General features: G+C 71.8%; 46 protein-coding genes and 2 pseudogenes (1 of these 48 running past the window's edge). 25 read left to right on the plus strand and 23 right to left on the minus strand.

Features of this window, described 5'->3' with window-relative positions; genetic code table 11:
• Positions 1-285, plus strand: a 285-nt coding sequence (locus IF01_RS0134665) for a methionine adenosyltransferase domain-containing protein (protein WP_030397586.1), incomplete at its 5' end; no start/stop codon positions are given.
• Positions 286-408: 123 nt separating this feature from the next.
• Entirely contained in the window at positions 409-2,589 is a 2,181-nt protein-coding gene (locus tag IF01_RS0134670) for a primosomal protein N' (RefSeq protein ID WP_078880561.1), read from the plus strand.
• A 231-nt stretch (positions 2,590-2,820) separates the two neighbouring features.
• Here the strand turns inward: IF01_RS0134670 and IF01_RS51635 are convergent, their stop codons facing one another.
• The gene (locus IF01_RS51635) at positions 2,821-3,564 is read right to left on the minus strand and encodes a hypothetical protein (RefSeq protein ID WP_369826224.1); all 744 of its coding nucleotides are present in this window, start codon (positions 3,562-3,564) and stop codon (positions 2,821-2,823) included.
• Between the two features lie 242 nt (positions 3,565-3,806).
• On the opposite strand from IF01_RS51635, the gene def reads away from it, so the two are divergent.
• The 3 genes from def to IF01_RS0134690 all read left to right on the plus strand — a co-directional run bounded on the left by def (position 3,807) and on the right by IF01_RS0134690 (position 7,084).
• Positions 3,807-4,352: a peptide deformylase gene (def, locus tag IF01_RS0134680; protein WP_030397589.1), complete on the plus strand. Its 546-nt coding sequence runs from the start codon at positions 3,807-3,809 to the stop codon at positions 4,350-4,352.
• A gap of 67 nt (positions 4,353-4,419) precedes the next feature.
• A complete protein-coding gene (fmt, locus tag IF01_RS0134685; RefSeq protein ID WP_030397590.1) occupies positions 4,420-5,367 on the plus strand; it encodes a methionyl-tRNA formyltransferase in 948 nt (315 codons plus the stop codon).
• Between the two features lie 232 nt (positions 5,368-5,599).
• On the plus strand, positions 5,600-7,084 hold the full coding sequence (locus tag IF01_RS0134690; protein WP_051756798.1) for an RsmB/NOP family class I SAM-dependent RNA methyltransferase: 1,485 nt from the start codon (positions 5,600-5,602) through the stop codon (positions 7,082-7,084).
• Positions 7,085-7,167: 83 nt separating this feature from the next.
• Here the strand turns inward: IF01_RS0134690 and IF01_RS0134695 are convergent, their stop codons facing one another.
• Positions 7,168-8,148, minus strand: a complete 981-nt coding sequence (locus tag IF01_RS0134695) for a LysR family transcriptional regulator (RefSeq protein WP_051741796.1) — start codon at positions 8,146-8,148, stop codon at positions 7,168-7,170.
• Positions 8,149-8,660: 512 nt separating this feature from the next.
• Between IF01_RS0134695 and IF01_RS0134700 the strand changes: the two genes are divergently transcribed.
• On the plus strand, positions 8,661-9,518 hold the full coding sequence (locus tag IF01_RS0134700) for a DUF6597 domain-containing transcriptional factor (protein ID WP_051756800.1): 858 nt from the start codon (positions 8,661-8,663) through the stop codon (positions 9,516-9,518).
• Between the two features lie 23 nt (positions 9,519-9,541).
• Here the strand turns inward: IF01_RS0134700 and IF01_RS0134705 are convergent, their stop codons facing one another.
• From IF01_RS0134705 to IF01_RS0134740, 8 genes are all read right to left on the minus strand, one after another.
• Positions 9,542-10,534, minus strand: coding sequence for a hypothetical protein (locus IF01_RS0134705; protein ID WP_037782292.1), 993 nt, complete (start codon positions 10,532-10,534; stop codon positions 9,542-9,544).
• A 124-nt stretch (positions 10,535-10,658) separates the two neighbouring features.
• A complete protein-coding gene (locus IF01_RS0134710; protein ID WP_030397595.1) occupies positions 10,659-11,015 on the minus strand; it encodes a DUF6204 family protein in 357 nt (118 codons plus the stop codon).
• A 130-nt stretch (positions 11,016-11,145) separates the two neighbouring features.
• Positions 11,146-12,399, minus strand: a complete 1,254-nt coding sequence (locus IF01_RS0134715; protein ID WP_037782311.1) for an MFS transporter — start codon at positions 12,397-12,399, stop codon at positions 11,146-11,148.
• Positions 12,400-12,502: 103 nt separating this feature from the next.
• Positions 12,503-13,090: a GNAT family N-acetyltransferase gene (locus IF01_RS0134720; RefSeq protein WP_078880563.1), complete on the minus strand. Its 588-nt coding sequence runs from the start codon at positions 13,088-13,090 to the stop codon at positions 12,503-12,505.
• Entirely contained in the window at positions 13,091-14,299 is a 1,209-nt protein-coding gene (locus IF01_RS0134725) for a type III PLP-dependent enzyme (protein ID WP_030397598.1), read from the minus strand.
• Positions 14,292-15,761, minus strand: coding sequence for a DUF6271 family protein (locus tag IF01_RS0134730; RefSeq protein ID WP_063764377.1), 1,470 nt, complete (start codon positions 15,759-15,761; stop codon positions 14,292-14,294). The genes IF01_RS0134725 and IF01_RS0134730 overlap by 8 nt, the downstream gene beginning before the upstream one ends.
• On the minus strand, positions 15,758-16,882 hold the full coding sequence (locus IF01_RS0134735) for a phytanoyl-CoA dioxygenase family protein (RefSeq protein WP_030397600.1): 1,125 nt from the start codon (positions 16,880-16,882) through the stop codon (positions 15,758-15,760). Before IF01_RS0134735 ends, IF01_RS0134730 begins: the two co-directional genes overlap by 4 nt.
• Positions 16,883-17,626: 744 nt before the next feature.
• Positions 17,627-18,730 carry a hypothetical protein gene (locus tag IF01_RS0134740; RefSeq protein WP_157855434.1) on the minus strand — a complete coding sequence of 368 codons (1,104 nt, stop codon included), beginning with the start codon at positions 18,728-18,730 and terminating at the stop codon, positions 17,627-17,629.
• A 399-nt stretch (positions 18,731-19,129) separates the two neighbouring features.
• Between IF01_RS0134740 and IF01_RS0134745 the strand changes: the two genes are divergently transcribed.
• Entirely contained in the window at positions 19,130-20,494 is a 1,365-nt protein-coding gene (locus IF01_RS0134745; RefSeq protein ID WP_030397602.1) for an FAD-dependent oxidoreductase, read from the plus strand.
• Positions 20,495-20,588: 94 nt separating this feature from the next.
• Here the strand turns inward: IF01_RS0134745 and IF01_RS0134750 are convergent, their stop codons facing one another.
• From IF01_RS0134750 to IF01_RS0134760, 3 genes are all read right to left on the minus strand, one after another.
• Positions 20,589-21,704: a basic secretory protein-like protein gene (locus tag IF01_RS0134750; protein ID WP_030397603.1), complete on the minus strand. Its 1,116-nt coding sequence runs from the start codon at positions 21,702-21,704 to the stop codon at positions 20,589-20,591.
• A gap of 141 nt (positions 21,705-21,845) precedes the next feature.
• The gene (locus IF01_RS0134755) at positions 21,846-22,307 is read right to left on the minus strand and encodes a hypothetical protein (protein ID WP_030397604.1); all 462 of its coding nucleotides are present in this window, start codon (positions 22,305-22,307) and stop codon (positions 21,846-21,848) included.
• A gap of 290 nt (positions 22,308-22,597) precedes the next feature.
• A complete protein-coding gene (locus IF01_RS0134760; RefSeq protein WP_063764378.1) occupies positions 22,598-23,887 on the minus strand; it encodes an MFS transporter in 1,290 nt (429 codons plus the stop codon).
• 55 nt (positions 23,888-23,942) lie between these two features.
• Here IF01_RS0134760 and IF01_RS0134765 point away from each other — a divergent pair, with 55 nt between their 5' ends.
• Positions 23,943-24,944: an ArsR/SmtB family transcription factor gene (locus IF01_RS0134765; protein WP_030397606.1), complete on the plus strand. Its 1,002-nt coding sequence runs from the start codon at positions 23,943-23,945 to the stop codon at positions 24,942-24,944.
• A 61-nt stretch (positions 24,945-25,005) separates the two neighbouring features.
• On the opposite strand, the gene IF01_RS0134770 is transcribed toward IF01_RS0134765, so the two are convergent.
• Positions 25,006-26,034, minus strand: a complete 1,029-nt coding sequence (locus tag IF01_RS0134770; protein ID WP_030397607.1) for a threonine/serine dehydratase — start codon at positions 26,032-26,034, stop codon at positions 25,006-25,008.
• A 54-nt stretch (positions 26,035-26,088) separates the two neighbouring features.
• Between IF01_RS0134770 and IF01_RS0134775 the strand changes: the two genes are divergently transcribed.
• The gene (locus IF01_RS0134775; protein WP_037782295.1) at positions 26,089-26,760 is read left to right on the plus strand and encodes a TetR/AcrR family transcriptional regulator; all 672 of its coding nucleotides are present in this window, start codon (positions 26,089-26,091) and stop codon (positions 26,758-26,760) included.
• 278 nt (positions 26,761-27,038) lie between these two features.
• The gene (locus IF01_RS0134780; protein ID WP_208624390.1) at positions 27,039-27,248 is read left to right on the plus strand and encodes a hypothetical protein; all 210 of its coding nucleotides are present in this window, start codon (positions 27,039-27,041) and stop codon (positions 27,246-27,248) included.
• A gap of 347 nt (positions 27,249-27,595) precedes the next feature.
• On the opposite strand, the gene IF01_RS0134785 is transcribed toward IF01_RS0134780, so the two are convergent.
• Positions 27,596-27,955, minus strand: coding sequence for a hypothetical protein (locus IF01_RS0134785; protein ID WP_157855435.1), 360 nt, complete (start codon positions 27,953-27,955; stop codon positions 27,596-27,598).
• Between the two features lie 180 nt (positions 27,956-28,135).
• Here IF01_RS0134785 and IF01_RS0134790 point away from each other — a divergent pair, with 180 nt between their 5' ends.
• A complete protein-coding gene (locus IF01_RS0134790) occupies positions 28,136-28,603 on the plus strand; it encodes an SSI family serine proteinase inhibitor (RefSeq protein ID WP_030397611.1) in 468 nt (155 codons plus the stop codon).
• A gap of 191 nt (positions 28,604-28,794) precedes the next feature.
• Positions 28,795-31,653, plus strand: a complete 2,859-nt coding sequence (locus IF01_RS44580; protein ID WP_030397612.1) for a hypothetical protein — start codon at positions 28,795-28,797, stop codon at positions 31,651-31,653.
• A 42-nt stretch (positions 31,654-31,695) separates the two neighbouring features.
• On the opposite strand, the gene IF01_RS0134800 is transcribed toward IF01_RS44580, so the two are convergent.
• A complete protein-coding gene (locus IF01_RS0134800; protein WP_030397613.1) occupies positions 31,696-32,643 on the minus strand; it encodes a helix-turn-helix transcriptional regulator in 948 nt (315 codons plus the stop codon).
• A 64-nt stretch (positions 32,644-32,707) separates the two neighbouring features.
• Between IF01_RS0134800 and IF01_RS0134805 the strand changes: the two genes are divergently transcribed.
• Positions 32,708-33,184, plus strand: a complete 477-nt coding sequence (locus IF01_RS0134805) for a hypothetical protein (RefSeq protein ID WP_030397614.1) — start codon at positions 32,708-32,710, stop codon at positions 33,182-33,184.
• Positions 33,181-33,729: an NIPSNAP family protein gene (locus tag IF01_RS0134810; RefSeq protein WP_037782298.1), complete on the plus strand. Its 549-nt coding sequence runs from the start codon at positions 33,181-33,183 to the stop codon at positions 33,727-33,729. Before IF01_RS0134805 ends, IF01_RS0134810 begins: the two co-directional genes overlap by 4 nt.
• A gap of 60 nt (positions 33,730-33,789) precedes the next feature.
• Here the strand turns inward: IF01_RS0134810 and IF01_RS0134815 are convergent, their stop codons facing one another.
• Together IF01_RS0134815 and IF01_RS0134820 are read right to left on the minus strand one after the other, a co-directional pair.
• Positions 33,790-34,023, minus strand: a complete 234-nt coding sequence (locus IF01_RS0134815) for a DUF397 domain-containing protein (protein WP_030397616.1) — start codon at positions 34,021-34,023, stop codon at positions 33,790-33,792.
• Positions 34,020-34,568 carry a DUF5753 domain-containing protein gene (locus tag IF01_RS0134820; protein ID WP_030397617.1) on the minus strand — a complete coding sequence of 183 codons (549 nt, stop codon included), beginning with the start codon at positions 34,566-34,568 and terminating at the stop codon, positions 34,020-34,022. Before IF01_RS0134820 ends, IF01_RS0134815 begins: the two co-directional genes overlap by 4 nt.
• 482 nt (positions 34,569-35,050) lie before the next feature.
• Here IF01_RS0134820 and IF01_RS44585 point away from each other — a divergent pair, with 482 nt between their 5' ends.
• The 9 genes and pseudogenes from IF01_RS44585 (at position 35,051) to IF01_RS42785 (ending at position 42,508) form a co-directional block, all read left to right on the plus strand.
• Positions 35,051-35,494: an ATP-binding protein gene (locus tag IF01_RS44585; RefSeq protein ID WP_078880564.1), complete on the plus strand. Its 444-nt coding sequence runs from the start codon at positions 35,051-35,053 to the stop codon at positions 35,492-35,494.
• A gap of 20 nt (positions 35,495-35,514) precedes the next feature.
• Positions 35,515-36,237 (plus strand): hypothetical protein, encoded by a 723-nt coding sequence (locus IF01_RS0134835; protein ID WP_030397619.1) that lies wholly within the window; start codon positions 35,515-35,517, stop codon positions 36,235-36,237.
• A gap of 62 nt (positions 36,238-36,299) precedes the next feature.
• Positions 36,300-37,109: an alpha/beta fold hydrolase gene (locus tag IF01_RS0134840; protein ID WP_030397620.1), complete on the plus strand. Its 810-nt coding sequence runs from the start codon at positions 36,300-36,302 to the stop codon at positions 37,107-37,109.
• A gap of 48 nt (positions 37,110-37,157) precedes the next feature.
• A complete protein-coding gene (locus IF01_RS0134845; RefSeq protein WP_030397621.1) occupies positions 37,158-37,625 on the plus strand; it encodes a hypothetical protein in 468 nt (155 codons plus the stop codon).
• Between the two features lie 31 nt (positions 37,626-37,656).
• On the plus strand, positions 37,657-38,247 hold the full coding sequence (locus tag IF01_RS0134850; protein WP_157855436.1) for a hypothetical protein: 591 nt from the start codon (positions 37,657-37,659) through the stop codon (positions 38,245-38,247).
• 662 nt (positions 38,248-38,909) lie between these two features.
• A complete protein-coding gene (locus IF01_RS0134855; RefSeq protein WP_030397623.1) occupies positions 38,910-40,316 on the plus strand; it encodes an MFS transporter in 1,407 nt (468 codons plus the stop codon).
• Between the two features lie 338 nt (positions 40,317-40,654).
• Positions 40,655-40,840 (plus strand): annotated as a pseudogene (locus IF01_RS51435) (replication initiator); the annotation flags it as partial.
• Positions 40,841-41,038: 198 nt separating this feature from the next.
• Entirely contained in the window at positions 41,039-41,203 is a 165-nt protein-coding gene (locus IF01_RS0134870; protein WP_030397625.1) for a helix-turn-helix domain-containing protein, read from the plus strand.
• Positions 41,203-42,508, plus strand: a pseudogene (locus IF01_RS42785) (tyrosine-type recombinase/integrase). The gene IF01_RS0134870 and the pseudogene IF01_RS42785 overlap by 1 nt, the downstream one beginning before the upstream one ends.
• Before the next feature lie 97 nt (positions 42,509-42,605).
• Here the strand turns inward: IF01_RS42785 and IF01_RS0134880 are convergent.
• The 4 genes from IF01_RS0134880 to IF01_RS44590 form a co-directional block, all read right to left on the minus strand.
• A complete protein-coding gene (locus tag IF01_RS0134880) occupies positions 42,606-42,866 on the minus strand; it encodes a hypothetical protein (protein ID WP_030397626.1) in 261 nt (86 codons plus the stop codon).
• Positions 42,863-43,198 carry a hypothetical protein gene (locus IF01_RS48680; RefSeq protein ID WP_157855437.1) on the minus strand — a complete coding sequence of 112 codons (336 nt, stop codon included), beginning with the start codon at positions 43,196-43,198 and terminating at the stop codon, positions 42,863-42,865. Before IF01_RS48680 ends, IF01_RS0134880 begins: the two co-directional genes overlap by 4 nt.
• A gap of 337 nt (positions 43,199-43,535) precedes the next feature.
• On the minus strand, positions 43,536-44,069 hold the full coding sequence (locus IF01_RS46295; protein WP_078880565.1) for a DUF4259 domain-containing protein: 534 nt from the start codon (positions 44,067-44,069) through the stop codon (positions 43,536-43,538).
• A gap of 6 nt (positions 44,070-44,075) precedes the next feature.
• Positions 44,076-52,181 (minus strand): RHS repeat-associated core domain-containing protein, encoded by an 8,106-nt coding sequence (locus IF01_RS44590; RefSeq protein ID WP_157855438.1) that lies wholly within the window; start codon positions 52,179-52,181, stop codon positions 44,076-44,078.
• Positions 52,182-52,315: 134 nt separating this feature from the next.
• Here IF01_RS44590 and IF01_RS0134890 point away from each other — a divergent pair, with 134 nt between their 5' ends.
• The gene (locus IF01_RS0134890) at positions 52,316-56,257 is read left to right on the plus strand and encodes a ricin-type beta-trefoil lectin domain protein (RefSeq protein ID WP_157855439.1); all 3,942 of its coding nucleotides are present in this window, start codon (positions 52,316-52,318) and stop codon (positions 56,255-56,257) included.
• A gap of 114 nt (positions 56,258-56,371) precedes the next feature.
• Here the strand turns inward: IF01_RS0134890 and IF01_RS0134895 are convergent, their stop codons facing one another.
• Positions 56,372-57,517 (minus strand): serine hydrolase domain-containing protein, encoded by a 1,146-nt coding sequence (locus tag IF01_RS0134895; RefSeq protein WP_030397629.1) that lies wholly within the window; start codon positions 57,515-57,517, stop codon positions 56,372-56,374.
• Positions 57,518-57,642: 125 nt separating this feature from the next.
• On the opposite strand from IF01_RS0134895, the gene IF01_RS44595 reads away from it, so the two are divergent.
• Positions 57,643-57,671, plus strand: the beginning of a protein-coding gene (locus tag IF01_RS44595; protein WP_157855440.1) for a serine/threonine-protein kinase. Its footprint extends 1,399 nt past the window's final position; only the first 29 of its 1,428 coding nucleotides appear in the window; it begins with the start codon at positions 57,643-57,645; the stop codon falls past the right edge of the window.

Here is a 57,671-nt window from a genome sequence, read left to right on the forward strand (position 1 = left end):
GCCCGCCGCGCCGAGGTGCAGGTCGCCTACGCGATCGGCAAGGCCGAGCCGGTCGGCCTGTTCGTGGAGACCTTCGGCACCGAGACCGTGCCGGTCCTCGCCATCCAGAAGGCCGTCACCGAGGTGTTCGACCTGCGTCCGGCCGCGATCATCCGCGACCTGGACCTGCTGCGCCCGATCTACTCGCAGACCGCCGCGTACGGCCACTTCGGCCGTGAGTTGCCGGACTTCACCTGGGAGCGGACCGACCGGGTGGAGCAGCTGAAGAAGGCCGTCGAGGCCTGATCGGCTCATAGGATCGTTTGACGGCAGGTGGTGGCCGCCCGGCACTCCGGGCGGCCACCACCTGCCGTTTTGTCGGTGGACCTGCTGCTGTTCTGTCGGTGGGACCTGGTAGGACTGGGTGCGATGAGCAGCAGGCAGGGGAGTGGCGAGGACGGCGGGGTGGCGGGCGAGGAGATCGGAGAGGTCGAGGAGGTCGAGGGCGCGGGGGCGGTGGGCGAGGACGCCGGGGCGACCGGTGGGGACGCCGGGGCGCCCGAGCAGCTGGCGTTCATCCGGGAGACGGTCCGGCGGGCCAAGCCGCGCAGCTGGCGCGGTGCCAAGCGGGCCGAGCACCTGCCGGTCGCCAGGGTGGTCGTCGACAAGGGCGTGCTCACCATCGACAAGTTCTTCGACTACGAAGTACCGGCCGCGATGGCGGAGGAGGCCCAGCCCGGTGTCCGGGTCCGGGTCCGCTTCGGCGCGCGGGTGGTCAAGGGCCAGCGCGAGGGCGGCGAACTGCACGACGGATTCATTGTCGCCCGGCTGGAGAAGAGCGACTTCTCCGGGCCGCTGGCCCCGCTCGCACAGGTCCTCTCGCCCGAACCGGTGCTCACCCCGCAGCTGCTCCGGCTCTGCCGCACCGTCGCCGACCGTTACGCCGGCACCCTCGCCGACGTCCTGCAGCTCGCCGTGCCGCCCCGGCACGCCAAGGCGGAGGCCGAGCCCTCGCCGCCGCCGCTGCCCCGCCCGGAGGCGCCCGCGCCCGGCGGCTGGTCCCGCTACCCGGCCGGGCCGGACTTCCTGGCCTCGCTGGCCGGCGGCGGGGCGCCGCGCGCGGTCTGGACGGCGCTGCCCGGCCCCGGCTGGCCGTACGAGATCGCCCGGGCCGTCGCGGCCACCCTGGCGAGCGGGCGCGGCGCACTGGTCGTGGTGCCCGACGGCCGTTCGGTGGCCAGGGTCGACCGGGCGCTGACCGAACTGCTCGGCGAGGGCCGGCACGCCGTCCTGGCCGCCGACCTGGGCCCGCGCGAGCGCTACCGGCGCTGGCTCACGGTCAGCCGGGGCTCGGTGCGGGCCGCCGTCGGCACCCGGGCGGCGATGTTCGCGCCCGTGCACGACCTCGGACTCGTGGTCGTCTGGTCCGACGGCGACTCCAGCCACTGCGACCCGCGCGCCCCGCACCCGCACGTGCGCGAGGTCGCCCTGCTGCGCGCGGCCGACGAGGGCGCGGCGGTGCTGCTCGGCGGGCACGTGGTCACCGTCGAGGGCGCCCAGCTGGTGCGGACCGGGTGGGCCAGGGCGCTGACCGCCGACCGGGAGACCGTCCGCCGGACGGCGCCCCGGGTCCGCACCGTCACCGACCTCGACCAGCACCGGGACGCCGCCGCGCAGGCCGCCCGGCTGCCCTCGATCGCCTGGGAGGCCGCCCGCGAGGGCCTGGCCGCCGGCGGTCCGGTGCTCATCCAGGTGCCCCGGCGCGGCTACGTCCCCCGGCTGGCGTGCGGGCGCTGCCGCACGCCGGCTCGCTGCCGACGCTGCGAGGGCCCGCTGGAGGCGGCCGGGGCCGACGCGCCCCTGCAGTGCGGGTGGTGCGGCGAGGAGGAGCGGGAGTGGCACTGCCCGGAGTGCGGGTCGTTCCGGCTGCGGGCGCAGGTGGTGGGCGCCCGGCGGACGGCCGAGGAGCTGGGCAAGGCGTTCCCCAGGGTCCCGGTGCGGACCTCGGGGCGGGACGCGGTACTGGCCACCGTGCCGGACGAGCCGGCGCTGGTGATCTCCACGCCCGGGGCCGAGCCGGTCGTCGAGAGCGGCGGCGGGTACGCGGCGGCGCTGCTGCTGGACGGCTGGGCGCTGCTCGGCCGCCCCGACCTGCGGGCTGGGGAGGAGGCGCTGCGGCTCTGGGTGGCCGCCGCCGCCCTGGTCCGCCCGGCCGGGGAGGGCGGGACGGTCGTGGTGGTCGCCGAGCCGACCGCGCGGGCGGTGCAGGCGCTGGTGCGCTGGGACCCGCTCGGGCACGCCGGGTTCGAGCTGGACGAGCGGGCCCAGCTGCACTTCCCGCCGGTGGCCCGGATGGCCTCGGTGACCGGCAGCCCGGCGGCGGTGGCGGACCTGTTGAACCTGGTCCGGCTGCCGCCGGACGCGGACGTGCTCGGGCCGGTGCCGGTGGCGGCGCTGCGGGGGGAGGAGCAGGAGCGTGCGCTGCTGCGGGTGCCGCCCGGGCAGGGGGCCGCGCTGGCGGCGGCGTTGAAGGCGGCGCAGATCGCGCGGATCGCGTTGCGGACGCCGGAGGTGGTGAAGGTGCGGATCGATCCGACGGACATCGGCTGAGCGGGTGGTCCGGCGGTCCGGCGGTCCGGCGGGGTGCGGTGCTGAGCCGTGCTGTGGTCGGTGCGGTGCGGTGCTGAGCGGTGCTGAGCGGTGCTGAGTTCGGTGCGGCGGTGTGTTCGTGCCGCGGTGGTGTGTTCGGTGCGGTGGTCTGTTCGGGGGTGGTGCCGGACAGCGGGTGAGGGGCGCGGCGTCGTGGGTCCGCGGGCCCTCACCCGGCGTCCGGGTGGTGCGTCAGCCGCGCAGGGGGACGCCGGAGCGGTCCAGCGCGGTGCGGTCGGCAGTCCCGCGGTCGAGGGCCCCGCGGTCGCCGGTGCTGCGGTCGGCGGTGCCGCGGTCGAGCGCGCTGCGGTCCAGGGCGGTGCGGTCGAGACCGCCCTGGCGGGCGGCCGGGACGGTCGCGGCCAGGCCGGTCGGGGCGGGGGAGCGGTCGCGCTCCACCGTCGGGTGGCCCGGGCCGGTGTGGCCGGGGGCGGTGTGGGCCGGCGGGTGGCCGGCCGCTGCGTGCTGCGGGGCGTGCTGCGGGCTGTGGGTCGCGGGGTGCGGCGCGGAGTGGCCGGAGAGCTCCTCGGAGCGGTCCGGGCGGCTCGGGTTGGGCACCGCCCCGCTCGCCGCCAGCAGCTCGCCGGTCGGCCGGCGCATGCCGTAGCGGCGGTGCACCGCCTGCTTGGTCACCCCGAGGGCCGAGCCCACCGAGTCCCAGGAGAAGCCCAGCGCGCGGTCGAACTCGACCGCCGCCGCCACCAGCGTCTCCACGCTCTCCCGCAGTTCCTGCGCCAGCCGCACCGTCGGCGCGGGGGCTCGTCCGTACACCACGAAGCCCGCGGAGGTGCTCGGGCGACGGGGCCGGTAGACATTGCCCAACTGGGCGGTGAGCGTCCGCAGCGCGTCGACCTGCCGCCTCACCCGCTCGATGTCCCGCACCAACAGGTGCAGGCTCGCCCGCGCCCGGGCGTCGTGGTTGATCTGCTCGGCCATGGCCTACGTGCCGCCTTCCGTACGGTTCACTCGGCCGGAGCGCCCTTCCCGCGCGCTCCGGCCACGGTCAATCCCCCTTGACCAACGCCGGACCGGCCACCGGGGTCACGCAGGCAGGGGTAGCGGGATATGCCAGAACCTCGTGCGGGGGGATTGCATAGACTTGCCGACGGCCGCGCGCACCCCGCCCGGCCCGCCCGTTCCCAGCAGCCGGCACCCCGACGGACAAGGAGCCCGTGCCCGTGGCGATCCAGCCGATCCGAATCTTCGGAGACCCTGTCCTGCGCGCCACCGCCCAGCCCGTCACCACCTTCGACAAGGAACTCCGCACCCTGGTCGGGGACCTCACCGAGACCATGCTGGACGCCCCCGGCGCCGGCCTGGCCGCGCCTCAACTCGGCATCTCGCTGCGGGTGTTCACCTACCACGTGGACGGCGTCACCGGGCATCTGATCAACCCCGACCTGTCGCTCAGCGAGGAGGAGCAGGAGGGCCCCGAAGGCTGTCTCTCGCTCCCCGGCCTGCGCTACGACACCCGGCGCGCGTACGGGGTGGTCGCCCGCGGCTTCAACATGTACGGCGACCCGGTCACCGTCGAGGGCACCCAGCTGCTGGCGCGCTGCATCCAGCACGAGACCGACCACCTGGACGGCATCGTCTTCATCGACCGCCTCGACCCGGAGCAGCGCAAGGCCGCGCTCAGGGCGATCCGGGAGACGGACTGGGGCTCCGGCCCGCTGCCGGTGGTCAAGGTCTCCCCGCACAGCACCTTCGGCGCGGCGCGCTGAGCGCCGGCCCGGCTGCTCCTCCCCTGTTCCCGAACTACGTCAACTCCGCACTGCAGAAAGGCACTTGATGCGCCTCGTGTTCGCCGGCACCCCCGAGGTCGCCGTTCCCGCCCTGGACGCCCTGCTCGCCTCCGACCGGCACGAGGTCGTCGCGGTGGTCACCCGCCCCGACGCCCCCTCCGGCCGCGGTCGCAAGCTCGTCGCCAGCCCCGTCGCCCAGCGCGCCGAGGAGGCCGGGATCGAGGTCCTCAAGCCGGCGAAGCCGAGCGACCCCGACTTCGTCGCCCGGCTCACCGAGCTCGCGCCCGACTGCTGCCCGGTCGTCGCCTACGGCGCCCTGCTGCGCCCCGGCACCCTGGAGATCCCGAAGCACGGCTGGGTCAACCTGCACTTCTCGCTGCTCCCCGCCTGGCGCGGCGCCGCGCCCGTCCAGCACGCGGTGATGGCCGGCGACGAGGTCACCGGCGCGTCCACCTTCCTGATCGAGCAGGGCCTGGACTCCGGCCCGGTCTACGGCGTCATCACCGAGGAGGTCCGCGCCGCCGACACCAGCGGCGACCTGCTCGGCCGGCTCGCGCACTCCGGCGCCCGGCTGCTCGCCGCCACCATGGACGGCATCGCCGACGGCAGCCTGCACGCCGTCCCGCAGCCCGCCGAGGGCATTACCCTCGCCCCGAAGATCACCGTCGAGGACGCCCGGATCGACTGGACCGCGCCCGCGCTGCGGGTCGACCGGGTGGTGCGCGGCTGCGCCCCCGCGCCCGGCGCGTGGACCGAGTTCCGCGGCGAGCGGCTCAAGGTCACCGGCCCGGTCACCCTGGTGCCGGCCTCCGCCGCGCTCGCCCCGGGCGAGCTGGCCGTCGGCAAGAACAGCGTCCGGGTCGGCACCGGCAGCCACGAGGTCGAGCTGGGCGAGGTGCGGCCGCAGGGCAAGAAGGCCATGCGGGCGGCGGACTGGGCGCGCGGCGCGCGGATCGAGTCCGGCGAGCGCCTGGGCGAGCGCACCGCGGAATGAGCCGGGCCCGGGCGGGTCGGCGCGCACTTTGCAAAGTGCCGGTGCACTTTGCAAAGCGTGTGAGGACTTTGCAAAGTGCACTTTGCAAAGTGCCCGCCGCCGCCCGGAGCGCGGGCACCCGGACGTCCCCGGCGAGGGTGTCCGGGAACGGCACGGGCTGAGCCGGCCCGCGTTTCGCGTTACTGTTCGAGAGATCACGACATAACCTCCGTAGCACCTTGAGGCACATCCCATGAGCACCACCAGCAGCAATTCCGGCACCACCTCCGGCGCGTCCGGCGCGTCCGGCGCGTCCGGCGGAAAGCGCGCCCCGCGCCCGCACCGGCGCCCGAAGAAGGACCCCGCGCGGATCGTCGCCTTCCGCGCCCTGCGGGCCGTCGACGAGCGCGACGCCTACGCCAACCTGATCCTGCCCTCGCTGCTCCGCGAGGCCGAGCAGAAGGGCATGGACCGGCGCGACGCGGCACTCGCCACCGAGCTGGTCTACGGCACCCTCCGGCTCCAGGGCACCTACGACGCGGTCATCGCCGCCTGCATCGACCGCCCGCTCAGCAAGGTCGACCCGCCGGTCCTCGACGTCCTCTCGCTCGGCGCCCACCAGTTGCTGACCACCCGCATCCCCAGCCACGCCGCCGTCTCGGCCACCGTCGAACTGGCCCGCGCGGTGCTCGGCGATGGCAAGGCCAAGTTCGTCAACGCCGTGCTGCGCCGGATCAGCGCCCACGACCTGGACACCTGGCTGGACAAGGTCGCCCCGCCGTACGACAAGGACGCCGAGGACCACCTCGCCGTCGTGCACTCCCACCCGCGCTGGGTGGTCGCCGCCCTGTGGGACTCGCTCGGCCGCTGGCAGCCCGGCGCCTCCGGGCGCGAGGCGATGGAGGAGCTGCTCCGCGCCGACAACGAGCGCCCCGAGGTCACCCTGGTGGCCCGGCCCGGGCGGATCGCCGTCGGCGAGCTGGCCGAGGCCCTGCCGGAGGCCGAGCCGGGCCGCTGGTCCCCGTTCGCGCTGCGGCTCGCCGAAGGCGGCGACCCCGGCTCGCTCGCGGCCGTGCAGGACAACCGGGCCGGCGTCCAGGACGAGGGCAGCCAGCTGGTCGCCCTCGCCCTCGCCGCCGCCCCGCTGGACGGCCCGGACCGGCTCTGGCTCGACGGCTGCGCCGGCCCCGGCGGCAAGGCCGCGCTGCTCGCCGCGCTCGCCGCGGAGCGCGGGGCCGCGCTGGTCGCCAGCGAGAAGCAGCCGCACCGGGCCCGGCTGGTCGCCCGCGCCCTGGCCGGCAACCCCGGCCCGTACACCGTGATCGCCGCCGACGGCACCCGGCCGGCCTGGAAGTCCGGCGGCTTCGACCGGGTGCTCGTCGACGTGCCGTGCTCCGGTCTCGGTGCCCTGCGACGTCGGCCGGAGGCCCGCTGGCGTCGCCGGCCGGCGGACGTCGCCGCCTTCGGGCCGCTCCAGCGCGACCTGCTGCGCTCGGCCGTCGAGGCCACCCGGATCGGCGGCGTGGTCGGCTACGCCACCTGCTCGCCGCACCTCGCGGAGACCAGGGCGGTCGTCGACGACGTGCTGCGCGACGAGGGCGGCCGGCTCGAGTGGATCGACGCCCGCCCGCTGCTGCCCGGCGTGCCGGCCCTCGGCGACGGCCCCGACGTCCAGCTCTGGCCCCACCTGCACGGGACGGACGCGATGTACCTGGCCCTGCTGCGCCGCACGGCGTAGGGGCCGCGGGCGACGCGGGCGTCAGGAGCGGGCGGTCGGGTCCGGCCCGGGTGGTCGGCCCGGGCCGGACCCGACCCCGGTGTTCAACGGGAGCTCAGCACCGGGCGGTTGGCGCCGAGGAACGCTTCGGCCGGGGGCAGGTCGACGGTCCGGCGGGGGGCGCCGGCGCGTGCGGTGACGACACCCCGGACCAGCTCGCGCAGCCAGCGGTGGCCGGCGTCCTGGTCGTTGCGCGGGTGCCAGGCCATGGTCAGCGTCACCTCGGGCATCGGCACCGGGAGCGGGAAGGTGGTCAGCCCGAGGGCCTCGGCCGCCCGGGTCCCCAGCCGGGCCGGGGCGAGGCCGACCAGGTCGCTGTCGCGGAGCAGGAAGAGCGCGGCCGGGTAGCTCGGCACACTGGCGACCACCCGCCGGGAGAGGCCGACCTCGGCCAGCCGCTGGTCGATCGGCCCCTGGCCGCGGCCGTTGCGGGAGACCGCGAGGTGGTCGGCGGTGGCGAACTCCTCGGCGGTGGGGGGCGCGCCGACGGTCAGCGGGTGTCCGGCGCGGGCGATGCCCACCAGGCCGGAGGTCGCCAGCGGTTCGGTACGGGTCTCCGGGTCGAGGTGGTCCGTCACGCCGACCTCCAGGTCGATCACGCCGTCCCGCATCGCGCTGGCGCCCTCCGGATGGTCGCTGAGGAAGCGCAGGGTGACGGCCGGAGCCTGGGCGCGCACCGTCTCCACCAGGGTCGCGCCGATGGTGGTGAGGAGCACGTCCCCGGTCTGGAGGGTGAAGCGGCGGTTGAGGTCGGCCGGTTCGGCGGCGGCGCGCGGGACCAGCAGCGACTGGCCGCGGCTGACCAGCGCGCGGACCTCCGCCCGTAGTTCCACCGCGCGCGGCGTCGGGACCAGCCCCCGGCCGGCCCGGACCAGGAGCGGATCGCCGAGCACCCGGCGCAGTCGCCCGAGCGTGCGACTCATCGCGGGGGCCGAGGTGTGCAGCCGCTCTGCGGCGCCTGTCACGCTGCCCTCCTCCAGCAGGGCGTCCAGGGCGACAAGCAGGTTGAGATCGAGGTCCGGCATGAAGTTCTCCGCTGGTGGTCGGTCGGCTGGGTGGGGGTGGTGGGGGCGGGGATGACCAGAAGTGGAAGCAGTGCTGACCAAGGGTTTCGTGGGGGCGCATGACGACTCGTCATCTACCGTCGATCGTGACAACTCCCCTTTGGAGTGAAGGATCTGACGTGATGATTGACAATGACATGTTGGTGGTGGCCTGCCAAGGAGGCCGTGTGCCGACCTTTCGTCCGGCCGACGGCGCACGCCGGCCATGTCGGCCCGGTGAGCTGCCAGGGCTGCCCGTGTGCCGCCCGGGCGACGCCCCCGGGTGACCCGCCGGCCCGGCGGCGGGGGTGCGGAAGTGGGGACGGTCGGTCCGGATCATCGGACGGTGGTACATACCAATGGACCTGCGCCGGAGCGCGCCCCGTGCGGACCGGCGGACGGGCGGGACGGGCGGGCGGGGCGGGCGGGGACGGGCGGGGCGGAGGCGGCGGTGGGGGTGGCGTCCGGACTCGCGTTCGGGTGAGAGTGGGAGGGTGGGTTCCTCCTTGTACGCGGAACGGCCGCCCGGTGCCGCCCCCGGGCGGCAGGTGGCCTGCGTCTGGGTGCGGCGGAACGCCGCGGGGCCGGCGTACGGGCAGCTCGTGGTGCCGGACGGCTGCGTGGACCTGGTGTGGTCGGCGGCGGGCCTGGAGGTGGTCGGCCCGGACCGCGCGCCCCGGACCGTACCGGTGCCGGGCGGGGCCGAGCTGGCCGGGGTGCGGTTCCGGCCCGGTGCGGCCGGTCTGCTGCTGGGGGCGATGCCTGTGCGGGAGCTCTGCGACCTCCAGGTGCCGCTGGCCGAGGTCGTCGGTGCGGGCGCGGCGGAACGGCTCGCGGAGCGGCTGGCGGAGCAGGACGGGGAGTGGGGCGGGGAGCGGCGCGCCGGGTTGCGCGGGCCGGCGGAGGTCGCGGCCGTGCTGGACGCCTTCGTGGCCGCGCGGGTGCCCGGGTGGGAGCCGGACCGGGCGGTCGAGCGGGCGGTGACCCTGCTGGGGCGTCCGGAGGGGACGCGGCTGCCGGACCTGGCGGCGGAACTCGGCCTCTCGGAGCGGCAGTTGCGGCGCCGGGTGACGGACGCGGTCGGCTACGGACCGAAGACCCTGCACGCGGTGCTGCGGTTCCGGCGGGCGATGGCCTGGGCGCGGTCGGGCGACGGCGGGGGCGTGGGAGGCGCAGGAGACGGGGTAGGTGCGGTACCGGAGTTGGCGCAGGTGGCGGCGCGGGCCGGGTACGCCGATCAGGCGCACCTCACGAGGGAGGTGCGCCGGTGGTCGGGGCTGTCGCCGACGGTGCTGCTGGGCCGGGCGGCCGCGAGGCCGGGGCGGACGGGTCGTACGGACCGAACGGACTGAACGGGCCGGGCTGCGAGACCCGGTCAGGCGCCCCCGGGGGCGTCGTAGGCGCGCAGGGTGAGCAGCGCCTGGAGCGTGACACCGGGCCGGGCCTCGGCCTCGGTGCTCGCCGACCAGCGGACCCAGTGGATCGGCCAGCCGCCGTCCGGCTGCTGCTCGGCGGCCAGGTGGTCGAGCCCGCGGGCGAGTTCGGCGGCGGTGAACCAGCGGCGGGCCAGGCTGTTCGGCCGGCGGGCGTAGTCGTGCGGGAGGTGGTACTCGCCCGGTGCGTAGCCGGGGGAGGTCCGGGCGTCCTCGGGCCGGGCCGGGTCGAGCAGGACGATCCGCTGCTCGTGGACCAGTGTGCCCAGGCGCGCGGCCTCCCGCCGGGCCCAGGCGGTGTCCGGGGCGGCGTCGAGGAAGCGGATTGCGGCGCCCGCCTCGTACGGGTGGGTCTCGTGGAGGTTCTCGACGGCGGTGCGGCAGAAGGCGGTGGCGGCGGTGAGCCACGGGTGGACGATGCCCCGGCGCAGCAGCGGGGCGACGATCTGGCCGGTGGACAGCAGCGCGCCGACCGGCGGTTCGCCCTCCTCGGGCACCGGCACGAACGGCGGGTGCGGGTAGGGGCGCAGGCTCGGCAGGACGACGGGCACGCCGCCGTCGGGCGCGGCCACGCCCGCCAGCCAGTCGCAGACCGCCCGGGCGCGGGCGGCGTCCAGTGCGCCGATCTCCTCCAGCACGAGCAGTGCGCCCGGGACGGTGATGGGCTGGGCGGCGGGCCCGCGCACGTCCGGTTCGAGGCCGTAGGCGTAGCCGCCGTCGGCGGTGCGGTGGGCGTCCAGGGCGGCGAGGACGCCGGCTGGGTCGCCGCCGGGGGTGCTGCTCGGGTTGCCGTCCGGTTCGCCGCCGGGGTTGGTCTCGCCGCCGAACAGGTGGGCGAAGCGCCGTTGTTCGAGGACGCGGCCGGAGGTCCAGAGGAACGCGGCGGCGGCGTCGAGGCGGTCCCCGGTGAGGCGTGCGGTGCGGGTGCGGGTCATGACTCGACCGTAGGCGGGCCGGGGACGGCCGTCTTGAACGATTCGGACGTGGGCGCCGGAGTGTCGGGCGCGGGGGTGTCGTGCGCGGGCGTGCGGTGGGTGCGGCGGGCGGGCGTGGTCGTGGTCAGAGTTCCTTGGCGGCCGCTCGGCGCTGCCGCTTGCCGAGCGGGGCCTGGGAGAGGTCCTCGGCCTGGGAACGGAGGTTCTTGTGGCCGTACCCGCGTTCGTCGAGCCAGGCGCGCGCCGACTGCTCCGCGCGCTCGGTGGCGTCGAGGATGTCCTCCTCGGCCTCGCCGGTGTCCTGGTAGCGGAACGTGAAGACGGCGCGGGCGTTCAGGTCGTAGCTGAGGTGGCCCTCGGGGGTGAAGGCGGCGAAGAGGATGTCGTGCTCGGCGGCCCGGGACTGCAGTTCGGCGTGCTGCTCGGGGGTGAGGCCGTCGAAGACGCCGCGGACGGTGATGCGGAAGGTGCGGGTGGTCATCCGGCGAGCCTAGTTCGCGGGGCGGCGGCCGGGCGAAGGGTTTTGTTGTGCCCCGGCCCCCGGCCCCCGGCCCCCGGCCCCCGGCCCCCGGCCCGGGGTGTCCGGGTGGTCGGGGGCCGGGGCGGGTCGGTCAGGCTTCGTGCAGGACGGCGTCGGGGGCGGTGGGCGCCGGGGACTTGTCGAGGGCGGGCCAGGCGATCCGGGTGGAGCAGAGCGCGACGACCAGTGCCGAGGCCGCGACCACGCCCATGCCCCAGGCCAGGCCGGTGGCATTGGCGACGAAGCCGATCACGGCCGGACCGGCGAGCAGTCCGGTGGTGCCGGTGGCGGCGACCAGTGCCAGGGCGTCGGACCCCTGGCGGGCGGCGGCGACGTAGACGCAGGGAGTGACGGCGGCGATGCCGAGGCCGACGCAGGCGAAGCCGATCAGGGCCGGCACCACGCCGCCGACCAGCAGGGCGAGCGCCAGGCCGAGCCCGGCCACGGTGCTGCCGATCCGGACGATCGGGCCGTCCCCGAAGCGGGTGCGCCAGCCGTCGGCGAACAGCCGGGCGACGACCATCATCACCGAGATGACGGCGATGCCCAGCGGGGCCAGCTCGGGCGAGGCGTGCACGACGTTCTTCAGGTAGAGGGCGGACCAGTCGTTCATGGCGCCCTCGGTGATGGTGCCGAAGACCATCGCGACGCCCATCCAGATGGTGATCCGGGAGGGGAGCGGGATCCCGCGGCGCTTCGGCGGCGCCGCGTCCGCGGCCCCGCCGGCCTGCTCGGCGGCCCGCTCGTCGGTCTGTTCCGCAGCCGGGGTCGACTGCGGCTCGTCCGTCAGCATGCCGGTCCGGGCCAGCAGGAGCAGCAGCGCGAGGACGGCGGCCGCGATCGCGAAGTGGGCGGACAGCGTGGTGGTGACGATGTTCACGCCGGAGGCGAGCAGGGCGGCCAGGCCCAGGCCGGCGCTGAAGGTGGCGTGCAGCCTGGACATCGCGGTGCGCCCGAAGCGGACCTCCAGCGCGGCGCCCTGGGCGTTCATCGCGACGTTCAGGAAGCCGACCGCGACGCCGTCCAGGGCGGCGACCAGCAGCAGGACGGGGAAGTTCGGGGCGAGGGTGAAGCCGGCCAGGACCAGGCCGAGGACGATCGCGGAGACCGTGGCGAGGGTGCGCGAGCCGTACCGCTTCATCATCGTGGCGACGAGCGGGAAGGACGCGGCCGCGCCGATCCCGGAGGCCATCAGCAGCAGGCCGATCCGGCCGTCGCTGAGCTCGAAGTCGGTCTTCAGGGTGGGCAGGCGGGAGACCCAGGTCGCGTACTGGAAGCCGAGGAAGCAGAACAGCGCTGCGATGGCCAGGTGCGCCCGCAGGAAGTCGTCGCGCACGCGGAGCATGTGCATCATTCCGATTCTTGGGTGGGGGAGTTCGAAACCGGTGGTTCGTAACCGGGCGTTCGTGACCGGGGAGGGAGGGGAGCGGCGCCGGGGAGGGCGGGCGCTAGGGGTGGAGCGGCATCGACATGTAGACGGCCCGGTCGCCGTAGCTCGCGGGGAGCCGCACCTCGGGGTGGGGGAGGTAGCCGAGGGGGGCCCAGAGCACTTCGCTGCCCCGGACGGCGACCAGCGAGATGGTGGTGTGCCCGCGGTCGCGGGCCGTGTCGGCGAGGAAGGTGAGCAGGCGCGGGGCCAGGCCGCGTCCGCGCAGCCGCTCGGTGACGACCAGGTCGTGGGCGTGCAGATTGCTGGAGCCGAGGGGAGCCGGGGGCTCCGCGCGGCTGAGGTCGGGGCAGTGGCCGAGCGGGTAGGGCAGGGCGAGCAGGTAGCCGCCGAACTCACCCTTGTGCTCGAACGCGAAGCAGTAGTCGGGGGCGGCCCGGTGGCGCGAGCGCAGGGCCTCGCCGCCCTCGGAGAGGCCGCTCTCGCCGTAGGCGCGGGCCTCCAGCGGCACCACCTCGGCCCAGTCGTGCTCGGCGAGCGGGCGGACGAGGAGTTCGTCGTCGAGGAGGGTGGAGTGTGCTGCAGCGTCGCCGAGTTGGGAGGTGGCGAGTTGGGCGATGGGGACGTGGGCGGCCGGGTGCGCGGACATCTACTGCGGTACTCCCTCGGGGCGGGGCGCGCCGTCCGGGCGGCCCGCCCGGACGCAGCTGTAGGGGAGCGGAGGGAAGCCGTTGAACCCCCGCGTGGTGTAGGCGGTGGCGTAGGCACCGCAGGAGAGGATCCACACCGGGTCGCCCGAGGCGGCGTCCCGGGGGACGGGCACACCGGCGCCCTCGTCGGCGTAGGCGTCGTCGCTGTCGCAGGTGGGTCCGGCGATCACGGCGGGCACGGTCACGGCGTCCGGGTGGGTGGGGAACTCCAGCCGGTAGCGCAACTCGTCCATCTCGTACAGGCCGTTGAACTTGCCGCAGCTCAGGTAGAGCCAGTACGCCCGTTCACCGTCCAGCTGCTGACGGTCGGTCAGTCGGGTGATCTGGGCCCGGATCGCGCCGTGGTCGGCGACCAGGTGGCGGCCCGGCTCCAGCAGGAAGCCGAGCGGCGCCGCGGAGATCTCGCGCAGCCGCTGCATGCCCTCCCGGATCACCGCGAACATCTTGTCGACCGGCGGGTCGAGCGGCTCCCCGCGCCGGTCCAGCACGCCGAGGGCGGGCAGGCCGCCGCCGAGGTTGACGTGGTCCAGCAGGATGCCGCGCCGGTTGGCCGCCTCGAGCACCGAGGCGATCGTCTCCAGGGCGTGCTGCCAGGCCTCGGAGGTGAGTTGCTGGGAGCCGACGTGCACCGAGAGCCCGGCCGGGACCAGTCCGGCGTCCCGGGCCGCGTCCAGCACCCGCAGGGCGTCCGCCGACGAGCAGCCGAACTTCCGGCTCAGACCCCAGAGCGCCCCCTCGCCGGTGGTGGCGAGGCGGCAGAACACCCGTGCGCCCGGGGCGTGTTCGGCGATCGCGAGGACGTCGGCCAAGCTGTCGGTGGCGAAGTCGCGCACGCCGAGCCGGTATGCCTCGGCGATCTGGCGATCGGACTTGATCGTGTTGCCGTAGTGGATCCGCTCGACCGGCACGCCGGTGCGCAGGGCCTGGACGATCTCCTGCGGTCCGGCCGCGTCGAAGCCGGAGCCCCGGGCGGCCAGGCAGTCGAGCACCTCGTCCACCGGGCAGGCCTTCATGGCGAACCGGATGTCGACGTCCGGCAGTTCGCGCCGCAGGGCGTCGTACTGGGACTCGATGCCGTCGAGGTCGTAGATGATCCGGTCGTCCTCGGCGGTGGCCAGGGCGGCGCGCAGGCGTCCGTGGTCAGGCATGGGCGGCACTCCGGCCGGTGGTGGGTCGGCCGGGTCTTCCGGACGCTCCCGTGGATGCGGGGACGGACGTCGGCGCGGGCGCGAGGAGGTCGGCGTCCGGCAGCGTCGGCGGGACGGCGCGGGCGGCGGCGACCAGTGGGCCCCAGGCGTCGACGAGCAGGGCGAACGCCTCGATGTCGGCCTGCGCCTCGTCCAACAGGCGTTCCCGCCGCGGCAGCAGGTGGTCGGCGAAGTCGGCGTAGCGCCCGCCGAGCCCGCGGTAGGCGCGGTCGAGCACGGCCAGCCGCCGGTGGTTCTCCGCCCGGTCCTCGCCCGCGGCGCGGCGGGCGAACCCTGCCACGGCCCCGGGGCGCACACGGTGGTCCTCGTCGAGCAGCGCCCCGCCGGCCGCCTCCAGCGCGTCGTACACCGGGTGGAGGTACAGCATGGACAGCAGGAACTTGGTGAACCGCAGCTGGTAGGCGAGGAATCCGGCGTCGGTGCGCCGCTCCGAGGTGTAGTGGTTGACGATGTTGCGGTTGTGGGTGACGCCGGGCAGCTCCGCGTTGAGCACCAGATGGTGCAGGAAGTAGTCGCTGCCGATGGTGTCGGTCGCCGGCGGCAGCGGTACCCGCTCGTACAACTCGCGGTCCAGCGCGATGTTGCACATGTCGATCCGCCAGATGTCGGGCAGGTCGAGCACGGCGCGGTCGTGGGTGAACGGGTCGGTGCCGTTGCCGGTGAACGAGTCCGCGACCAGCTTGCGCCGTTCCTCGACGGTGGAGCCGGTGGCCGCCCACAGGCCCACGACCTCCTCGTAGACCTCCGGGTCCAGTGCCCGGACCTCCCCGAGGTCGACCGAGAGTTCGCCGATGAAGGAGCTGCCGACCAGGGCGACCGGCTTCCCCGCGTGCGCCGGGTCGAGGGTGTGGTGGGTGACGCCGGGCACGGCGTCGGCGGCGCGCCGTCCGATCGAGCGCAGCTCGTGGTGGATCGGGAACACCGGTTCGCCGTCCAGCTCCTGGTAGGTGCTGTCGGAGTCGCGGCGGTGCAGCGAGGAGCAGCCGAGCGCGGCGGCGAACAGGAACGCCCGGTTGGTGCAGGCGCCGTAGGACACGGTGTCCGGCAGCATCAGGTCGAGCAGCCGGTCGGCACCGGCCGCCGAGGCCAGGGCGGGCGTTGCGGCCGGGGCGGGCGTCGCGGTGCGGGCCCGGTCGATCACGGACCGCAGGAAGGCGCGCTGCTGCTCCTCGTCGAAGTGGTGCACGAGGACACCGGGGGCGGCGGGGAGGTCGGCGACGGCCTTCTCGTGCTCGGCGCGGGTCGCGGCGTCCGCCGAGTCGAGGATCAGCAGGTGCACCCGGACGCCGAACTGGCGCGCGGCCCAGGCGGCTTCGGCGCCTACGTCGGCGATGGCGGGGGCGCAGGCCCGGTTGGTGGGCAGGGCGAGGCAGATGCCGGGTGCGGCGAGGTCGACGGTCATTCCTCGCCCTTCCCGGGATCGGAGGTGGTGGCGGTGTCGGTGGCGGGGGTGGGCGTGCCGGCAGGGGCGGGGGCGGCGACCGCGGTGAGGTCGGCCTCGCTGTCGGCCGTGTGCCAGGACTCCAGGCCGAGCAGCCTGGCGCCGAGGCCGGTGAGTTCGGCCGAGCCGTAGCGCAGCGACTCGTGCTCGCGGTGGTCGCCGACCAGGGTGCGGTTCCAGGTCGGTGTGGAGCGGTCGCGCCAGGAGCCGATGCGCGACTCGCGGAGCTCGGTGTGCTCCTCCAGCGCGGGCATCATCGACAGGTACTGCACGGAGCGGACGCCGTTCGCCGAGGTGTTGGCGGCCACGCCGTGCGCCAGCATGCCGTTCCAGATCAGCAGGTCGCCGGCCTTCAACTCGGGCCGGACGACCGGGAACTCGTCGCGGTCGACGGCCGGACGGATCGGGTCGCGGTCGGCCGGCTGGGTGGCCTGCCAGGTGTTGAACCGGCGGAACAGCTCGGGGTTGCACTGGAAGCCGCCGTGGTCCGGCGCGGTGTCGTTGAGGGCGATGATGCCCTGCACGCGCTGGGGGAGCATCCCGGCGGTGGAGTCGACGTCCCAGTGCAGCTCGATGTCGAAGCCCTTGTCGGTGGGCTCGATCAGCGCGCGGTCGCGGTTCCTGACGTTCGGCGGGTTGAGGTTGAGCCGGTCGAGGGTGACCCAGAGCTCCTCGCAGTCCCAGACGTCGACGAAGGCGTCGTAGACCCGGCGGGCCTGCCGGCTGTCCCACAGGAGCTGGTGCTGGTAGGCCTCGACGAAGCCGTAGATGTGCAGGTGCTGGTCCAGCTCGTCCCGGAAGTCCCGTTCCTCGTACCAGGTTTCGGGCCGCTCTGGGTCGAGGCCCTGGAACGACCAGGCGAAGTCGAGCAGCTTGCGCGCGGCCTCGGGGGCGATCGCCTCCGGTACGACGACGTAGCCGTACGTCTGCCAGAAGGCGAACTGCTCCTCCGACAGGACGCGCAACGGGCGCTGCTTCTCGATGTCCCTCAGCGCGGTGGCGGCGAGGTAGGCCTCGCCGTCGTTGCTGAAGTACGGGCGCTCCGAAGCGGCTCGATACAGGTACCCGTCGGGCTTCGGCATCACGTCACTCCAAGGTCGGGTCGGGGCGTCGGATCGGTGGGTGGCCGTGTGCCCGGGGCGGCGGGGAGCGGGCGTCGGGAACGGCGGCATGAACGGCTGAATGAACGGCCGAGTGAAGGGCTGGGCGAACGGCTGAATGAACGGCTGGGCGAACGGTGAAGGGAGCGGCGGAGGGAGGGGCGGAGACGGAGGTGGAGGGACGGTCGCGGGGCAGGGCCGGGCGGCGGCGGAGGGCGGCCCTGACGGGGCGTGGGATGAGGGTGGATTGCTCGTCCGACAAGGAGTGCCGACGGCTGTTCCGGCCTCGTCAAACGCGTGTGCCCCTACGGTGGACTAGACCAACTTGCGGTGTCAACCCTCGTCCCTGCGACCCCGATCGGGGCTCCGTCCGTCGGTGGACGACCGGGCGTGACCTGCGCCGGAACCGCCGCCCGGTCGGGTCACGGGCGGTCGGTGCGGCGCTCCGGAGGGCCGGATTCCCGCTGCCCGTTCGCGCGGCTGCTGCTGCCCGATCGGGCAAGTGGCGTCTGGCGTTGACGGGTTGACGTGGCCTCGGGCGGAGGGCTCGCAGGCGCCCTTCCGTGGGTGCTGTGGAGGTTCGGTGAGAGGTAGGAGGTGGGGCGTGAGAGGTGGGTGCGAGGGGTGGGGCGCGGGACGCGTGCACCCGGCACCCGGCCGCCCCCTCCGGCAGGGCGCGGGCCGGAGGGGACGGCGTCGGTGCGGGCAGGATCGGTGCGAGCGGGATCAGAGCGCGACGGTCCGCAGGTAGGAGCCCTGGCCGCGGATCCCGGCCACGAGGAGGGTGTGCCCGCCGGGGACGACCGCCGCGGCCGAGACGCCGTCCAGGCCGAAGCCGGTGAGCGCCTCGCCCGGCACGGCGGTGTCGGTCGCGGTGCTGTAGGCGAGCACCGAGGCCTGCGGCGTCCAGCTGTCCTTGAGGAGGTAGAGCCGCCCGCCGTCCGGGCTGACCGACACGTAGTGGAGGTCGGCCGGCGCGGTCGCGAAGGTGAAGACAGGCCGCGCGGTGTTGGTGACGGTGCTGATGGCGTACCCCGTGCCGGCGGAGGCTTGGATGCCCAGCGCGTAGACCCGCAGGCCGTCGGGCGAGGCGGCCAGCTCACCGGTGGCGCCGAGCCGCTCGACGGGGGGCAGCGGGGTCGGCACGGCGGTGGTGGTGTCGAGGTGCTCGACGCCGAGGTCCGTGGCGACGTACCCGGTGGCACCGCCCGCCTGGAGCGCGAACCCGCCCACGCCGTACCCGCGCAGCGGCAGGGTCCCGGTGAAGGCGCCCGGGTCGGTGCCGAAGACCAGCACCCGGCCCGGCCGGACGCCCTGGCCGTCGCCGGCCGGTCCGTTCTGCCCGGCGTAGACCCTGGATCCGTCCGGGCTCACGGCGAGGCCGGTCAGCGCGCCGGGCGTCCAGCCGGCCGGGCGCTGCTGCTCGGGGGCGGGGGTGCGGGAGAGCACGGTGCCCGCCACCGTGTCCACGGCCACCAGCCGGTCCGCCACGACGACGTAGAGCCGTCGGCCGTCCTGGCTCACCACGGGCTTTCCGGCGTCGCCGTCCTCGGCCAGCGGCAGCTCGGCGACGACCGCGCCGCTGCGCAGGTCCACCGTCCGCAGGACGACCGGGGTCCGGCTGCCGGACCGGTCCGCCGCCACCACGTACGCCTTGGTCCCCTCGGGGCTGACCGCGAGGCCGAGTGCCCGCCAGCCGACGGCGGTGCCGTTCGGTGCGCCCGGAGCCGGTTCGGCGGCCGCCGCCCCGACGCCGGTCCCGGTCAGCAGCAGCGCCGCGGCCACCGCCAGTGCCCCGGTCCACCGGGCTTTCCCCACAAGCGAATTCATGATTCCCCACTCTGTGGTCTAGACCTCATGGGTGGTGCGTGGAAAGGCTAGGGCACGGCGGCGGGGGTGGGGCGTCGGTTTTTGGACCTTGTCCGTACGGGGCGGAGCGCGGAGGGGGACCGGCCCGGGTGCGGGTGTGGTCCCGTCGTTGTTCCCGGATTGGCCATAGGTTCGATCTATGAGCCCATAGATCGACACCGCCTACAGTGGCAAGGTCCGGCGGGGTTGGGTGGACATGGAGCACCCTCGCCCGTCCGCCCCACCGGGCAGTGTGCTGTGCCCGCTGTGCCGCTCGACGCGCTGCCGTCCCAGGCCGTGCCGCTCCGCCCGCTGTGCCGCTCCATCCGCTGTGCCGCTCCACCTCGTCCTGTTCGCCCCCGTCCGGAGGATCGCCCCGAGATGACCCGCCCGATCCGTGTCGCGATCGTCGGCGCCGGCCCCGCCGGTATATACGCCGCCGACGCCCTGCTGAAGTCCGACGCCGCCCAGCAGCCCGGGGTCTCCATCGACCTCTTCGAGCGGATGCCCGCGCCGTTCGGTCTGATCCGGTACGGCGTGGCGCCCGACCACCCGCGGATCAAGGGCATCGTCACCGCCCTCCACAAGGTGCTGGACAAGCCCGAGGTCCGGCTCTTCGGCAACGTCGACTACCCCGGCGACCTCGCCCTCGACGACCTGCACCGGTTCTACGACGCCGTGGTCTTCTCCACCGGCGCGATGGCCGACCGCGCGCTCGACATCCCCGGCATCGGCCTCGACGGCTCCTACGGCGCCGCCGACTTCGTCTCCTGGTACGACGGCCACCCCGATGTGCCCCGCACCTGGCCGCTGGAGGCCGAGAAGGTCGCGGTGCTGGGCGCCGGCAACGTCGCCCTGGACGTGGCCCGCATCCTCGCCAAGACCGCCGACGAGCTGCTGCCCACCGAGATCCCGCCGAACGTGTACGAGGGCCTCAAGCGCAACCGGGCCCTGGAGGTGCACGTCTTCGCCCGCCGCGGTCCCGCCCAGGCCAAGTTCAGCCCGATGGAGCTGCGCGAGCTTGACCACTCGCCCAACATCGAGGTGATCGTCGCCCCCGAGGACATCGACTACGACGAGGGCTCGATCGCCGAGCGGCGCGCCGCCAAGCACGTCGACATGGTCGCCTCGACCATCGAGAACTGGGCGATCCGGGACGTCGGCGACCGCCCGCACCGCCTCTACCTGCACTTCTTCGAGTCCCCGGTGGAGGTGCTCGGCGAGGACGGCAAGGTCGCCGGGCTGCGCACCGAGCGCACCGAGCTCGACGGCACCGGCAACGTCCGCGGCACCGGCGAGTTCACCGACTGGGACGTCCGCTCGATCTACCGGGCGATCGGGTACTACTCCGACGAACTGCCCAAGCTGCCGTTCGACCCGGTCTCCGGCACCGTGCCGAACGCGGCCGGCCGGGTGCTCGCCGCCGACGGCTCGCACCAGGACGCGGTGTACGTGACCGGCTGGATCAAGCGCGGGCCGGTCGGCCTGATCGGGCACACCAAGGGCGACGCCAACGAGACCGTCGCCTGCCTGCTCGCCGACCAGGCCGAGGGGCGGCTGCCGGGCGCGGTCGAGCCGGACCCGGAGGCGGTCCCGGCGTACCTGCAGGAGCGCGGGGTGCGGTTCACCACCTGGCAGGGCTGGTACGAACTCGACGCCCACGAGCGCGCGTTGGGCGAGGCCGAGGGCCGGGAGCGGGTCAAGGTGGTGGAGCGGGAGGACATGCTCCGGCACAGCGGGGCGTAGTCCGGACCGGGGCCGGCCCCGGTCGGAGTCGGAGCGAGCCCCGGCCCGTCGACGGTGGACAGCTGTCCCGTCGACGGGCCGGGGCGGCGTCGGTCTACTTGGGCATCTCGTTCCAGAGCTGGTCGGCGCTCCTGCCGGTGACCTGGACCCAGATCTGGCCGGAGCCGTAGTCCCTGGTGTTCAGCAGGTACGGCAGGTCGGGCCGCCGGTAGGTCTTCGCGACGTAGTCGATGAACCGGGCGGTGGCGCTGTAGCCGCTGTCGTACCGGTCGCCCGGGGCGAGCGGATGCACGGTGCCGGGCTGGAAGTTGTAGTAGCGCACCCAGTCCGCCAGCCCCTCCTCCAGCCACCACGGGCGACCCGGGTGCCCGAAGAACGCCACGTGCGCGGCCTCGTGCAGCAGGAAGCCGGTGTCGTTCCGGTTGTTGCGGGTGTAGTCGACGCTCGCGTGGATCTCGGGCACGGCGCCGGGTCGCGCATCGGCGGGGTGGTCGGTGATCTGCGGGTCGAGGACGATCCGGAACCGCGGGGCGGGGGTCCACGCGCCCTTGGTGACCAGGTTGGAGATCGTCGAGTAGTAGTCCGCGACGGTCTGCTTCTGCTGCTCCAGCCACGGGCCGAGGTCCGGGGCCCGCGAGTAGTCCAGGTCGATGACCGGGCGGCCGGGGGTGGGCGGGGTGGTGCCGCCGGTCCGGTCGAGGTTCCAGTTCTGTGCCGGGTCACCGGTGTTGCAGGCGGCCACCTTCGTGTTCAGGTCGGCGCCGCGGGCGAGGCAGAGGCGCGGGTCCGAGACGTTGCGCAGCAGCCAGCCCCGGCCGTCGCCCAGCGAGGTGTTGTGCAGGCTCCACCGCTGATTGTCCGCGGCCACGTAGTTCCAGGCGCCGACGGTGTTGCGGTTCACGTCGCGGTCGATCGCGTTGTTGGTGCCCGGCACCTTGACCGACCAGGTGCCCGCGCCCTCGTCCCTGATCGTCCAGACCTGCTGGGCGGACGCCTCGTTCCGGTCCCGGACCACCACATTGGACCCGTTGTCGCGGCTGTCCCACTGGAGGGCGCCGCCCGCCTTGCTGGAGACGCGGTACTCGGCGCCGCTGACCGGCAGCGGCAGGTCGGTCGTGCTCGCGCTCGCGGTCCCGGCCCCCAGGACCGTCCCTGACACCGCGGTCACGGCGACCAGGACCGCGGCTGCGGCCGTACGACGGTTGATCATGTCGGGTTCCCCTCTCGGCCGGATCCCCGGTGGATCCGGCCTCCCGTCATGTCACCGCGCCGCCGCACACAGCGGGTTGACGGCCCGTCTACGAGGGCGTCGACAGGGGCCGCCGCACCACTGGTCCGACGGCCCCCGCGTTCAGTCCTCGGTGGGCGGGGGCGGGGCGAGGACGACCGGCCAGGCGTCCTCCCCGGCGAGCACCTGCTCCAGGGCGAGCCCCGGGCGGGCGTTGAACACGGCCGTCGCGGCACCGGCCCGGGCGTACAGCGCCGGGTCGACCGCGGCCTCCGCGTGCAGCACCACGGCCGCCTCGGGCACGGCGGGCGAGCGCTCCGGGAACGCCGCCGGGTCCGCGCCGATCTGCTCCAGCGTGAACGGGTACGCGGCCACCGCGACGGTCAGGCGGTCCCCGTCCAGGGCGTGCTCCGCCCAGCCGTCGGTGGGGAGGAGGAAGAACGCGCCGTCCCCCTCGTGTCCGTACCAGCTCAGCTTGGCGACGGCGCGCTCGCCGGGCGGGCCGTCCGGGTCGACGAGCAGCGCCACCACGGGCGCGTCCGGGTCGTCGGGGTTGATGCCGTTGCGGACGTAGAGGCGGGCCACGGGCGACCTCCGGTCGGGGGTGGGTGGGGTGTGCGCGGCTGGTCTGCGGTCTGCGGTCTGCGGTCTGCGGTCTGCGCTCTTCGGTCTGCGGGCGAATGCTAGCGGGGCCTCCGTGGGGAGGGTCGCCCCGGAGTGATTGTCATGAACGCGACTTTAACGGGCCGGTCGCGTGAACGACAGGAGAACCGTGCGCTCCGGATAGTTCGCGCCGGATCGTTCGCTGCAGGGCGTTGGCTACGAGGCGTTCGCCGAAGGGCGTTCGCGCCGGATCGTGCGCGGCGCGGCGTTCGCTACGGGGCGGGCTCGCGCTTGCGCCCGCTGCGTTGTCCGTCGTGCTGTTCGAGCCGCTTCGGTCCGCCGTCGCGCGGCCGCTCCGGCAGGTGGTCCCGGACCGTCGGCGGGACGGTACGGCGGCGGCGCGCCTCGAAGAGGTGGCGGGTCAGGGCGAGGGCGCAGAGCAGTGCGAGGAGCGTGCAGACGCCCGGCCAGCCCGCCAGGGCGTGGGCGCGCAGGCCGAGCCAGGAGCCGACGCTGCCGCCGAGGTAACCGAAGGTCATGTAGGCGGTGTTGAGCCGGCTGCGGGCATCGGCCCGGAGCTCGTACACCCGGGTCTTGTTGGCGATCATGCCGGACTGCATCGAGACGTCCAGCAGCAGCGTGCCGGCCACCAGGACGGCCAGGCCCGCCGCGCCGCCCCCGCCCCCGGCCGCCAGGACCGCCGCAGAGGCGAGGGCGCCCAGCAGTCCGGCCAGGTTCACGGGGTCTGCGCCCCGGCGGTCCACCACCCGTCCGGCGATCGGCGTGCAGACCATCGTCGCCGCCCCGACCAGCGCGATCAGCCCGACCGTCTGCGCCCCGAACCCGTACTCGGGCCCGGTGAGCAGCAACGGCAGGCAGGTCCAGACGGCGCAGAACCCGCCGAAGACCATCGCCTGGTAGAAGCCCGAGCGGCGCAACTCCGGTTCGTCGCGCAGCAGTCGGAGCGGCTCGACCAGCAGCGACCCGTACGACGGCCGGACGGCCGGGGCGACGGCGGTGACGTCCGGCAGTGTGCGGGTCAGGACGGCCGCGAGTGCCAGCGTCAGCACCCCCGCCGCCAAGTACGGCGCGCGCCAGCCCAGATACTCGCCGAGCGTGCCGCTGAACGTCCGCGCCAGCAGCATGCCGCCCGTGGCCCCGCTCAGCAGGGTGCCCATCACCGCCCCGCGCCGGTCGACGGGCACCAGTCCGGCCGCCATCGGCGACACCACCTGGGCGGCGACCGTGGTGGTCCCGACGGCGACGCTCGCCGCCAGCAGTACGGGCAGGGTGGGTGCGCAGCCGGCCGCGAGCAGTTCGAGGCCGGTGAGCCCGAGTAGGGTGGTCAGCAGTCGGCGGTTGGGTATTCGGTCGCCCAGCGGCACGATGAGGAAGATGCCGATGGAGTAACCGATCTGAGTGAACGTCACTGCCAGTGCGGCGGAACTCTCGGAAGTGTCCAGGCCGGAGGCGATCAGGGGGGTGATCGCCTGTGGGAAGTAGATCGTGCCCACGCCGACGGCGCAGGTGACGGTGAGCAGCAGGAGCAGGCGGCGAGTCATACCCGGAGGTTGGCCCGGCGGCGCGCCGTTGCCAACCGATGTAGCGTGGCGCTTCATGGTCATCACCTTCGAGCTGGGCGTCGAGGACCTCGCGGACACCCGTTTCGCCCTCTCGCCGCTGAACGAGACCGTGCTCAGCCTGCGGGTCCTGCGTGAACCGGGCCTGTCGGCGGTGCACCTGCCCTGGCGGCGGTCCGTACTCCGGTCCCTCGGCGAACTCGACGGCTTCGACAGCGGGTTGCTGCTCTCCCTGGTCGCCTCGCGGCGGACCGTGCCGGACTTCCTCACCCCCCGTCCGGAGGCCTTCGCGCCGACCTTCGAGGAGGAGTTGGCCGTCGTCCGCCGCACCGCCCCCGCGCTGGTCCGGCGGGACCTGCTGGAGACCCACCTCCCCGATCCGCCGCCCGAACCCCTGCGCGCCGCGCTCGACCGCGCCGGCGACGCGGCCGTCCGCCGGCTTCGCGACGCGCTGTGCGAACTCCTGCGGCGCTACTGGGAGATCGCGCTGCGTCCGGAGTGGCCGGGGATGCGGCTGCTCCTGGAGGCCGACATGACCTACCGCGCCCGCCGGCTCGCCCTCGGCGGCGCCCGCCTGCTGTTCGCCGACATGCACCCCTCGCTGCGCTGGCACCGGGGCGTCCTGCACATCGGCGACATGATCGGACGGCACCATGTCCTCGCTTCCGGGCGGGGGTTGCTGCTCCTGCCGTCCGTGTTCGCCCACAAGCCGGCGCCGCCGCTCAGCCCGGACGGCGCGCCCACGCTGGCGTATCCCTGCCGGGGTGTGGCGACCCTCTGGTCCCGCCCGCCCGTCGTCGAGGCCCCGGCGCTCACCGCGCTGGTCGGGGCGGCCAAGGCGAGGCTGCTGACCATGCTGGGCGAGCCGCTGGCCACCGTCGAACTCGCGCGGCGGCTGCGGGTCACGCCGAGTGCCGTCTCGCAGCACCTGCGGGTGCTGCACGCCAACGGCCTGGTCGCCCGGGCTCGGGACGGGCGGCAGGTGCTCTACCGGCGGACGGCGTTGGGGGACCGGCTGGCGGGTGGGGTGGGGGAGTAGGCGGTCAGTGGGGCGGTGGGGCGGTGGGGTGGCCGGGTGGCCGCCCCGCCGACCGGCCGGTTCAGTGCGGGGCGGGCGAGGTCGAGAGCGTGGCCGGGTCGGTGTTGGCGCCGCACAGGATGACGCAGACCTTCTCGCCGTCGGCGGGGCGGTAGCCGTAGGTGGCGTCTGTGCTGTCGGCCCCGTCGTCGGTGAGCAGGGCGGCGAAGGCGGTGGCGGCGCCGTGCTCGACCAGGATCCGGCGGTCCTCCCAGAGTTCCCGGCGGGCCCGGACGATCGCCTCGTCCGGCACGAGCACCGAACGGGTGCCGGTGGCGTCCCCCTCCGGCCGGGCGGCGTCCACAGCCAGGGCGGTGGCCCGGCGGGCGCCGAGCGAGTCGCCGGCGACCGAGTCGACCGTGACGTCCACCGGCCGGCCCGCCGCGAGAGCGGCGTGCAGCGCCCGCGAGTGCTCGGGCTCGACCGACACCGCGCGGATCCCGTGCTGCCGGGCGGCCGTGGCCACGCCCGCGAACAGCCCGCCGCCGCCGACCGCGACCAGCACGGTGTCCAGGCCGGGCACCCGTGCGTGGATCTCCTCCATCAGGGTGCCCGCGCCGGCCGCGATCAGCGGATGGTCGTAGGCGTGGCTCGCCAGCGCGCCGCTGGTCGCGGCGAACTCCTCGCAGGCCGCCAGCGCCTCGGCGTACTCGGTGCCGACCAGCCGGACGTCCGCCCCGTACGAGCGCAGCCGGGCGATCTTCACCTGCGGAGCGTTGGCCGGCAGGAACACGGTCGCCCGCACTCCCTGCCGGAGCGCGGCCCACGCGCACGCCAGCCCGGCGTTGCCGCCGGAGGCGATGGTGACGCCCGCGTCCGGCAGGGTCCCGGCCTCCCGGTGGGCCCGGAGGAAGTTCTGCGCGCCGCGCGCCTTGAACGACCCGGTGTGCTGGAGGTACTCCAGGGCAAGCCACAGCTCGGCGCCCTCGGTGCGCCCAGAACCCCCGGTGTCCCCGAGGCCCTCGGCGGGCGCGACCGCCACCGGCCGGACGTGGCCGGCGATCCGCTCCGCCGCCGCCTTGATGTCGTCGTAGCCGAGCTGGTGTCGCATGGTGCCGCCTCCAGGGATCCGCGTTCCGGTACGGCGTACCGTACGCTGTGCCGCATGCCCCGGCAATCCGCCTCCCTCGACCGCGCCACGCCCGAACGCATCGCGGTCGCCGCCCTGTCCGTCGTCGACGGCCAGGGCCCGTCCGCCCTCAGCTTCCGGACGCTCGCGGCCCACCTGGACATCTCGGTGGCCTCGCTCCAGCGCCGCTGCACCGATCTGGCGGGCCTGCTCGACCTGGTCACCGACCACCTCGCCGAACGGCTGCCGGAGATCGCGCCCGGCACCGCCTGGGCCGACGCCACCGAGACCCGGTTCACCGCGCTGTACCGGCTGCTGACCGCCCACCCCGGGCTCGTCGCCCTGCGCGGCAGCCGCCCCTGGCTGGGCCGGAACCTGCTGGCCCGGCTGGTGGAACCGCAGCTCGCCGACAGCATGGCGGCCGGGATGACCGCGGAGGAGGCGATCACCGCGTACCGGCGGATGTACCTGCTCACCCTCGGCAGCGCGAGCTTCGTCGACCACCGCGACCCCGCCGCGACCCGGGCCGCGACCCGCACCGCGCTGGCCGCGCTCGACCCGGACACCTATCCCGTGCTGAGCGGCCGGCTCGCCGAGATCGTGCCCGTGGTGACCGACCACGAGGTGTACTACGGGGCGCTGCGCCAGCTGATCCGGGCTGCTGCGCCGTCGTCGGCTGTGTCCTCGCCGGCGGCGTCCGACGGCTGACCGGTGCCCCGGTGGCCGGTGCCCGGAAGGGTAGTGGTGTTCTTCCCCATGGGCCGCCCCGTCGCCGGTCCGGGTGCGGAGGGGCCCGTCCGGTCCGGCGCGTGCAGGCATTCCGCGCGCCGGACCGGCTCCCACCGTCGACGAGCGGGTCCCGCGCGGTCTGCCCGACCTGCCCGATCTGCGTGCCGGAGTGCCTGAACGGTGCCGGACCTGGGAATATCCTTCGAACCGTACGAGAACGAAGAACTGTACGAGAACGAGAACTGAGGGTGGGCGACATGATCGGTGCGGTGCTGATCGGGATCCTGGCGCTCGTCGTCGGGGGCTGTGTCTGCGTGGTGTGGGCCGACCGCGGTGGTCCCCGGTGGACGCGCGCCGTGGCGGCGGCGACCGTCGGTGCGGGTCGGGCGGTGCGGCGCTACCAGAAGGCGCAGGGCCGCAAGGGCAACAACGGTCCCGAGACCCTCGGCGGCGGTGACGCGGGGTAGGTGCGTGGCCGTGGTTCGCGGCGCATGTGGCTTTCACTGGTGCCCCTGCCGATCGGCAGGGGCACCAGTGCGTCGGGCGAGGCGGAAATGTGCCGATCGGTACAGGCGGACGGTGGTGGGGGAGGGGCAGGCTGGGGGACGTCGGGCTGCCGGTGGGGCGGCCCTGGAAATGAGGTCCCGTGGTCGACCACCTCTCCCGCCGGGTTGCGGGCGCCGAGCTGCTGCGCCGCCTACTGCCTGCGGCTGTCCGTGAGTTGCTGAGCGTCGTCGCCACCGCCGTCCGCCGCGCGTTCCGCTCCACCGGCCGCCCCGGCGTGACCTCGCGCGCGGTGCTCCGGAGCACGGCCTCAGCGGTTGCCCTCGACGCGCTCGACCCGGACGACGATCGTCCGCCAGAGCCAGCCCACCGAGAGCGGCAGCGACACCAGGCCGAGGCCGACGGCGCCGCGCATCCGGTTGCCCGCGACGCCGCCGCAGTCACCGGTGGCCCGAGAGTCGTCGAAGGCGTCGTAGAACACCGGCGAACCGCAGTGCACCGTCGTGCCGTTCCGGTACTCGTGCGAGGCCGGGACGAAGGCCATCCCGATCGCCCACAACCAGGCGGCCAGCGCGAGCAGCCCCAGCGCGTGCACTCCCCACCCCCGCGAACGCTCGGCGCGCCGCCACGCCCGCTCGTCACGTTCCCTCAAGTACTCCCCGACGTCCATGCCGTTCCCCCACTCCGATGCGATCGACGGTCGGGGGAGAGCATCCCAGGCCGCGTCATCCCGCTTCCCTTCCGCCTCCCTTCCCCTCCCTGCTTCGCGCCGGAAGTCGGCGTCACCGACTTCCCACTCCGGTACGGCGGTCGGCCGTGACGCCGGTACCGGGCGCTCGTTGCGCGGGGCGTGAAGACGACCCGCGCCCTCGCCCTCCTCGCGACCACGCTGCTCACCACCGCCCTCGCGAGCGCCCACGGCCCTCTCGGCAGCGCCGCCACGACCTCACCCACCACCGTCCTCGCCCCGGGGACGAGTGCTCCAGGAACGAGCGCCCCGGGGACGAGCCTGCGCCTCACCGTCGCGCACGGTGAGACCCCCTCCAGCGGAACGCCCCGCACCGTCACCCTCGAATGCCCGCCCTACGGCGGCACCGCCACCACCCACCCCGACCCCGCGACCGCCTGCCGCCTCGTCGACTCCGTGAACGGGGACCTCGGCCGACTCGACGTCGACCCGGGTGTCTGCACCGACCAGTACGACCCCTACACCGCCACCGCCTCCGGCACCTACCGGGGGCACCCGGTCTCGTTCCGGCACACCTACGGCAACCACTGCGTCCTGCTCCGCACCACCGGGGCGGTCTTCGACTTCTGATCCCCGGGCCTTCGGACCCCGGCCGCCCAGCGGTGTCCGGGGTCACTCGAATACCCGTGCGCGAACTGAGTGATCGTTCTGCTTCAATGTCTCGTCCCCGTCGAGACGCGCGAGATCCCCGCCGTCTGGGACGGGGGTTCCGACGAGATGGGGGAAGCATGTACACGAGACGACGGGGCTCCAGACCCGGCGTGAGGTCGGGCCGCTGGGCGGTTCTCGCCGTGGCGGCCGGCCTGACGCTGTTCCCGGGCCTGGCGACGGCGGCCTCGGCCACCGGCCCCGCGACGGCTCCGGCGACGGCACCGGCAGCCGCAGCAGCGGCCCCGGCCGCACCGGGAGAGACCACGGCCAAGCTGGCCGGCGGCGCGCTCCCCGACCAGCAGGACCTCGCCGGAGCCTTCGTCCCCAGCGGCCCGACCCGGCTGCTGGACACCCGCGACGGCACCGGCACGGGCGGCGACGTCCGGCCCGTGGGCCAGAGCCCGTTGATCCTGGACGTCTCCGACGTGTCCGGCAACCCCTCGGTCAGGCCGACCGCGGTGGTCCTCAACGTCACCGTCACCAACCCGACCGGTGACAGCTACCTGGCGGTCTACGCGCCCGGCGGGGTCCGCCCCACCACCTCCAACCTGAACTTCTCGCCCGGCCAGACCGTGCCCAACCAGGTCACCGTCCCGGTCGGCTCCGACGGCCGGGTGGCCTTCTTCAACCACGTCGGTACCACCGACGTCATCGCCGACCTCGCCGGCTACTTCACCCTCGACAAGGCCGCGTCGACCTTCGTCGCCAACGGCCCGACCCGTCTGCTGGACACCCGTGAGGGCACCGGCACCGGCGGAGTGAAGGCCCAGGTGGGCGACAACGCCAGCATCGGACTGCAGGTCGCGGGCGTCGCGGGCGTGCCGGCCCGGAACGTCTCCGCGGTGGTCCTCAACGTCACGGTGACCGGGCCGACCGGCGAGAGCTTCCTGACGGTCTACCCGAGCGGCAACGCCGTCCCCTCGGCGTCCAACCTGAACTTCTCGCCCGGTCAGACGGTGCCGAACCTGGTCACGGTGCCGATCGGCGCGGACGGCAAGGTGGCGTTCTACAACCACGTCGGCTCCACCGACGTCGTCGCCGACCTCGCCGGCTACTACGTCTCCGGCGAGCCCCGGACCGGTGGCGTGTTCCGGACGCTCGGGACGCCGAAGCGGCTGCTGGACACCCGTGACGGCACCGGCACCGGCGGCGTGCGAGCCCAGGTGGGCGACAATGCGAGCATCGGGTTGCAGGTCGCGGGTGTCTCGGAGGTCCCGTCTCGCAGCGTCACGGCCGTTGTTCTCAACGTCACGGTCACCGAGCCGACCGCCGAGAGCTTCGTCTCCGTCTACCCGAGTGGCCGGAACGTTCCCTCGGCCTCGAACCTGAACTTCTCGGCCGGTCAGACGGTGCCGAACCTGGTCACGGTGCCGGTCGGCGCGGACGGCAAGGTGGCGTTCTACAACCACGTCGGCTCCACCGACGTGGTCGCGGACGTCTTCGGCTACTTCAGCGCGGGCGACCGGCTGGGCCTGTCCGCCCTGAGCTTCTCCCAGCCGACCGTCGACGCCTCCACCGGGACGGCCGCGGTCACCGTCACCTGGACCGTGACCGCCTCCGACCCGGACGCTCGCCAGAACGGCGGCACGATCGTCATCCGCCAGCAGGGCGACGCGCCGGACACCTACGTCGGCCAGAGGCGCGTGGTCCCCTTCCTCCAGGGAAGCAGCGGCTACGGGGCCGACTTCGTCTCCGGCAACGCGGCGAGCGCCACCTACTCGTACCGCTTCGCCGTGCCGCGCTACGCGGGCGCCGCCACCGCGAAGTGGGCGGTCTCGCTGGTGACGGTCCACGAGATCCAGACCCAGCAGCGCCAGGTGCTGGCCGGATCCGCCCTGGGCGGCTTCGGGAACGTCCTCACCGCGACCTCGCAGGTCTCGACGACGACGGCGCTCCAGCCGACCGTGTCGACCGTCTACACCGGGCGCCCCGCCTACGTGTTCACGGGCGACAACGCCTACGTGCGCTACGACCTCGGCATCCAGGAGCAGCAGTCGGGCTTCTGGAAGGGCACGCTGCAGCTGGCCGGACCCGGCGGTGCCATGCTCACCGGGTCGTTCGAGAATTCCACCTACAACGGGCAGCTCTACTCGACCTGCCAGCACGACGCCACCTACCCGACCTGCTACGTCCTGGTACTGATTCCCTCCACGGCACCGGCCGGGACGTGGAGCGTCTCCGCGGTGACGCTCACCAACAACGCGGGCCAGTCCAAGTCCTTCCGCGGGCTCAACGCCCCGCTGATCACCGTCACGTCCAACGGGACCGTCCAGGCCGGCGGGTTCACCGCGACGCCGAACGAGCTCAACACCTGGACGGGGCCCGCCGCGTTCAAGGTGTCGATGAACGTGTGGGGCGCACATGGGGGCGTCCGCTCGATCGAGTTGTTCTGGACCGGCCCGTGCGGCCCCTCGGTGACGTTCCCGACCGTGGAGCCGGACGGCAGGTACTCCGTCCCGGCCGTGCTCGGCCAGTCGAACAACGGTTCGCCGTCCGGCTGTGCCCTCACCGGGGCGGCTGTAACGGACGGCGCCGGGAACGTGGCCCTCTACGGTTCGGACTTCTCCGCACCGGGCATCGGCGTGCAGGTCCGGGGCGTCGGGAACACCACGCCGCCGACGGTGACTTCGGCGGCGCTGAACGTCACCAGCATCCCGCAGAGCCAGGCGCTCAACCGTTCCTTCGTGGTGTACGCGCAGGTGGTCGCTCCCGTCGCCCCGGTCAACGGGTACTGGTGCTACCTGTACGACAGCACGGGCAAGGTCGTGGGTCGGAATTTCAGTGGCACGACCGTTGGCCCGGACGGGAAGGCCATGCTTTTCGTCCCCGTCCCGTACGGGATCGCGGTGGGCACCTACACCGTCGGTTTCGAGGTCAGCGACGCCAGCTGGCTGAGCACCGGCTACGGCACCCCGGGCGGGCAGCCCGTCCCGGGTGGACCGCTCACGCTGGAGATCACCGAGGGGTGACCTCCGGCGAGAGCCCCGGCAATGGCTGACTCTGGCTGCCCGCTACGACGCGTCGTAGCGGGCAGCCAGCTTTCGTACGGTGGCGGCGATGCGTTCCCGCAGCGCCGCCGGTGCCAGCACCTCGACGTCCGCGCCCAGGCGGAGGAACTCCCCGTGCGCGTGCTCGACCGACTCGATCGGCACCCGGGCCTCCGTCCACTCATCACCACCCGAACGTGTGAGGCCGAGACGCCGCGCGCCCTCCGACGTCACCCGGACGAGTGCCTCGCCGGTGTGCAAGCGGGCCCGGAAGTCGGCCACATGCGCGCGCCAGTGGGCGCCGAGGTCGAACCCGGCGGGCGGCGCGGTGCCGGCTTCCTCCTCCAGGAGTCGCAGCCCGAGGATCTGGTCGACGCGGTACGTCCGCAGCCCGGACGCCCCGCCCGCGACCAGGTACCAGCGCCCGGCCTTCAGCACCAGCCCGTACGGCTCGACCCGCCGCTCGATCTCCTCCGGCGCCCGCCAACGCCGGTAGCGCAGCAGCACCGCCCGCCGCTCCCAGACAGCGGTGGCGACGGCCCCGAGGTGCGGGTGCGGCGCGCGGTCGGCGTCGCCGTACCAGCCGGGCGCGTCGAGCAGGAAGCGCTGCCGGATCCGTCCGGCGTGCTCCCGCAGGGCGGCGGGGAGCGCCGCGTCCAGCTTCAGCCGGGCGGTCGCGAGGGCCTCCCCGAGCCCGAGTTGGGCGGCGGCCTCGGGCAGCGCGGCGAGGAAGGCGGCCTGCGCCTCGTCGCCGGTGAGCCCGGTGAGGCGGGTCCGGTAGCCGTCGAGCAGCCGGTAGCCGCCGGCGTGCCCGGCGTCCCCGTAGAGCGGGATCCCGGCGGCGGCGAGGGCCTCGACGTCCCGGTAGACGGTCCGGACGGAGACCTCCAGCTCCTCGGCGAGCTGCCGGGCGGTCATCCGGCCCCGGTTCTGGAGCAGGAGCAGCAGGGTGACGAGTCGGCTCGCGCGCATGGCGTCGAGTATCCGCGACTCCACTGACAGAGGATGTCAGTGGAGTGTCCATAACCTGCGGCGCATGAACGATTTCGACTTCCTCCACGGCTCCTGGGACGTGGCCAACCGCCGTCTCGCCGCACCGCTGACCCCCGGCTCCGAGGTGTGGGAGGAGTTCCCGGGGCGGTCGGTGGTCCGGCCGCTGTTCGGCGGCGCCGGCAACATCGACGAGATCACTTTCCCCACCCTCGGTGGCCGCCAGGGAGTGACCCTGCGGCTGTTCGACCGGGAGGCCGGGCAGTGGTCGATCTATTGGTCCAGCAGCCGGACCGGCCGGCTCGACCCGCCCGTGACCGGGGGTTTCACAGGGGACCGGGGCGACTTCTACGGCGACGACAGCTACGAGGGACGGCCGATCCGGGTGCACTTCACCTGGCACCGGCTCGGCCCGGACGCGGCGCGCTGGGAGCAGGAGTTCTCGGCGGACGGGGGAGTGACGTGGGAGCTCAACTGGACCATGGACTTCACCCGCACCGGACCGGCGGCGGCCGGCCTGTGAACACTCTGCGTATTGTCGAACTCCGCCGCTACACCCTGTACCCGGGCGCCCGGGACACCCTGATCGAGCTGTTCGAGCGCGAGTTCGTGACCGGGCAGGAGGCGGTCGGCATCGCGGTGGGCGGCCGCTTCCGCGACCTGGACGACCCGGACCGCTTCGTCTGGATGCGGTCCTTCCCCGACATGGCGAGCCGCCGGCGCTCCCTGGAGGCGTTCTACGGCGGCCCGGTGTGGCGTCGGCACCGCGACGCGGCGAACGCGACGATGCTCGACAGCGACGACGTGTTCCTGCTGCGCGGCCCGGGCTTCGCCGCCGTGGACGCGGACGTGGCCGTCTCCGTCTGCCACCCCGAGGACGCGGCCGCCTTCGACGCGTACGCTGCTCAGCACCTGGACCCGTCCCACGCCCTCCACCGCACCGAGCACGCGCCGAACGACTTCCTGGCCCTCCCCGTCCGCGCGGGCGAGGACGTCCGGGTGTGGTTCAACGGCCCTGCCGAGGCGCCCCCGTGGCCGTCGGAGCGGCTGCGCCTGGCGAGGGTATGACACGACGGCGGAGTGGGAAGTCGGTGGATCCGACCTCCCGCTCCGCCGTTTGTTGCTTCGTCAGACCGTGAAGTCCGGAGCCTGCGCCTCGATCGCCTTGACGAAGGCGGTCCACTCGGCGCGGTCGAACGCGAGGTGCGGCCGCTCGGGGTTTTTGTCGTCGCCGACCCAGACGTCCCCGTTGGGGAAGCGAGCGACGATCACGCAGTCGCCGTTGCCCTCGGCGGAAAAAGGAGACTTGGACCAGCTCGCGTCGGTGGGATCGTGGTCGTAGGGGTCGTGCTTGTGGCTCACGTCAGCTCTTCCAGCTTGCGTTCGAGGGCGGCGATGGTGTCTTCCGGCGACAACGCGAACTGCTCGACGCGCACGAAGGTCCTCTCGGCTCGCTTGACGTCGCGTCCCGTTCTCCGAGGGAGCATACCGCCGATGGCTTCGACGAAGACGAAGCCGTCGGACTGGTCGTCAGGGAAGTGCATGAGAGTGATTCCCGAGGCCAGAATGCCTGGTCGACCCGCACTCAGCGGCACCATGTGCAGTGTCACATTGGGATAGTTGGCTACCTTGATCGCGTGCCGGATCTGTTCGGCGAGCACGCGCTGGTCGCCTGCGACGAGCAGTGCCACCTCTCCGAAGTACGCCTTGAACTCAAGCCGCGGGTCCTCGGTCAGCCTGCGCTGACGAAGGATGCGAACCTCGGCTCCCGCTTCGACAAGCTCGTCGTTGGGCGCGTCGACGCCGGCCGCGATCATCTCGCGGGCGTAGCCCTCGGTCTGGAGGAGGCCCGGAAACGCGGACGGGAAGTAGTTGAGTATGCGGGACGCGTCGGCCTCCAGCGCCAAGTACTCGGCGAAGGCCGGCGTGATCGTCTCGGCGTAGTCCAGGTCGCGCCACCACTGCTTGGGCGGGCTGTCGCCGAGGAGGCTCTCCAGATCCTCGCGATCCTGGCCGGTGACGCCGGCGTGGTCGAGCAGTTTGCCCAGATCGGCGCGGCTGAGCGGTTGCTGGGCGCGTTCGATTCTGCTCAGCCGACCGGGGCTTCACCCCTTCAGGCCGGCTGTCATGTCGACGAGGGTCCTGTTGTTCTCCAGCCGCCAGGCGCGCAGTTCGTCGCCGAGCCGGATCTGCCTGATCGCCGACAGTTGCTTGCTCAAGTGGCGTCCCTCCCATCGAGTATGGGTGTCCAGTCTCACCAGATCGAGGCCCGGGTCTCAAGTCCGCTTCAAGATCAATTAATTTCTTCGAGCAATGCTGTTGCAGTTTCGATTTTGGATGCCCCACACTCAACGTGACCGACCGGACACGCTCCTGAAGGGGCTCCTCCATGTCCACTCCGGGTATGCCTGCCTTCCGCACCTGGGAGGCCCAACTCGCCGATCACAGCACCTCGGTGCGCACCGCGCGCCGCGGTATCCGTGACCAACTGACCGCCTGGGGGTGGTCGGGCGAACGGGTCGACGACCTCGTCCTCATCGCCTCCGAACTGGTCACCAACGCCGTCGTCCACGCCTGCGCCGGCCACGGCGAAGTCCGGCTCCACCTGCAGGAGTTCGACGGCGACTGCCGGCTCGAAGTCTGGGACCCCCGGCACGACCTGCCGCTCCACTCCCGCACGCCGCGCCGCTTCAGCGAATGCGGGCGCGGCATCGACCTGGTCCGCCAACTCGCCCTCGACTTCGGGGTCGTCACCCGCAAGGGGGCCGGAAAGCGGGTCTGGGTCCGGATGCTGCTCGACCCCTCCGTCGCCCCACCACCGCTCGCCGGTTGAACACCCAAGGACCCGACCCCATGCACCCCGCCGCCATCGCCTTCCAGGACCCCGCCCGCCTGCACGCGCGCTGCGAGATCTCCGGCGTCCGCCGCTTCACCCTCCGACCGGGGTACGAGACCACCGTCGTCGTCCCGGACGAGGTCTGGGAACCACTGCCGGACGGCTACCCGGAGCGGTTCGCGCCGAGCATCTTCACCCGGGACAGCGGTCTCGTCGAACTCTTCCGTCTGCCCGACACCGTCTTCGACGTCCCCACCGCCACCGCCCTCGTCGAGATGCTCGGCGACGCCTTCCCGATCACCCTGGGTGAAACCACCGACCCACCGGGGCTCCCGTCCACCCACACCCACCCCGACACCGGCCTCCGTCTCGGCCTGCACGTCGACAACCACCAGCCCCTCCCGTACCCCTCCCGCGAGACCGCCCGCCGACGTCTCTGCGTGAACCTCGGACCGGGGAGCCGGCACCTCCTCCTCGCCACCACGGACATCAAATCCGTCTGCCGCACCGTCCACGCCGACTACGCGACCCACACCCCGACCACCGCCGACCTGCGCCTCTACGTCACCCTCCGCAGGCCCGTGCACGCCCTCCGGCTGCGCATCGACCCGGGGGAGGGGTGGATCGCACCGACCGCCGTCCTCCCGTACGACGAGTCGACGGCCGACCTGCCGCTCCCCTCCGTGACCGCCTCCTGGCTCGGCCACTGGGACCGCGGCCTCTTCCCGCCCCTGATCTGATCCCCCTCCCTCCCCTTCTGTGTCAGGCTGGAGGGTGCACGACCGAGGTCGGGAGGCTTTCGATGGCCGAGATCAGGGTGAACGGCGTGTCGCTGTACTACGAGACCCGGGGCGCCGGGCCGGGAGTGGTGCTGGTGCACGGTTCCTGGACGGACGCCGACAGCTGGGTACGGGTACTGCCGGGGCTCGCCGAGGAGACCACCGTCGTCTCCTACGACCGCCGCGGGCACAGCCGCAGCGAGGACCTGCTCACCCAGGGATCCGTGTACGAGGACGCGGCCGACCTCGCCGGCCTGATCGTCGGACTCGGCCTCGCGCCCGCCTACGTCTGCGGCGACTCCTACGGCGGCCTGATCGCCCTCCGCCTCGCCGCCGCCCGCCCCGACCTGCTGCGCGGCGTGACCGTCCACGAACCGCCCGCGACCGGCACCCTCCTCGCCGACCCGGAACTCCGCCCCCTCGGCGTCGCCTTCGCCGAACGCATCTCGGCGGTCCGCGAACTCCTCGAACAGGCCGAATCAGCGGCCGCGGCCGAGCTCTACACCAACACCATCGCCTTCGGCCCGGGCGCCTGGGAACAACTCCCCGCCCCGGTCCGCCACACCTACATCCGCAACGCCCCGACCTACCTCGACGAACTCCGTGACCCGGACGCCCTCGACCTCGACCTCACCGCCCTCAACCGCTTCACCGAACGCGTCCTCCTCACCCAGAGCGACGACAGCGCTCCCATGTACGGCGAGATCCTCGACCTGATCGACCTCTCCCTCCCCAAACCCGAACGCCACGTCTACCCCCACGCCGGCCACACCCCCCACCTCTCCGAACCCGAACGCTGGGTCCGTACCACCCTCCCCCACGCCCTGAACTGAACACCCACCCGGATAGGCTGCTTCACCAGGCCGACCGGAGGGGGAAGCATGGCGGCGCGCTCTGTCCTGTCCGTACGTTCTGCATGCGCACTCGCGATCTCGGCACTGCTGGCGAGCGGCTGTTCGGCCGGAGGCTCGTCCTTCGAAGCCTCCCAGAACGACATCATCGGGACCTGGAGCAACCCGAAGGGCACCCACCTCGTGATCGACCGGGGAGGCACCTTCCGCGCGGAGAACCTCACAAAGGCCGTCCCGGTACAGGACGGATGCGCCCAAGCCCTCTCCAGCGGCAAGTGGCTCCTGCTGGCCGACACCACCAATGTGGCCCGAACGAGCGACCCGCAGGGCTCGACCCTCGACCTGCTCCCCACCAACAGGGCTGAGACGCTCGCCTGCTCCGTGCTGGCAACCATCGCCAAGGACTCCACCGGCATCAACCTCTGTCTGGTCGAGGACGAGGACCAGACCTGCGCCGATGGAGACCTGCTGCGAAAGGCCCCGCCCGGCCAAGGCTGACCGTCCCGAACTCCTCCTCGATGGATCCGACATGAAATCGACTGTGCCGCAATCCCGCCGAGGTCGGATCGCCGCCATCGGGGCGCTGCTGATCGTCCTGCTGGGCCTGTCGATCTGGAACCTTCCCCTCGCCACACAATGGCGAGCGAGCGACGTCGGCGAGAGCCTGCTGCTCCAGTCCCCGCCGATGGCGGCGACCTGGGAGCGGAAGCCGGACGAGGACCCCGGCGCGCCCTACATGCGCGGGCTGGACAGACGCGTGGAACGCATGTTCGTGCAGGACAGTGCGGACCCCCTGGCCGGCACCTTCATCCAGACGGTCATGGAGTTCGACTCTCCCACCTGGGCCTGGCTCGTCTTCCGTGCCGCCTCGCCGGACAAGCGCTACGCCCGGTACGGAGAGGTCGAACGACTCGATGGGTCCGGCGTCGCGGGAGCGGACGAGCAACACTTCTTCTGCGCCCACCTCGGCGGGGGCGAGCGCAACCGCTGGTACGCGTGGCTACGGTTCGGCCAGTACCTGATCGAACTTCAAGTCGTCGGCAGGATGGCACCAGGGACCGCGTCCGAGACGCTGAAGGCCGCAGCCGCCGATATCGGCGATGCCGTCCACCGGATCTGACGCCAACCAAGGTATTGCCGACCGTCTCCGCAATCCCGACGCCGGGCTCGCCGATAGCAGCGACGGCGACGGCCTACCGGGGACGGCCCACCGGGGAATCGGACCTTGGAACCCACGTGGTGACGCCGACCGGCGACGTCAAATGATCAAGTGGCCCCATCGGAAAACGATCCGATGGGGCCACTGAATTTCTGGGAAGCAACAATCCTCAATCGATTGACGCGCTCATTGAAGAGGTTGTGAATCGACCGGGCCGTGGTCGGCGGCCCACGCGGCCAGCGCCTCGGCGGTGCCGGGCCTGCCTCGGTGACCGGGCAGTCCGCCCCTCGTGTCCCGGAGGCCCGGAACGTGCCCCCGAGTGAGCCCGAGTGAGGAGGATCACCCGTGGGGGCGGTACGGAGGGGAGAGGCGGTCCCAGGGCCCGGCAGGACTGGACGGGGGCCGCGGCGGCACCGGCACAGGGCCCGTCCGCTTCGGGACCTTGGTCACGAATTCGCCCGACCTTCGGCCCGGTGGCGCCCCCTCCCCGCCCGGGCAACCGTTGACGGTCGCCCGGTGTGACCGGGCGACGGCACCACCCGCCGGGCGGTGCCGATCCCTGCCGTCTACCCGGCGCACACCGTGCGGGAGCACATCGTGCGCTCCGGAGGACCCGAAGACCCATGTCCAGCACCATCGACAACGCCCCGTATACCGCCTTCCACCGCAGACTGGCCCTGGCCTGCTCCGGTGGGCCGCTGCTCGACGGCTACATCCTGAGCATCGTCGGCGTCGCCCTCATCGGGATGCGCCCCGAACTCGGCCTCTCCACCGCCGAGGTCAGCCTGATCGGCGCCGCCGCGCTGGTCGGCATGTTCGTCGGAGGCGCGCTCTTCGGCGTGCTGACCGACCGCATCGGCCGGGAGGTGATGTACACCGCCGACCTGCTCGTCATGGTCGCCTGCTCGGTGCTCTCCTTCTGGGTGGACACGGTGTGGGCGATCGCCCTGCTGCGCTTCGTGCTCGGCATGGCCGTGGCCGCCGACTACCCCATCGCGACCTCGCTGCTCGCCGAGTGGCTGCCGGCCAAACACCGCGGGCGGCTGCTCGGTCAGCAGATCGTCGCCTGGTACGCCGGCTCCGTCCTCGCTTACATGACCGGCTACGCCTTCCTGCGCCTGGCCGGCCCCGGCAGCTGGCGCTGGATGCTGGCCAGCTCCACCGTGCTGTGCGTCGTCTTCCTGGTGATCCGCCGCGGCTCGCCGGAGTCCCCGCGCTGGCTGGCCGCCAACGGGCGGGTCGGTGACGCCGTGCGCGTGGTCGAGAAGCACCTCGGCGTGCGGGTCGACGGCCGCGAGCTGATGCCCGACCCCGCGCAGGCCGCCGGGCCCGGCGGCCTGCGCCTGCTGATGACCCCGCCCTACCGGCGCCGCACCCTGTTCTGCGGCCTGTTCTTCCTCTGCCAGGTCGGCCCGCTCTTCGCGATGCTCACCTTCGGCCCGCAGATCCTCTCGTCCTTCGGCATGCCGGGCGGCACCGTGATGGACACCCTGGGTACCGGCCTGATCAGCCTGGTCTTCCTGCTCGGCTGCTACCCGGCGCTGCGCCTGATCGACACCCGGGGCCGACGGCCGGTGATCATCTGGTCGTTCGCCCTGATGACCGTCCCGCTCGCCCTGCTCGGGGTGTGGCCCACCGCCCCCGCCGCCGTCGCGCTCACCGCGCTGTGCGCCTACGCCTTCCTGTGCGGCGGACCGAACGTGCTCGACTGGACCTACCCCAACGAGCTGTTCCCCACCGAGATCCGCGCCACCGCCGTCGGCGTCGCCACCTCGGTGAGCCGGATCGGCGCGGCCGTCGGCACCTATCTGCTGCCGCTGTCCCTGACCGGGCTCGGCACCGGGCCGACGATGCTGATCGCGGCCGGGACGACGGCCCTCGGTCTGCTGGTGTGCGTGCTGTGGGCCGAGGAGACCCGCGGCACCGCCCTGGGCGCGGCCCCGGCCGCAACCGAGCCGACGGCCGCCGCCACGGCGACGGGTGCGCGGAAGGGCGTCCCCGCGCAGCGCGTGGCGCAGTCCGTGCGCTGACGTCCGGGCCCTCGTCCGCGGACGTGCGGTTCCGAGGGACGCGGTCCGGGCTGCCGTCACTCCTGTCCGAGTGACGGCAGCCCGGAGGGAATCAGGCGCATGAACTCACCCTGGCCGGCTGGCACGACGACATCCGCCAGCACGTCAGTCAGGCATGCGCAACCGAATGGGCTGACCGTCCTCCGAGGGGCGTCCGGAACCGAAGCCGGTCGCCGACAGCTGGAGGGACGGAGCGGGCCGGAACAACGGAACCACCACGACGCGCCCGACGTACGAACAGACCCACTCGTCCTGGTTCCCCGAGTCGGCCCCCTCGCCGGTGACAGTCCTGCTCACCGACCTGCGCCAACTGGCTCCTCCACGGAATCCAGCCCAAGAACGCCCACCCCGCCCTGCGCCCCGGCGCCTGCCGCTCCCGCGCCCACAAACGCGAACACCCCGGCTACGGCGGCCGCCGGGTGTTGGTCTCCCGCAAGTGGTCCGGCAAGACCCTCACCGACCACCGCACCGAACGCCGGACCTAGGTCCTCGACGTCCTCGGCGACACCGCCGCCCGCACCGAGCCTCACCGCTACCTGGGAACCCGTGCGCCCGGGCGACCCCGACATGTCGCCGCTTGCGACCCGCCTCCTGCGGGCCGTCGTTGAACGCGTCAGCTGGCGCACCGCCCTCGACCAGGCCCTCGAACGAGCAGGAGGCGGGCCGTGTCCGACAACCACCTCATGACGGTTCCCGAGGTCATGGCCCGGCTGCGGCTCGGCCGCTCGGCGGTCTACGACCTGATCCGCACCAACCGGCTGCGCTCGATCACCATCGGCCGCTCCCGCCGCATCCCGTACGGCTCGTACCGCTCGTTCGTGGCCTCCCGACTGGAGGAAGCCGCCTGATGGCAGCCCAGAAGAAGAACCGCGCCAACGGCGAAGGCACCGTGTTCCAACGCAAGGACGGGCGCTGGGAAGCCGCCGCCTACGTCCTCGCCGCCAACGGCAACCGCCAACGCCTCCACGTTTACGGCAGGACCCGCCAGCAGGCGACGGACAAGCTCACCGACGCCAAGGCCGCCAGCAACCGCGGCACCCCGGTCGTCGGATGTGCAAGGCACCGTCGGAAACTGGATCACGTACTGGCTCGACACCGTCGCGGTGCACCGCGTGCGCGAGATCACCCACACCCGCTACACGGCCGTCGCCCGCCTCCACATCATCCCCGGTCTGGGCACCAAGAAGCTCTCCAAACTCACAGCCAAGGACATCCGCACCTGGCTCGACAGCCTACGAACCCGCTGCCAGTGCTGCGCCCGCCACACCGACCACCAGCGAACGCCGACGAAACAGCGGTGCTGCGCCGTGGGTGACTGCTGCCGGCGGGTGTTGAGCGCACTCACGCTCACCTACATCCACACCGTGCTCAAGACCGCCCTGGAGCATGCTGTCCAGGAAGAGGAGATCCCTCGAAACGTCGCCCGTAACGTCAGGCTCGGCACACCCAGGCCGCGACGGTTCGAGCCCCTGACCACCGAAGAGGCCCGCCAACTGCTCGATGCCGCCCGCGACCACCCACTCCACCCCGTGGTCCACCTCGCCCTCCACACCGGCCTGCGCAGGGGTGAACTCCTCGGCCTCACCTGGGACGACATCGACCTCAACGCCGGCACCGCCGTGATCCGACGCTCACTCCAACGCACCAGCGACAACGGCCTCGTCCTGTTCCCCACCAAGACCAAAGCCTCAGAACGACGCATCGCCCTACCCGCCACCTGCGTCGAAGCCCTCCGTAACCACCGCGCCCGTCAGCAAGCTGAGCACGATGCCGCCGGACTTCGTTGGAACCCCCGCGGCTACATCTTCACGGCGCCCAACACCGCGCTCCCGGTCGAACCCAGCACTCTCAACCGACGCTTCGCCATGCTGCTCCACCACGCCGGCCTCCGCCGGATCCGCTTCCACGACCTCCGACACACCACCGCGACCCTCCTACTGGACCAAGGCGTCGAACTCGTCGTCATCAAAGAACTCCTCGGCCGCGCCTACATCGGCGTCACCGCCACCGTCTACACCCACGTCCGACTCCGCATCCAATGCAACGCCATCGACCTCCTCGGCAACGCACTCCGCAACCCCGACACCGAGCACGGTAGTAGCGACGATGGCAAGGGTCTGTCGGGTAGTGGGATCTTGCTCCCCACATGGTGACGTCAACAGATGACGTCAAAACGTCATGAAGCCCTCCCCAGAGATGTTCTGGGGAGGGCTTCATATGCGAGTGACTGAAATGCAGGAGATCCTGCGATCAGCTCTCGTCAAGAATCCCGATAGCTTCGGGAAGCTCTAGAATTGCTCGCTTGCGCTCCGGTTTATCTTCCATCTCTGCACACTGCAGGATCAAGGAAGTTGCCTCTCGTCGTCCTTCTTCCGAGAGGTCACGGAAGAAGGCGGCAGCTAGCTCTAGAATATCGGTGGCGATGTCAGGATCGATGTCATCATCGTCCGTCAGGTCGATCGAAACCACCACGCTCGCAAATGCGCGCGCGAGGACCTGGTTGACATTCATTGGGGCACCACTCTCACTCGGATGTCAGCGATCAGGAGGCTTCCAAGAGCCTTCCACACCCTTGCCGCTTCACTCTCGGTGGGTACCTCCCACCGTCCGGTGTAGCCGTTCTGCTCAAGCACCAGAGACTGATTCGTGGCCTGTCGGTAGCTCTTGTTGAAGGTGGTGACGCTGACCTTCCGGTCAATCATTACGCCATTTGTTGCATCGAATCCATCGAACTTAATATCCGACAGCTTATTTGCGCCAGCCTTGTAGTGCTGCAAGGCCGGCGCCAAGCCAGCCACGGAACCCGTCGCTCCAGCGCCGTAAGTGCGAGCAGCGGAGCTCATGTTGGCATTCTCGTTGAGCCAGTGAACATCACAGTCGCAGTTGTGTGCGAGGATCGGCGTCGAGCCCGCGAGGACATAGTACGTGTTGCGGGCGGCCCCTTCCGGCCTGCTTTTTCGCAGGTGGGCGGGAATCAGCCCGTACGCAGAGGTGTGCGTCGTTGTCCGGGCTTGTTGCCGTCGCCGTCAAATGACCCGAGGGTCCTCTCCGCAAAGCGCGGAGAGGACCCTCGCATTTACCGGGCTACCGAATTCTCCATGATCAGATGACGTGGCGGAGTCACGACTCACGCCTCCATGGCCCTTCATTCGGTCGACTTAGATAGCTACCTTGAAGGAATCACCAAAGGCCTTCCTGGACGGATGCATCCTCATTCGTAGCTCGTTTAGATCCCTGTTGTCCTTGCCCTTTTCCTTGCCCGTGACCTTCGGGGCCCGGAGCAGAGAAGGGAATTCCTGCAGCACTTTCCCTGTCAAGCAACGCTTGCAGCCTTCGAAGCATTGCGAGCCATTCGGCTCCTTCTTCCTCAACGCTCCAGTCGTCCTGCAAGTCGTTGCTTGTACTGAGTAGGCGAGAAATCGCTTTGAGCGCCAGAAGTGTCAGCTCCTTCGGAATCTGCGGAATCTCACCACGCGGCCCCCACGTCGCTGATTGAAATTCATCACCGCCCTCAACCCCTCGGACCGTCAACGCGGCAGCAGCGATCGCCAGCTCTGCTTTACCGCCATCGATATGAGGGCTGCCGTCGCCCGCCACCGAGGCGAGGGCCGCTCGGATCGCATAAATCCGCCTAGGCAGCGGAGTTGCATCCAAATCGCCAGCAAAGTCCGCGGCGCCATCGTTATCGAATGGCCCGTATCCCCATTTCCCCATATCGCCCTACTCGAACGGGAGCTCAGGCTGAGTCGCCTGCCGCTTGTTATAGAGGTTTCGACCAAATCCCTCAACGCCGCTACTCAGCTTGAAGCCCATTTTTTCGAACTGAACCTTCATGATGTGCTCTCGGATTCTGAGAGCCGTGTCATCTCCGCACACATGGATGCAAATGACAGGCCCATCCTTGTCTCGCCTGCCCAGGTCTGCATGCCTGTTCAGTCGAACGTCAAAGTTGTTGGTCTTGCCGATGTACACATGGCCGGGCTTCGATTTATCGTCAAATATATAGATGCCTTGATTCTTGTTGCAATTGTGAACGAGTACCGGCGTAGCCCCCGCCAGCACATAGTACGTGTGGAGGTCGTCGACGGTGAGGTCGTCCGCGCGTTGGGGAGTGGTGGTGTAGGTGCGGGTGGTGAGGACGGTCAGGTGGGCGTGGTCAGGGGTGGAGAGGTAGTGGCCCGGCTGAAGCTCCGATGCCGGGGTCCAGCGTTGGGTGGTCTCGTCCCAGTACGGGTGGTGGGAAGTGGAGACGATGGTGGTCGGCGTGCTTTCCCCGGTGACGGTGAGTTCGGTGAACTCCGTGTCGTCGGGGGTGACGATCTTTGCGGTGACCGCCTTGGAGGCTGACTCGCCGGTTTGGGGGTCGGCCGAGGCTACGGCATCGCCAGGCTTGACTTCCTCGATGGGGCGGGTACTGCCGTCCGCCATGAGGACGAGAGTGCCGGGTGGGAAGCTGTGCTTCTGGCATGCGCGGGCGGCGTCAACGAGGGCATCGGCCTTGTTCTTGAGATGCGCTGCCTTGGCCCAGTCGCCGCCGAAGGGGATGAATCCGACGCCGTCCCAGAGGAGCTCCTTTGGCTTTCCTTGGAGGATATGAACTCCGACGGAGGCGATATCGCCGACAACGCCGATTCCGGGAATGGAGCCGACAGCCTCTGCGCCCTCTCCGATCTTGTCGAGCAGGGACTTCTTCTTGACGCCGTTGCCCCAGCCATGCATTGAAGCGTTGTTCTTGCTGGTCTGTTCGCGGATCCAGTTGCGCTGCGCGGTGGGGCCCAGAGTCGCTGAAAGAGTCGCCTCGTAGTTACGCATCTGGGCGTTCTCGGCCACGTAGGTTGACGTGGTTTGGGCGGTGTTGCTCATTGTGATCGTGCCGGCCGAGCCGCAGTCGTACAGCGTCCCGCATTCCTCGGACTTGTAGCCGCTGGGGTCGCTCAGGTTGACCGGGTCGTTCTCGCTGTACGCGTAGCCGTTCCACTGCTGCGGGTTGGTCGCGTCGAGGATCGGGTCCGGGCTGATGAAGCGGCCGGTGCTCGGGTCGTACTGGCGGGCTCCCAGGTTGGTGAAGCCGGTGGTGTCGTCCTTGCTGCCGCCGATGAAGCCCTTGGCGCCGGCCCAGGCGGATGCGTTGGGCTGGGTGCCACGGGGGTTACCGAAGGGGTCGGTGGGGCGTCGGGTGATCGACTGGGCGCCGGCCATGGCGATTTGGACGCTGTTGGTGCCGTGAGGGTCGGAGGCCTGGATGACCACCGTGCCGCCGCCGATGGGGGCGGTGACGCGGGTGTAGGTGAGGCCGCCGCCCGCAGCGACGGTGCGGACGTTGCTCAGGGCACCGGTGGCGGTGTCGAGTGTCAGCTCGTCCGTCGGGAGGTTGAGCGTGATCTTGCCGGGGTTGCGGCGGATCAGCTGGTTGCCGTCGGCGTCGTAGAGGTAGGTGGTGGCGCCGGCCTGGCCGGTCCTGGTGACGGAGCTGAGCTTGTCCTCACCGTTCCAGGTCAGGTTGGTGGTGCCGCCCGTGTCCGTGATGGCGGTGGTGTTGCCCTTGGCGTCGTACTGGTAGCTGATGGCCTTGGTGCCGCTGGGCGTGACCGTGGTGGAGTTCAGCAGGGCGTGCGGCCCACCGGTTCCGCCGCCGGTGTTGGGCGCCTGGGTGGGGGCGTTGGTGCTCCTGGCGGCTCCGAAGGTCTGCGTGGTGTTGCTGTTGATCGTGGAAAAGGCCGGGACGGCTGACCAGAACGACCAGTACCTGGTGGCACCGCTGCGAACGGTCAGGTTGACCTTGCCCGAGCCGGCGGCGATGACCTTGAGGTCGGCGCCCCGGCCGGCCGCACTGACGCTGCCGAGCGGATCGATCTGGCCGGCGGCGCCGGTGACATCTCCCCAAGTTGACCAGTCACCTGCACTGTTGCGGATGACGTGGTGCGGTCTGCCCTGGGCGAGAGCGACGACCTGGAGACCGTCGTCGGTGTTGGCGAGCGCCAGCTGGCCCTGGCCGGTCTGGGCCTCGGACAGTTCCCCGGTTGCGCCGTAGACGTCGCCCCAGCCCTGTACCTGCCAGTTTCCGTCCGGTCGGCGGACGGTGTGCCACAGCCTGCCGCCCGCGCCCACCGCGATTTCCAAGCCGGAGGAAGTGGCAGCGGCCGCCAGCTGAGTGGGCGAACCCAGGGTGCCGACGGCGCCGTAGACGTCGCCCCAGCCCTGTACCTGCCAGTTTCCGTCCGGTCGGCGGACGGTGTGCCACAGCCTGCCGCCCGCGAAGGTCAGGACCTCAAGCCCCGAGGCGGTGGCTGCAAGGGAAATCTGGTTGGGTTGGGAGAGGGATCCGACGGCGCCGTAGACGTCGCCCCACTTCTGCCATCCCTGCTCACCTCGGACGGTGTGCCAGATCTTGCCACCGGCGATGGCCATGATCTGCGGGCGACCGTCGCTCACTGCCAAGGCGACCGAGCTGACGGCCGACAGGGAGCCGGCTTCGGCCATCAGGTCGGTGAACTGCGACCAGGACCCGTCGGCCGCTTGTGAACCGAGCCAGAGGCTGCCGTTCGATAGGGCGACGGACCACGTCCGGTCGCCGTCCGCCGCGCTTGCGACCTGGGTGATCCGGGCCGGGTCCAGCGGAGCGGGCGAGGTAGAGCCGTGCTGGACGAAGGCGGTCCGGTTGCCGCTGGCGTCGTAGCTGTAGTCCTGCCAGTACGGTGCGGGACCACCGACGGTGTTGGAGCCGTTCGCCGTAGTGGCAGGGCCGTTGGCGTTGTCGCAGCCGCCGGTGCCTGCCACGGTCGAGGAACTGCCGCTGCCGTGAGTCTGTCCCGAGGAATCGGTCCAGTCAGCGGTGGTGTGAGTGCCCGCAGTATCTGTCCACGCCCGGGTCAGGCGCCCGAGGTGGTCGTAGGTGAAGCACTGGTTGTCGCGGGCCCTCGCGTTCTGCACATCGGTGATCGAGGTGATCCGACCGGACGACGTGTAGGTGTAGCCGGTTTCGCCGATATCCACGGTGCTGGCGTTGGAGCCGATGTAGTTGTTGATCAGTCGGCCGGTCGCCCAGTCGTACTGCTGGGTGGAGACGACCTGCTTGCCGGGTTCACCGACCGTGGTCTGGTAGGGCCTGGCCAAGGCGTCGTAGCGGACCTTCGCCACAACATCCTTGCCGAGACTCTTGGAGAAGCCGAGCAGGCCTGTCATGGTCCGGCTGTAGCTGATGGACTCGGCAGGCAGGCCGCCTGCGGCGGAGATTCCGAAGTCGTCCAGCACACCGAGAACGGGACTGTACGAGCTGGTGGTGGTGTACGTCCCGGCCAATGCGGCTTCGACGCCGTCCACCCTCGGGATGGTGACCGCGGTGCCGAGGGCACGGTAGGCGACGTCGTATCCGGTGACGCTCTTGGTGTACGCAGCCCCGCCGGCACCACCCACATACCGGGTGGAAGAAGTCTGCTGACCCTTGGCGAGGGTGTCGTACGTCCAGCCGGCCAACTGGTTCGCCGCGGCGACGCTCCCGGTGTACATGCCGGTCTTCCGGCCGAGGAGGTCGTAGCTGTAGGCGAGGGTGTTGCCGACGGCGTCAGTGGTGTGGTCGATCTGCGAATCGGCGTTGTAATACGTCCGGGTCACACCCGTGTCCGGGTCGGACGCGGTCACCTGGCGGCCGCGAAGGTCGTACTCGTAGGTCCAGTTGTTACCGCTGCTGTCGGTCCGCCGCGAGGACAGGCCGCCGGCCGTGAAGCCGAACGTGGTGACGTCCGCGTCGGAGGCGTTGCCCGTTGCGGTCGGCGTGCGGTACTGCCAGGCGGCGACCGTCCGCCCGCGGGCATCGGTCACGACCGAGGTGGGGGTGGCCCCGGCCGGCGGCGTGACGTCGGTGCGGTCGGCCCCGGGGTACGCCGTGGTGCTGGCCCACTGGGGGTTGGCGTTGGAGCGGAACTCCGAGCGGACGACCCGGCCGTTGCCGTCGTAGGTGTTCCAGGTCGCACTCGGCACCTGGCTGTCCTGGACCAGGAAAATCGAGCTCTTCGGGAAGTTGTTCGCTTCGTAGTAGGGGGCGGTCGTCTTGATCGCCCAGCCGTGCGAGTCATACACGGTGTCCGTGATCAGACGTCCGACCGGCGCAGCGATGCTGGTGCTCTGGGTCTGCCTCGACCTGCCCAGACCGTCGAAGATCTCGATGCCGAACGAGCTCGTGGCCTTGTCCTCGTTGAGGGTTTTGGACATGATCCACGACGGACCGTTCGTGCCGTTCACGGCATAGGTGAACGCCCGGTTCGGGAGCTCATTGGTAGGCCGGCCCGGAGCCCAAACCCCAGTGATGCGGCCCAGGGCGTCGTACCTGGAGGTGGTGACGCGCCCGTTGATGTCCTGACTGGTCAGCGGTGACCCGCGCGCAGGGTCCTGGATGACGGTGCTGGTCCAGTCGGCGCCCATGGGGCCGGTGGTCCGCACCTCGGTCGGCAGGGCGCCGGAGGTCGGGGAGAGGGCGATCGTCGTGACGGCGGGGGCGACCGAGGGGCCGCTGAGCTGTGCACCGTCCCGGCCGTAGCTCGAACCGTCGGTGGTGGAGCTGGTCAGGCTGCGACCGTAGGTATCGAAGATCGCGCTGCCCGTGTTGACGTACACGGGGTTGCCGGCCTGGTCGAAGTGGTCGAGGACCTGGGTGCTGGTCGGATCACCGGCGGTAAGGAACTGCCCGAGCGGCTTGCCGTCGTAGAGCGTGCGGCTGCCGGTGATCGTGTTCGAGGCGGTGGGAGCGGTCCCGCACGGGCCCTGGACGGTGACCTGCTCCGAAGCGAGCGTCAGGGTCTGCGGGCTGTCGGTGGAACTCGCGTACTTGGTGCTGGTGCAGGTCTCGGGGGTGGCGGCGGTGCCGTCGCCCTTGTCGTCGATCTGAAGGACGCGGTTGCCGTTGGCCGGGTCGCTCACGGTGACGATCGTGACGAGCCGCCAGCTGTCGTTCGCCAGCTTGGCTGCGGAGAGCGTCGTGACCTGCGACTCGGGGCGGCGGGCGTAGCTGTTGGGCGCGCCGGCCTCCTGCTTGTGGGTCGCGCTGACCGGGTTCTCGCCCGGGGCCGTGCTCGACGTGCTCCCCGATACCGTGCGGACCGGCCCGTTGGCCTGGCTGTACACCTCGGTGGCGAGGACCTGGCCGCTTCGCCAGTCGCTGTCGAGGACGGACGGACCGCCGAGCGGGTTGGCCACCGCGACGCTGCGCCGGGTGCCGTTGGCGAGGTAGTCGCCGTCCATGCCACGCAGGTAGGTGGCCTTCTGCTGGGACTGGGGTGCCTCGCCGGTGGCGCCGCTGCCGATGGTCGTGGTGACGGTCGCGTAGCCGCGGAAGTTGTCCCAGGTCCGGGTCTTGGGGTCGGCGAACTCGGCGTCGTTGCGGTGCCAGGCAGCCTTGCGGTCGCCGTATTCGTAGCTGGTGACCTTGCTGACGGCCGGGCTGCTGACCAGGTCCTGCTCGGTGATCGTCTCGACGACGGGCTTGTTGAACCAGTCGTTCACCGGGTCCGAGGAGGACTGGCCGGGCAGGTACCACTTGACCGGTATGCAGGCCAGGGTGTTGCTGTCCTCGGACGCCGGCATGCGGCCTTCGAGTCGGGAGCACTCCCCAGTCCTGTAGATGACGTTGACCCGTCCACCGGTCTCGGTAGTGATCTCCTTGAGGCGTGGGCGCATGAAGAGCTTGCCCTCCCGCACCCCGCTCTGCAGTTCGATGCCGTCGACGCGGTTGGCCATCATGTCGTACTTGAACGCGACCGGCGGCAGGTTGTCGATCGCCGCCTGCCCGTTGCTGGGAACGCGCTGGACGGAGTCGAGTTGGAGGATGCGCGGGGTACCGTCACCGGGGTCCGCGAGGCTCTGCTTCAGCTTCCACAGGTCGACGGTGCGGTAGGTGGAGTCCACCAGGACCTGGGTGGAGATCTCGGTCAGCCGCTTGGTGGTGAAAAACGTCGGCGAAGCGTTGGTGCAGGGGCCTTCGGTGCAGATCTGGTCGATCGGAACGTCCGGCCAGGCTTCCTGGTTGGCTGTGGTGCGCTGGCTCTCGGCACAGCTCGATGTTTTGGCCGGGTCGCAGCGCTCCTCGACTCCGAAGAGGACCTTCGCTGCGGGGTTGAGGGTACCCTTGGCTGCGCGTTGGTCGTCGAGACGCTGGCCGTAGTCGATCTCGCGAAGGTAGCCGGCGCGCTCGTAGCCGGTCGGAACTCCGGTGCCGCCGCCCTGGACGTAGCCGCGGCTGTACTTGTTGACCTCAGTCGCGTACCCGTAGCTGGTGAGGTTGCCGTGTGAGTCGACGACGTGGTCGAGCTGCCAGCGCCAGGCCATCGGGCACCACGAGTTGCTGCCGGTGGCCGCGTTGTAGCAGACGTCCTTGGCGTTCGGCGAGTACACCGGCATGGTCAGGACCGAGTTGGCCGCCGGGTCGGTGCCGTCGCCGCCAGGAAGGTGGTTGAGGCCGAAGTAGTACTGGACACCGTCGGTGGTGGTGATCCGCCAGTACTCCATGGCGTAGTAGTCGGGGTCGACTCCGGTGCGCGGCGCGCCGGTCAGCCGCTCGATCTTGGAGCCGTCGTCGTTCTGCAGGTGCCAGCTGCCGGTGGCGTCGTCACGCACGATGGTGCCGGAGCGGCCACCCAGGACGAGGGTGGCGTTCTCGCCGCCCCAGCACTGGTCGGCAGAGTGGGCGATCCCGGCCTTGTCGCACGACTTGTAGGTACGCTCGATGTAGCCGGGCTCGTACTCCCAGCCGTCGCCGATCCAGGAGGGCTGGGCGTTGGTGGCCGAGGTCTTGCCGTCGACCGACGCCGAGTTGTAGGCGAGGGCGACCCCGGGGGCCGCGCCGCCGAGGGACGGCGGAACCTGGATCGGGTAGCTGTAGGTGAAGTTGCCGCTGTTGGAACCGGCGCTCCAGGCCGCCGACGGCGAGAGCGGGGTCGCGGCGTAGTTGCCAAGGGCGCCGTTCGGCGCGGGCGCGGCGGCGAGCACCATCGCGCTGCCCGGCGCCACGGCCGCCGAGGCGGCTACGGGGGCTTCGGCTGCTGCGAGGGAAGCCTTCCCAGCTCCACCGGTGTCCGAGGCGGCTGCGGTGGCCTTGCCCGGGGGCAGGGTGATGTCGGCGGTGATCTTCCCCGTGCCATCGGTCCGCGCGGGGACCGGGGTCTTGGTCCGGCATTCCGGGCGCTCAGGGGTCGTCAGCGCACACCCGGGCAGTGAGACGAGGACCGCTCGGTCGGACCACCCTGCGGCCTGCAGAGCCTTGAGGTCCAGGGTGACGCTCGCGCTGCGGCCCTCGGCGGCGGCTGGTTCGGCATCGGAGAGGGCGATCAGAGGCGCGTTCACGCCGACTGCCTTGCCCCTGGCAGGTTCGGTCACCTGGACGGTGACCTTGTGTGCGCTCTCGCCCTTGCCGGCGGCGGGTGCGACCTCGACCGCCAGGGGGCCGGCCTTGGCGGCCGTTCCGCCGGCGGAGGCCGGGGCCGCACCGTCGGTCGCGGAGCGGGCCGCCTTTGCCTCGGGGCTGTCCGCCCCGATCGTGACCGTCGCCGTACCCGTGACGACCGGCGGCGCGACCTTCGGCTTCCAGTTGTCGGGTTTGGCGGCCGGTTTGCGGGCCGGCGGCTGGGCGTCGTGGCCCTTCACCGATGGGGTACCGGTTCCCAGCGGTACGTTCGGGGAAGTCGAGATCTCGACCTCGGGCCTGGGGGAGGTCCACGCCGCAGCGGGCGGAACTGTCACCCCCGTCAAAGCTAGGGCGACCATCGCCGCCGTCGCGGGTGAGCGCCAAAGGCTCCCCGCTCGTCCACCAGCCCGTTTCCGGGCAGGCCAAAGCCCCACGGTGATTGCTCCTCAATGATGTCGACACGTCACCATCCGGGCATGGAAAACCGAATGATCGACGTGACAATATGTGACCGATCCGACGCGCTACCAGGTCGTTTGGTCACCATGCATGTGATGTTTATGGATTCTTGACCTGCCGGGAAAGACGGTTTCGGACATCTCCGCTCACATCGGTATTCGGTTTGACCGTTCTGCGGCTCAGGGGTCATCGTTCCGACCCGAACGCTGCCCCAGAGTCGGGGCTGCCATCCGGGAGGGGTCACAGAATCGACATGTCCACCACCGCGCGCCCACGAGTGGGCACACCAATGTCACCGGCCAAACGTCGGCTCATACGTCGGCGCACTCTGCGTCTGGCCGCCCTCGGTACGAGCTTCCTCATCGGTCTCGGCCTGCTGACGGCGCCGGTCTCCTTCGCCGCCGATGCGCCTCGGCCGGCCTCCCACGGACCGGCGGGCGGCGTGCCGCCACTCGTTCCTCCGGCCACCTCGCCACAGCGGACGCCCGCCCAGCAGGCGATGCTCGACGCCGTCGCGAAGGCCCGCTCCACCGGTAAGCCGGTCGTCGTCGAGGCGATGACCGACGAAGCCTCGCGGACGGTAGCGAACCCGGCCGGAACGCTGACGACCACGGACAACGCGCAGCCCGTCCGTACCAAGCACGACGGCGCGTGGGTCGACCTGGACGCCGCGTTGCGACCGAACGCGGACGGCACCATCGGTCCGGCTGTGGCGAGCCTCCCGGTGGCGTTCTCCGGCGGTGGCGGCGGACCGATGGCGACCGTTTCGACCGCCGACGGCAAGAAGCTCGCTGTCGACGCCCCGTTCCCGTTGCCCCGCCCCACGCTGAGTGGCGCGACCGCCACCTACCCGAATGTCCTTCCCGACGTCGACCTCCAGCTGACGGCGCTGCCGGTCGGTGGCTGGCGCGACGTGATCGTGGTTCACACGGCCCAGGCGGCCGAGAACCCCGCGCTGAAGACCCTGCGATTCCCGCTCACCGCGCAAGGGCTGACGGTCACCTCCGACGAGCGCGGGGGCATCGACGTCAAGGACGACAAGGGCGCGCTGCGCTTCCGCTCGCCCGCACCGCTCCAGTGGGACTCCTCCCGTCCCGTGGCGGGCTCCGCCGCAACGGCCCCGGTCAAGGCGGCGTTCGCCTCCTCAACGGTGACCAGCGCGAACGACTCGCGGCCGGCCGATGGGATCCCGTCCACGGCCGAGGCTCCCGGGGACGGGGCCAAGGTCGCCGCGATCGGCAGCAAGGTCTCCGGCGGCGCCATCGAGCTGACTCCCGACCAGGACGCACTGGGCTCCGGAGCCGGTCCCTGGTACCTGGACCCGACCCTCACCGCGGTCACCAGTTCCGTCGAGGGCTCGGTGCAGGTCCAGGAGAACTACAAGAACTTCGAGAACTACAACAAGAAGTCCAATCTCTCCACCGGCTTCTGTGGCTACCGCAGCAGCGACCCGGCCCAGGACTGCAAGGACCTGGGCCGCGAGCGGGCCTATTTCCAGTTCAAGGTCAACCCGGCGATCCACACCAAGGTCCCCGGTGCCGAGTACCCGCCCACCCTCTTCGCCTCCACGCTCAACGGGCAGGTCAGCGGAGCCTCGAGCCCAGGCACCCCGACCGACCTCGGTGTCTACTGGGCACCCAGGGGCATCGGTGAGCGCAGCACCTGGAACAACCAGCCCTGCGGGACCAACGGCAACATGGTCATGGAAGGTTGCTCCTACGTCGGCGGCCAGAAGATCACCGGCACCGGGCCCCTTGCCGTCGACGTCACCGACATCATGAAGCAGGCCGCGGCCGGTACCTGGAGCACCTGGACCATCGGCATCGCCCCGACGGCCACCGAATGGGAGAAGCTCTACCGCCACGCCATCGCCAGCAACCCGAGCATCACCACCACCTACGACATCACCCCCACCGTCTGGTACCCGCGCACCAGTCCGGCGCCCGGCTTCGCGAGCAGCAACAGCACGGCCGAGTGCACCAGTGGCGGCGCCAACCCCTGGGACAACCCCGGTTGGGTCGGCAACAACCTGAACCTCTACCTGACCGTCAACAGCTGGTCCCCCGCCGGACAGAACGTCTACACCGGCTACACCCTGTGGGACGACAATGATCCCAACTTCCGTATTGAACAGGGAAGCTGGGGCGGCGCGCAGAACAACCCCGGACCGTCACTCAGTGTCGGCGCGCTGGCCGACGGGCACCAGTACGGCTGGCTGGCCCGGGCGACGGACACCCTCCTCACCTCGCCCAACAGTGCCTGGTGCTACTTTCGGGTCGACCGCACCAACCCCCGGTTGAGCATTGCCTCCACGGACTTCCCGCCCTCCGGCACTCCGAATGACCATCCCGCCCGCTACGCCGGTGACAGCGGCTACTTTTCCATCAATGCGGAGGACCCGGCGCCCGGCAACGGCCTCCAGGCTTCCGGCATCGCGTGTGTGCGCTTCAGTTCCGACCCGACTCCGGTCGTCGGTTGGACGTGCGGTCAGCCCGGCACGTACGGACCCGGCGCACAGGTCCCGTTCACCCCGCACAACTGGGGTACCAACATCGTCTACGCCTGGGCGATGGACAACGCGGGCAACTACAGCCAGCCCGCCTGGTACAGCTTCTATGCACCGTGGAAGCCCGGGACCCAGCCCCTGTTCGGAGACATCGACAACGACCAGAAGCCCGACATCGTCGTGACCGACGCCAAGGGCGAGCTGCGGATCATCGGCGGCACCACCGACCCGGTCAATTCCGTGGCAGCCCCGGCTGCCGCGGCACCGGGCAGCGCGGAGTTCGGTACATCCTGGTCGGACTTCCAGATCAGCCATCACGGAACCCTTGCGTCCGGGCAGTCCGTCGACCAGATCGTTGCCCATTACACCAAGGACACGCCGAGTGAGCTGAAGAACGCTCTCTACCTCGTGCCGAACGACGGGACCGGGCGCTACGACAAGCTCATTCCGACTTATCTCAGGCGTCCGGCCACCTGTACGGCCGTCGGCACCGGCGCGGCCTGCCCGGATTACAACGCGAACGGCTGGAGCAACGTCTCCCAAGTGGCTGCCATCGGGACCCCGGAAGGCGAGGCTGTCGGCGGAGATCCGGCAGACCCTGCTCGCATCATCATCACGAGCCAAACCGCCTTCCTCACCCTGGAACACGACAGCCTCTACCTCTTCCAAACCAACGGTACGGCCGACAGGTTCGGTCCTGCTGCACTGATTCCCACGACGAGTGGAAACTGGGCGGACTACGAACTCCTCAGCCCCGGTGCCGCCAACGGCGCCAGCGTCAAGCCCGGCACGACGACCCCCGTCAACCAGACCACCGTCTGGGCCCGCCACCGCACCAACGGCAACATCTACTCCTACGCGCTCGGTTGGAACGCCGACGGCTCGGTCGACTACTCCTCCCTGACCCGTCCGGACGCCGGCTTCCTCATCCTCTCCGGAGCCGACTGGACCACTGCGGCGCAGCCGCAGGTCGGCGCGGGCGACCTCAACAACGACGGCTTCCCCGATGTCTGGGCCATCGACAACAACAAGGTCATCACCGTCTACCCGGGCCGGAGCAGCGACGGCACCAAGAACAAGGTCGACGGCTTCAGCCCCCTCCAGTACCTCGGCCACGCGAACGCCGCGGTCTCCATCCGTTCCAACCGCGCCGCCTCGCGCTGCGTCGACGCCGAGGGCGGACCGCACGACGGGGCCACCGTCGCACTGTGGGGCTGCTGGGAGACCGCGAACCAGCGGTTCAACCTCGCCACCGACGGCACCGTGCGGGCGGGCGGCTACTGCCTCTCGACCAAGGACGGCGGTCTCGGTGACGGGACGGCAGTCGTCCTCGCCCGGTGCGAGGACGGCAAGGGGCAGAAGTGGGCGATGCGTCCCGACGGCCGCCTCTTCCTGCCGGCCACCATCGACGGTGACCACCCCGCAGGCCGCTGCCTGGAACTTCCCGGCTGGGCAACCGATCCGGGCACCCGTCTCGACATCTACGAGTGCCCCGGGCTGCAGGACAACCAGCAGTGGACGCTCGTCCCCGAGCGGACACCCTGATCCCGGCTCGTGGTGACGGGAGGCCGTAGCCGACCATCACCTTCCACACCTCTGCCCGCCCGACCGCGCCACCGACCGGTGGGGCGATCGGGCGGGCTTCGTGCTGTTTGCAGGTCAGGGGCTGGGCAGGGCCGCGACCAGGTTGTTGGCGCGGGGGTCGGCGTGGCCGATGAGGCGGTTGGCGGTGTAGGCGAAGGTGTGGGTGGTGGTGGGGTCGGCGAAGGTGAATTGGCCGCCGGCGCCGTCGTTGCCGAAGCTCTGGGGGGTGAGCATGGGGCGGAAGGTGGGGGAGGGGAGGAGGAAGCCGGAGGACCAGCGGGCGCCCATGTCGAAGCCCAGGAAGCCGGGGCCGGAGGTGAGTTCGCGCGTGGCGTCGGCGATGGTGGCGGGGGTGAGGAGGGGCGGGTGGCCGTCGAGGCCGGTGACGGCGGCGGCGAGGGTGGCGGAGAGCCCGGTGGCGGTGGCGACGGCGCCCGCGCCGGGGAGTTCGAGGGTGTGCAGGGCGGGGTCGTTCCAGCCGTGCGGTTCGTCGAGGCCGGGGAAGACCAGGGCGCCGTTCATGGTGACGATGCGGGTGAGCAGGTGCTCGGGGCCGGGCATCGGGCGGCGGCCCTCGGCCTCGGCAAGGCGGGCCAGACGGGGGAGTTCGGTGGCGGGGAGGCCCAGGTGGGCGTCCAGGCCGAGGGGTTCGGCGAGGGTGGTGCGGAAGTAGGCGCCCGGGGTGAGGCCGGTGATGCGGCGGACCACCTCGCCGATCGCGAAGCCGAAGACGTGGCCGTGGTACTCGTGGGTGGTGCCCGGCTCCCAGAGGGGGCGCTGCTCCTCGATGGCGCGGACGACCGGGGTCCAGGCGGCGATCTCCTCGAAGGTCGGGGAGGCGTCGAGGACGGGGATGCCGGCGCGGTGGGAGAGCACCGAGCGGGTGGTGATCGCCTCCTTGCCGTGGCGTGCGAACTCCGGCCAGTAGGTGGCGATCGGCGCGTCCAGGTCGAGGCGGCCCTGCTGGGCGAGCAGGTGGGCGGAGAGGGAGACCAGGGCCTTGGCGCAGGAGAAGACCGGGACCAGGGTGTCGGACTGCCAGGGCCGGCCGGTGCGTTCGTCGGCGATGCCGCCCCACAGTTCGACCACCTTGCGGCCGCCGACGTGGACGGTGACGGCGGAGCCGAGTTCGGGGAAGTCGCCGTAGTTGCGGGCGAAGGCGTCGGCGACCGCGCCGTAGCCCTCGTCGGCCCAGCCGTGGTGGTCGTGGCGCTGGTGCATGGGTGGTTCCGTCTCCCGGTGCAGGATTGTTGGCGCGCCAACGGTAGGCGGGGGTCGGCGGTCGGGGGAAACGATTTGATGATCCGGCAGTAGTAGCGGGTGGTCCGGCCGCTAGGGTTTGGCGCGTGGCAGCGGTGAACGGGGCACTGATCGG

Origin of the sequence: Kitasatospora purpeofusca, from assembly GCF_000718025.1 — a bacterium.
In the GTDB taxonomy this organism is placed as follows: Bacteria; Actinomycetota; Actinomycetes; order Streptomycetales; family Streptomycetaceae; genus Kitasatospora; species Kitasatospora purpeofusca.

Excerpts from the sequence above, each read along its gene's own strand:
- IF01_RS0134855 (WP_030397623.1), top strand. The coding sequence starts at position 38,910 with ATGTCCAGCACCATCGACAACGCCCCGTATACCGCCTTCCACCGCAGA.
- IF01_RS0134740 (WP_157855434.1), bottom strand. The coding sequence starts at position 18,730 with ATGAATTCGCTTGTGGGGAAAGCCCGGTGGACCGGGGCACTGGCGGTG.
- IF01_RS0134880 (WP_030397626.1), bottom strand. The coding sequence starts at position 42,866 with ATGAATGTCAACCAGGTCCTCGCGCGCGCATTTGCGAGCGTGGTGGTT.
- IF01_RS0134845 (WP_030397621.1), top strand. The coding sequence starts at position 37,158 with ATGGCGGCGCGCTCTGTCCTGTCCGTACGTTCTGCATGCGCACTCGCG.
- IF01_RS0134715 (WP_037782311.1), bottom strand. The coding sequence starts at position 12,399 with ATGCTCCGCGTGCGCGACGACTTCCTGCGGGCGCACCTGGCCATCGCA.
- IF01_RS0134720 (WP_078880563.1), bottom strand. The coding sequence starts at position 13,090 with ATGTCCGCGCACCCGGCCGCCCACGTCCCCATCGCCCAACTCGCCACC.
- IF01_RS0134765 (WP_030397606.1), top strand. The coding sequence starts at position 23,943 with ATGGTCATCACCTTCGAGCTGGGCGTCGAGGACCTCGCGGACACCCGT.
- IF01_RS0134770 (WP_030397607.1), bottom strand. The coding sequence starts at position 26,034 with ATGCGACACCAGCTCGGCTACGACGACATCAAGGCGGCGGCGGAGCGG.
- IF01_RS0134775 (WP_037782295.1), top strand. The coding sequence starts at position 26,089 with ATGCCCCGGCAATCCGCCTCCCTCGACCGCGCCACGCCCGAACGCATC.
- IF01_RS0134835 (WP_030397619.1), top strand. The coding sequence starts at position 35,515 with ATGCACCCCGCCGCCATCGCCTTCCAGGACCCCGCCCGCCTGCACGCG.
- IF01_RS0134725 (WP_030397598.1), bottom strand. The coding sequence starts at position 14,299 with ATGCCTGACCACGGACGCCTGCGCGCCGCCCTGGCCACCGCCGAGGAC.
- fmt (WP_030397590.1), top strand. The coding sequence starts at position 4,420 with ATGCGCCTCGTGTTCGCCGGCACCCCCGAGGTCGCCGTTCCCGCCCTG.
- IF01_RS0134870 (WP_030397625.1), top strand. The coding sequence starts at position 41,039 with ATGACGGTTCCCGAGGTCATGGCCCGGCTGCGGCTCGGCCGCTCGGCG.
- IF01_RS46295 (WP_078880565.1), bottom strand. The coding sequence starts at position 44,069 with ATGGGGAAATGGGGATACGGGCCATTCGATAACGATGGCGCCGCGGAC.
- IF01_RS0134670 (WP_078880561.1), top strand. The coding sequence starts at position 409 with ATGAGCAGCAGGCAGGGGAGTGGCGAGGACGGCGGGGTGGCGGGCGAG.
- IF01_RS0134785 (WP_157855435.1), bottom strand. The coding sequence starts at position 27,955 with ATGGACGTCGGGGAGTACTTGAGGGAACGTGACGAGCGGGCGTGGCGG.
- IF01_RS51635 (WP_369826224.1), bottom strand. The coding sequence starts at position 3,564 with ATGGCCGAGCAGATCAACCACGACGCCCGGGCGCGGGCGAGCCTGCAC.
- IF01_RS0134750 (WP_030397603.1), bottom strand. The coding sequence starts at position 21,704 with ATGATCAACCGTCGTACGGCCGCAGCCGCGGTCCTGGTCGCCGTGACC.
- IF01_RS0134705 (WP_037782292.1), bottom strand. The coding sequence starts at position 10,534 with ATGACCCGCACCCGCACCGCACGCCTCACCGGGGACCGCCTCGACGCC.
- IF01_RS0134800 (WP_030397613.1), bottom strand. The coding sequence starts at position 32,643 with ATGCGCGCGAGCCGACTCGTCACCCTGCTGCTCCTGCTCCAGAACCGG.
- IF01_RS48680 (WP_157855437.1), bottom strand. The coding sequence starts at position 43,198 with ATGAGCTCCGCTGCTCGCACTTACGGCGCTGGAGCGACGGGTTCCGTG.
- IF01_RS0134710 (WP_030397595.1), bottom strand. The coding sequence starts at position 11,015 with ATGACCACCCGCACCTTCCGCATCACCGTCCGCGGCGTCTTCGACGGC.
- IF01_RS0134735 (WP_030397600.1), bottom strand. The coding sequence starts at position 16,882 with ATGCCGAAGCCCGACGGGTACCTGTATCGAGCCGCTTCGGAGCGCCCG.
- IF01_RS0134895 (WP_030397629.1), bottom strand. The coding sequence starts at position 57,517 with ATGCACCAGCGCCACGACCACCACGGCTGGGCCGACGAGGGCTACGGC.
- IF01_RS0134850 (WP_157855436.1), top strand. The coding sequence starts at position 37,657 with ATGAAATCGACTGTGCCGCAATCCCGCCGAGGTCGGATCGCCGCCATC.
- IF01_RS44585 (WP_078880564.1), top strand. The coding sequence starts at position 35,051 with ATGTCCACTCCGGGTATGCCTGCCTTCCGCACCTGGGAGGCCCAACTC.
- IF01_RS0134690 (WP_051756798.1), top strand. The coding sequence starts at position 5,600 with ATGAGCACCACCAGCAGCAATTCCGGCACCACCTCCGGCGCGTCCGGC.
- IF01_RS0134780 (WP_208624390.1), top strand. The coding sequence starts at position 27,039 with ATGATCGGTGCGGTGCTGATCGGGATCCTGGCGCTCGTCGTCGGGGGC.
- IF01_RS0134730 (WP_063764377.1), bottom strand. The coding sequence starts at position 15,761 with ATGACCGTCGACCTCGCCGCACCCGGCATCTGCCTCGCCCTGCCCACC.
- IF01_RS0134695 (WP_051741796.1), bottom strand. The coding sequence starts at position 8,148 with ATGCCGGACCTCGATCTCAACCTGCTTGTCGCCCTGGACGCCCTGCTG.
- IF01_RS0134760 (WP_063764378.1), bottom strand. The coding sequence starts at position 23,887 with ATGACTCGCCGCCTGCTCCTGCTGCTCACCGTCACCTGCGCCGTCGGC.
- IF01_RS0134840 (WP_030397620.1), top strand. The coding sequence starts at position 36,300 with ATGGCCGAGATCAGGGTGAACGGCGTGTCGCTGTACTACGAGACCCGG.
- IF01_RS0134745 (WP_030397602.1), top strand. The coding sequence starts at position 19,130 with ATGACCCGCCCGATCCGTGTCGCGATCGTCGGCGCCGGCCCCGCCGGT.
- IF01_RS0134805 (WP_030397614.1), top strand. The coding sequence starts at position 32,708 with ATGAACGATTTCGACTTCCTCCACGGCTCCTGGGACGTGGCCAACCGC.